This window comes from Rhizobium sp. CF142, assembly GCF_000281145.1.
In the GTDB taxonomy this organism is placed as follows: Bacteria; Pseudomonadota; Alphaproteobacteria; order Rhizobiales; family Rhizobiaceae; genus Rhizobium.
This window is the reverse complement of the sequence record NZ_AJWE01000113.1, coordinates 1-57,671: the sequence shown is the minus strand read 5'-3', so window position 1 is coordinate 57,671 and position 57,671 is coordinate 1. Positions and strand designations below refer to the sequence as shown.

The 57,671-nt window shown below is 60.4% G+C and carries 48 protein-coding genes, 1 tRNA gene and 1 pseudogene (1 of these 50 running past the window's edge); 16 read left to right on the top strand and 34 right to left on the bottom strand.

The window, feature by feature from the left end; all coding sequences use genetic code 11:
- A protein-coding gene (locus PMI11_RS27800; RefSeq protein WP_007823965.1) for an N-acetylmuramoyl-L-alanine amidase crosses the window boundary here: on the bottom strand, positions 1–979 show its 5' portion. The gene continues 272 nt to the left of window position 1, outside the view; 979 of the gene's 1,251 nt are visible here — the first part of the coding sequence; it begins with the start codon at positions 977–979; its stop codon lies beyond the left edge, outside the window.
- Between the two features lie 633 nt (positions 980–1,612).
- On the opposite strand from PMI11_RS27800, the gene PMI11_RS27795 reads away from it, so the two are divergent.
- Positions 1,613–4,465: an Rne/Rng family ribonuclease gene (locus PMI11_RS27795; protein WP_007823964.1), complete on the top strand. Its 2,853-nt coding sequence runs from the start codon at positions 1,613–1,615 to the stop codon at positions 4,463–4,465.
- A 111-nt stretch (positions 4,466–4,576) separates the two neighbouring features.
- On the opposite strand, the pseudogene PMI11_RS27790 reads toward PMI11_RS27795, so the two are convergent.
- Both PMI11_RS27790 and PMI11_RS27785 read right to left on the bottom strand, forming a co-directional pair.
- Positions 4,577–5,192: pseudogene (locus PMI11_RS27790) on the bottom strand (GNAT family N-acetyltransferase).
- Positions 5,193–6,851, bottom strand: coding sequence for an acyl-CoA dehydrogenase family protein (locus PMI11_RS27785; RefSeq protein WP_007823960.1), 1,659 nt, complete (start codon positions 6,849–6,851; stop codon positions 5,193–5,195).
- A 180-nt stretch (positions 6,852–7,031) separates the two neighbouring features.
- Between PMI11_RS27785 and PMI11_RS27780 the strand changes: the two genes are divergently transcribed.
- The 4 genes from PMI11_RS27780 to dprA are packed head-to-tail and all read left to right on the top strand — an operon-like array spanning position 7,032 to position 11,097.
- Positions 7,032–7,988: an aspartate carbamoyltransferase catalytic subunit gene (locus tag PMI11_RS27780; RefSeq protein WP_007823958.1), complete on the top strand. Its 957-nt coding sequence runs from the start codon at positions 7,032–7,034 to the stop codon at positions 7,986–7,988.
- Entirely contained in the window at positions 7,985–9,277 is a 1,293-nt protein-coding gene (locus PMI11_RS27775) for a dihydroorotase (protein ID WP_007823956.1), read from the top strand. Before PMI11_RS27780 ends, PMI11_RS27775 begins: the two co-directional genes overlap by 4 nt.
- A 51-nt stretch (positions 9,278–9,328) precedes the next feature.
- Positions 9,329–9,949, top strand: a complete 621-nt coding sequence (gene plsY, locus PMI11_RS27770; RefSeq protein ID WP_007823954.1) for a glycerol-3-phosphate 1-O-acyltransferase PlsY — start codon at positions 9,329–9,331, stop codon at positions 9,947–9,949.
- Complete coding sequence (gene dprA / locus PMI11_RS27765) at positions 9,949–11,097, top strand: DNA-processing protein DprA (protein ID WP_007823952.1); 1,149 nt, start codon at positions 9,949–9,951, stop codon at positions 11,095–11,097. Before plsY ends, dprA begins: the two co-directional genes overlap by 1 nt.
- Here dprA and PMI11_RS27760 read toward each other — a convergent pair.
- Positions 11,077–11,283 carry a hypothetical protein gene (locus tag PMI11_RS27760; RefSeq protein WP_007823950.1) on the bottom strand — a complete coding sequence of 69 codons (207 nt, stop codon included), beginning with the start codon at positions 11,281–11,283 and terminating at the stop codon, positions 11,077–11,079. The genes dprA and PMI11_RS27760 overlap by 21 nt on opposite strands.
- 256 nt (positions 11,284–11,539) lie before the next feature.
- On the opposite strand from PMI11_RS27760, the gene topA reads away from it, so the two are divergent.
- From topA to rpmG, 5 genes are all read left to right on the top strand, one after another.
- The gene (topA, locus tag PMI11_RS27755) at positions 11,540–14,197 is read left to right on the top strand and encodes a type I DNA topoisomerase (protein ID WP_007823946.1); all 2,658 of its coding nucleotides are present in this window, start codon (positions 11,540–11,542) and stop codon (positions 14,195–14,197) included.
- Positions 14,198–14,199: 2 nt separating this feature from the next.
- Positions 14,200–16,569 (top strand): ribonuclease R, encoded by a 2,370-nt coding sequence (rnr, locus tag PMI11_RS27750; RefSeq protein WP_037072365.1) that lies wholly within the window; start codon positions 14,200–14,202, stop codon positions 16,567–16,569.
- Between the two features lie 20 nt (positions 16,570–16,589).
- Positions 16,590–17,042 (top strand): DUF983 domain-containing protein, encoded by a 453-nt coding sequence (locus PMI11_RS27745; protein WP_007823942.1) that lies wholly within the window; start codon positions 16,590–16,592, stop codon positions 17,040–17,042.
- Between the two features lie 251 nt (positions 17,043–17,293).
- Positions 17,294–18,478, top strand: coding sequence for an MFS transporter (locus tag PMI11_RS27740; RefSeq protein ID WP_007823941.1), 1,185 nt, complete (start codon positions 17,294–17,296; stop codon positions 18,476–18,478).
- 93 nt (positions 18,479–18,571) lie between these two features.
- Positions 18,572–18,739: a 50S ribosomal protein L33 gene (gene rpmG / locus PMI11_RS27735; RefSeq protein ID WP_003547442.1), complete on the top strand. Its 168-nt coding sequence runs from the start codon at positions 18,572–18,574 to the stop codon at positions 18,737–18,739.
- 759 nt (positions 18,740–19,498) lie between these two features.
- Here the strand turns inward: rpmG and PMI11_RS27730 are convergent.
- Positions 19,499–20,872 (bottom strand): PleD family two-component system response regulator, encoded by a 1,374-nt coding sequence (locus tag PMI11_RS27730; RefSeq protein WP_007823940.1) that lies wholly within the window; start codon positions 20,870–20,872, stop codon positions 19,499–19,501.
- 19 nt (positions 20,873–20,891) lie between these two features.
- Positions 20,892–21,263: a response regulator gene (locus PMI11_RS27725; RefSeq protein WP_003547430.1), complete on the bottom strand. Its 372-nt coding sequence runs from the start codon at positions 21,261–21,263 to the stop codon at positions 20,892–20,894.
- Between the two features lie 132 nt (positions 21,264–21,395).
- On the opposite strand from PMI11_RS27725, the gene PMI11_RS27720 reads away from it, so the two are divergent.
- Entirely contained in the window at positions 21,396–21,710 is a 315-nt protein-coding gene (locus PMI11_RS27720; protein ID WP_007823937.1) for a DUF3572 domain-containing protein, read from the top strand.
- Positions 21,711–21,712: 2 nt separating this feature from the next.
- Positions 21,713–22,390, top strand: coding sequence for a hypothetical protein (locus PMI11_RS27715; RefSeq protein WP_037072361.1), 678 nt, complete (start codon positions 21,713–21,715; stop codon positions 22,388–22,390).
- Here the strand turns inward: PMI11_RS27715 and PMI11_RS27710 are convergent.
- Entirely contained in the window at positions 22,365–22,952 is a 588-nt protein-coding gene (locus PMI11_RS27710; protein ID WP_007823933.1) for a GNAT family N-acetyltransferase, read from the bottom strand. The genes PMI11_RS27715 and PMI11_RS27710 overlap by 26 nt on opposite strands.
- A 76-nt stretch (positions 22,953–23,028) precedes the next feature.
- On the opposite strand from PMI11_RS27710, the gene PMI11_RS27705 reads away from it, so the two are divergent.
- Positions 23,029–24,318, top strand: coding sequence for a DNA polymerase IV (locus PMI11_RS27705; protein WP_037072359.1), 1,290 nt, complete (start codon positions 23,029–23,031; stop codon positions 24,316–24,318).
- A 104-nt stretch (positions 24,319–24,422) separates the two neighbouring features.
- On the opposite strand, the gene PMI11_RS27700 is transcribed toward PMI11_RS27705, so the two are convergent.
- Complete coding sequence (locus PMI11_RS27700) at positions 24,423–26,153, bottom strand: GNAT family N-acetyltransferase (protein WP_007823930.1); 1,731 nt, start codon at positions 26,151–26,153, stop codon at positions 24,423–24,425.
- 153 nt (positions 26,154–26,306) lie between these two features.
- Here PMI11_RS27700 and PMI11_RS27695 point away from each other — a divergent pair, with 153 nt between their 5' ends.
- Positions 26,307–27,557 carry a L,D-transpeptidase family protein gene (locus PMI11_RS27695; protein ID WP_007823928.1) on the top strand — a complete coding sequence of 417 codons (1,251 nt, stop codon included), beginning with the start codon at positions 26,307–26,309 and terminating at the stop codon, positions 27,555–27,557.
- A 3-nt stretch (positions 27,558–27,560) separates the two neighbouring features.
- Here PMI11_RS27695 and PMI11_RS27690 read toward each other — a convergent pair whose 3' ends face one another.
- Positions 27,561–27,992 (bottom strand): winged helix-turn-helix transcriptional regulator, encoded by a 432-nt coding sequence (locus PMI11_RS27690; RefSeq protein WP_007823926.1) that lies wholly within the window; start codon positions 27,990–27,992, stop codon positions 27,561–27,563.
- A 103-nt stretch (positions 27,993–28,095) separates the two neighbouring features.
- Between PMI11_RS27690 and PMI11_RS27685 the strand changes: the two genes are divergently transcribed.
- Complete coding sequence (locus PMI11_RS27685) at positions 28,096–29,532, top strand: MFS transporter (protein ID WP_007823921.1); 1,437 nt, start codon at positions 28,096–28,098, stop codon at positions 29,530–29,532.
- A 41-nt stretch (positions 29,533–29,573) separates the two neighbouring features.
- Here PMI11_RS27685 and dnaE read toward each other — a convergent pair whose 3' ends face one another.
- Complete coding sequence (gene dnaE / locus PMI11_RS27680; protein ID WP_007823920.1) at positions 29,574–33,059, bottom strand: DNA polymerase III subunit alpha; 3,486 nt, start codon at positions 33,057–33,059, stop codon at positions 29,574–29,576.
- Between the two features lie 312 nt (positions 33,060–33,371).
- On the opposite strand from dnaE, the gene PMI11_RS27675 reads away from it, so the two are divergent.
- A complete protein-coding gene (locus PMI11_RS27675) occupies positions 33,372–33,833 on the top strand; it encodes a DUF5680 domain-containing protein (protein WP_007823917.1) in 462 nt (153 codons plus the stop codon).
- A 3-nt stretch (positions 33,834–33,836) separates the two neighbouring features.
- Here the strand turns inward: PMI11_RS27675 and PMI11_RS27670 are convergent, their stop codons facing one another.
- The 24 genes from PMI11_RS27670 to PMI11_RS27555 all read right to left on the bottom strand — a co-directional run bounded on the left by PMI11_RS27670 (position 33,837) and on the right by PMI11_RS27555 (position 57,576).
- Positions 33,837–34,520 carry an ABC transporter ATP-binding protein gene (locus PMI11_RS27670; protein ID WP_007823915.1) on the bottom strand — a complete coding sequence of 228 codons (684 nt, stop codon included), beginning with the start codon at positions 34,518–34,520 and terminating at the stop codon, positions 33,837–33,839.
- 52 nt (positions 34,521–34,572) lie between these two features.
- Positions 34,573–35,877 carry a lipoprotein-releasing ABC transporter permease subunit gene (locus tag PMI11_RS27665; RefSeq protein ID WP_007823914.1) on the bottom strand — a complete coding sequence of 435 codons (1,305 nt, stop codon included), beginning with the start codon at positions 35,875–35,877 and terminating at the stop codon, positions 34,573–34,575.
- 16 nt (positions 35,878–35,893) lie between these two features.
- Positions 35,894–37,216 (bottom strand): proline--tRNA ligase, encoded by a 1,323-nt coding sequence (proS, locus tag PMI11_RS27660; RefSeq protein WP_037072356.1) that lies wholly within the window; start codon positions 37,214–37,216, stop codon positions 35,894–35,896.
- Between the two features lie 590 nt (positions 37,217–37,806).
- A complete protein-coding gene (locus tag PMI11_RS27655) occupies positions 37,807–38,082 on the bottom strand; it encodes a DUF1467 family protein (protein ID WP_007823912.1) in 276 nt (91 codons plus the stop codon).
- 110 nt (positions 38,083–38,192) lie between these two features.
- On the bottom strand, positions 38,193–38,597 hold the full coding sequence (gene mce / locus PMI11_RS27650) for a methylmalonyl-CoA epimerase (RefSeq protein WP_007823910.1): 405 nt from the start codon (positions 38,595–38,597) through the stop codon (positions 38,193–38,195).
- A 2-nt stretch (positions 38,598–38,599) separates the two neighbouring features.
- Complete coding sequence (locus tag PMI11_RS27645; protein WP_007823908.1) at positions 38,600–40,270, bottom strand: ribonuclease J; 1,671 nt, start codon at positions 40,268–40,270, stop codon at positions 38,600–38,602.
- A 17-nt stretch (positions 40,271–40,287) separates the two neighbouring features.
- Positions 40,288–41,052, bottom strand: coding sequence for a biotin--[acetyl-CoA-carboxylase] ligase (locus PMI11_RS27640; RefSeq protein ID WP_007823907.1), 765 nt, complete (start codon positions 41,050–41,052; stop codon positions 40,288–40,290).
- The gene (gene nuoN / locus PMI11_RS27635; protein WP_007823906.1) at positions 41,052–42,497 is read right to left on the bottom strand and encodes an NADH-quinone oxidoreductase subunit NuoN; all 1,446 of its coding nucleotides are present in this window, start codon (positions 42,495–42,497) and stop codon (positions 41,052–41,054) included. Before nuoN ends, PMI11_RS27640 begins: the two co-directional genes overlap by 1 nt.
- 14 nt (positions 42,498–42,511) lie before the next feature.
- A complete protein-coding gene (locus PMI11_RS27630) occupies positions 42,512–44,023 on the bottom strand; it encodes an NADH-quinone oxidoreductase subunit M (protein ID WP_007823904.1) in 1,512 nt (503 codons plus the stop codon).
- Positions 44,023–46,020, bottom strand: a complete 1,998-nt coding sequence (gene nuoL, locus PMI11_RS27625; RefSeq protein WP_007823902.1) for an NADH-quinone oxidoreductase subunit L — start codon at positions 46,018–46,020, stop codon at positions 44,023–44,025. The genes PMI11_RS27630 and nuoL overlap by 1 nt, the downstream gene beginning before the upstream one ends.
- Before the next feature lie 7 nt (positions 46,021–46,027).
- A complete protein-coding gene (gene nuoK / locus PMI11_RS27620; protein ID WP_007823900.1) occupies positions 46,028–46,336 on the bottom strand; it encodes an NADH-quinone oxidoreductase subunit NuoK in 309 nt (102 codons plus the stop codon).
- A 25-nt stretch (positions 46,337–46,361) separates the two neighbouring features.
- A complete protein-coding gene (locus PMI11_RS27615; RefSeq protein ID WP_007823895.1) occupies positions 46,362–46,979 on the bottom strand; it encodes an NADH-quinone oxidoreductase subunit J in 618 nt (205 codons plus the stop codon).
- Positions 46,980–47,121: 142 nt separating this feature from the next.
- Positions 47,122–47,613 (bottom strand): NADH-quinone oxidoreductase subunit NuoI, encoded by a 492-nt coding sequence (gene nuoI / locus PMI11_RS27610; protein WP_007823892.1) that lies wholly within the window; start codon positions 47,611–47,613, stop codon positions 47,122–47,124.
- Positions 47,614–47,650: 37 nt separating this feature from the next.
- Complete coding sequence (gene nuoH, locus PMI11_RS27605; protein ID WP_007823890.1) at positions 47,651–48,697, bottom strand: NADH-quinone oxidoreductase subunit NuoH; 1,047 nt, start codon at positions 48,695–48,697, stop codon at positions 47,651–47,653.
- Positions 48,698–48,709: 12 nt separating this feature from the next.
- Positions 48,710–50,791, bottom strand: coding sequence for an NADH-quinone oxidoreductase subunit NuoG (gene nuoG, locus PMI11_RS27600; protein ID WP_007823887.1), 2,082 nt, complete (start codon positions 50,789–50,791; stop codon positions 48,710–48,712).
- Between the two features lie 225 nt (positions 50,792–51,016).
- Complete coding sequence (locus PMI11_RS27595) at positions 51,017–51,676, bottom strand: 5' DNA nuclease (RefSeq protein WP_007823886.1); 660 nt, start codon at positions 51,674–51,676, stop codon at positions 51,017–51,019.
- 4 nt (positions 51,677–51,680) lie between these two features.
- Positions 51,681–52,985 carry an NADH-quinone oxidoreductase subunit NuoF gene (nuoF, locus tag PMI11_RS27590; protein WP_007823884.1) on the bottom strand — a complete coding sequence of 435 codons (1,305 nt, stop codon included), beginning with the start codon at positions 52,983–52,985 and terminating at the stop codon, positions 51,681–51,683.
- Positions 52,986–52,997: 12 nt separating this feature from the next.
- Entirely contained in the window at positions 52,998–54,143 is a 1,146-nt protein-coding gene (locus PMI11_RS27585; RefSeq protein ID WP_007823883.1) for an NADH-quinone oxidoreductase subunit E, read from the bottom strand.
- A 16-nt stretch (positions 54,144–54,159) separates the two neighbouring features.
- Positions 54,160–54,432: a hypothetical protein gene (locus tag PMI11_RS27580; protein ID WP_007823882.1), complete on the bottom strand. Its 273-nt coding sequence runs from the start codon at positions 54,430–54,432 to the stop codon at positions 54,160–54,162.
- Complete coding sequence (locus tag PMI11_RS27575; RefSeq protein WP_007823881.1) at positions 54,432–55,622, bottom strand: NADH-quinone oxidoreductase subunit D; 1,191 nt, start codon at positions 55,620–55,622, stop codon at positions 54,432–54,434. The genes PMI11_RS27580 and PMI11_RS27575 overlap by 1 nt, the downstream gene beginning before the upstream one ends.
- A 67-nt stretch (positions 55,623–55,689) precedes the next feature.
- Complete coding sequence (locus tag PMI11_RS27570; protein ID WP_007823880.1) at positions 55,690–56,292, bottom strand: NADH-quinone oxidoreductase subunit C; 603 nt, start codon at positions 56,290–56,292, stop codon at positions 55,690–55,692.
- Positions 56,293–56,310: 18 nt separating this feature from the next.
- Positions 56,311–56,895, bottom strand: coding sequence for a NuoB/complex I 20 kDa subunit family protein (locus tag PMI11_RS27565; RefSeq protein ID WP_007823879.1), 585 nt, complete (start codon positions 56,893–56,895; stop codon positions 56,311–56,313).
- Entirely contained in the window at positions 56,886–57,251 is a 366-nt protein-coding gene (locus PMI11_RS27560; RefSeq protein ID WP_007823878.1) for an NADH-quinone oxidoreductase subunit A, read from the bottom strand. The genes PMI11_RS27565 and PMI11_RS27560 overlap by 10 nt, the downstream gene beginning before the upstream one ends.
- Before the next feature lie 248 nt (positions 57,252–57,499).
- Positions 57,500–57,576: transfer RNA gene (locus PMI11_RS27555), tRNA-Asp, on the bottom strand.
- Between the last annotated feature and the right edge of the window lie 95 nt (positions 57,577–57,671).

The following is a 57,671-nucleotide window of genomic DNA, read 5'->3' as shown; positions in this document are numbered from 1 at the left end:
GCCGCGTCAGGTCGAGAAGGATATCGGCGACCTCAGGCGGCTCGGCGACCGTTTCCTTGCCGGCGATCTGGTCCGACAGGTTTTCGCGTTCGGCGAGATCGGCGGCGAGCTTGTCCGAGGCCTTGTCGGAAATCGTGTAGACCGTCGCGCCGCGAATATCTTTCTGCTTCAGCGTATCGGCATGCAGGGAAATGAAGAGGCCAGCATGGTTCTGGCGGGCGATCAGCACACGCTGCGAGAGCGACAGGAATTCGTCATCGTCGCGCGTCAGGAAGGCCTTGATGCCCGGCTCCTTGTTCAGGCGATCGGCCAGCGCCTTGGCGAAGGCGAGCGTCACCTGTTTTTCCTCGGTCTTCGTATCGACGCCGATGGCGCCTGTGTCGATACCGCCGTGGCCGGCATCGATGGCAATGACGAAATCGCCAGGCGCGGTCTTTTCCGGTTGGGGAATGGCGCTCGTCGTCTCAGCGGCATCGGCCTGGTCGTTCCAGGACTGGGTCTTCACCAGTTCGGCGAACTTCTGCTTGTCGATCATCTCGGCATCAAGCACCAGCCGGTGGCCATTACCGCTCTCATCCGTCTGCACCTTGGCAACGGCGAGCTGGACCGGACGCGCCGCCGTCAACACGATGCGGGCGCTTCCTTCGTCCATGGCGCCATAACGGATGTCCTTGAAGAGGCCGCGCGCCTCAAGGTCTTTGGCTGGAAAGCCGAAAGCGGTTGCCGGCAGATCGACGACGATGCGCTCGGGATTGGCGATGTAGTGGACGGAAAAACGAGGCTCACGATCGAAATCGATGACGATACGGGTCCTGGCGTCGTCGCCGACGATACGCGCTCCGTAAGCCAACAAGGGATTCTTTGCACCGGCTGCACTGCCAGGAACCGCGCAAAGCGCTGCAAAGGCGAAAAGCCACGCCGCAAAACCCAGTTTTCGCCCTGCGGACAACTCCGCCGCGATCCGAAACCTCTTAAACAATAGCCCGCCACACCCTATTTATTTCTGCGATGGACCCTACATCGCCTCCGCGGTCGCCCGCTAGAGGCGAGCGCACACGCACCGACCCTCGAATCAAGATCGCTCATCCCCGATGAAGTTTATGCGATGCGAAATCCATCAATATTATGGCACATTTGGCTTTTCCCTTGCTATTGTGACAGAGAAAACATACAACGAATTTTAGGGTAGAAGTGTTGACGGGATAGAGTCGCCGCGAGGCAGCCAGCCGACCCCCGGATCTGGCGCTACAACCGGTAATCGTCCGCCGTCTAGTGCATTTCCACCCGAGAACTGGATCCTGATTTTCCGGCTTCATGCTGGGATTTCATTGGTGGATCAGCCACCACGCTCTCAGGGAGCAAACTCATCGGACCCGAAACGGGTCTTCGTCATTGTCGATCACGCTTGGTTGTTGATGGTTTCGCAGCAGGTTTTATGTGAAGTGTACAGGCCCCGGAACGAAATGGTTCCGGCTGCGGTCTGGCTGCTGCCTTCTCCCTCGCACCAATCGCGACTTTCATTATCCGGCGCGGCCACGGCGGACCGCATTCTTTCTGTGTCAACAGCAGTCGGGAATGCGCTCTCGCGGCCTCGCCGAGGAGCTCAGCTTACATGGCAGACAAAATGCTTATCGATGCGTCTCACGAGGAAGAGACGCGCGTCGTTGTCGTTCGCGGGAACCGCATAGAAGAATTTGACTTCGAGTCGCAGCACAAGAAGCAGATCCGCGGCAACATCTATCTTGCAAAAGTAACGAGGGTCGAGCCCTCGCTGCAGGCTGCTTTCGTCGATTACGGCGGCAACCGGCACGGCTTCCTGGCCTTTGCCGAAATCCATCCCGACTATTATCAGATCCCGCTTGCCGACCGTCAGGCCCTGCTTCGCGCCGAAGCCGAGGAGCATCGCCGCGACGAGGATGTCGAGCATGTCGAGACCGCCCCGCTCGTCGATCTCTCCACACAGGATCAGCCCGATATCGGCATCGTTCCGGTGGAACAGCCCGAGGCAGTTGCTGCAGAAGAAGCAGCAACGCTAGCCGAAGAGGCTGCACCGGTCGCTGAAGAGGCGCCGGCCAAGAAGCCCCGCGCCCGCCGCAGCCGCAAGAAGGCAGCCGAGCCGGTTGCCGAAGAAGCGGCCGCACCGGAAGCATCGGTCGCCGACAATGATGACGAAGGTTCGACCGGCGGCGAGATGGCCGCGATGGTCGAAACGGATTCCATCTCCGAGGATGTCGACGTTTCCAAGCGCCGTCAGGACGACGACGATGATGACGACGACCACGGCGAAGAAGAAGTCATCGAATCCGTCGGTGCCGAAGACGCGATGGAAGAGGTTCCGGACCGCGTGCAGCGCAAGCCGCGCAAGCAGTACCGCATCCAGGAAGTCATCAAGCGCCGCCAGATCCTGCTGGTGCAGGTCGCCAAGGAAGAGCGCGGCAACAAGGGCGCTGCTCTCACCACCTATCTCTCGCTCGCAGGCCGCTATTCGGTTCTGATGCCGAACACGGCGCGCGGCGGCGGCATTTCCCGCAAGATCACCAACCCGCAGGACCGCAAGCGGCTGAAGGAAATCGCCCGCATGCTCGAGGTGCCGCAGGGTATGGGCGTGATCCTGCGCACGGCGGGTGCGAACCGCACCAAGGTTGAGGTCAAGCGCGACTTTGAATATCTGATGCGCCTGTGGGAGAACGTCCGCACGCTGACGCTCGCTTCCACCGCTCCCTGCCTCGTTTATGAGGAAGGCTCGCTCATCAAGCGCTCGATCCGCGACCTCTACAACAAGGATATCAGCGAAGTCATCGTCTCCGGCGAAGAAGGCTATCGTGAAGCGAAAGACTTCATGAAGATGCTGATGCCGAGCCATGCCAAGGTGGTCCAGCCCTACCGCGACATCCATCCGATCTTCTCGCGTTCCGGCATCGAGGCGCAGCTCGACCGCATGCTGCAGCCGCAGGTGACACTGAAGTCCGGCGGCTACCTGATCATGAACCAGACGGAAGCGCTTGTTTCGATCGACGTCAATTCCGGCCGCTCGACCCGCGAACATTCGATCGAGGACACAGCGCTACAGACGAACCTCGAGGCAGCGGATGAAGTCGCCCGCCAGCTTCGCCTGCGCGACCTTGCGGGCCTTATCGTCATCGACTTCATCGACATGGAAGAGAAGCGCAACAATCGCGCTGTCGAGAAGAAGCTGAAGGAATGCCTGAAGAACGACCGCGCCCGCATCCAGGTCGGCCGCATCTCGCATTTCGGCCTTCTGGAAATGTCGCGCCAGCGCATCCGCGCTTCCGTTCTCGAATCGACGACGCAGGTCTGCTCGCATTGCGGCGGCACCGGCCATGTCCGTTCGCAGTCCTCCGTCGCCCTGCATGTGCTGCGCGGCGTCGAGGAATATCTGCTCAAGAACACCACGCACAATATCACCGTGCGCACGACGCCCGATATCGCGCTCTACCTGCTCAACCATAAGCGTCAGACGATCGTCGATTATGAAAGCCGCTTTGGTGTGGCGATCATCATCGATGCGGATGGTTCAGTCGGTGCGCAGCACTTTGCGATCGATCGCGGTGAGCCGGTTGAAAACCCGGTCAAGATCGAAAGCCTCTTCAACTTCGTAGCCATCCCCGACGACGATGACGACGATATCGTCATCGAGCATGACGAGGAGGAAGACGAAGAGCTGGAAGAAAAGCCTATTGCTGCTGAACGCCCGGCTGCTCGTGCAGAGGGTGAAGGCGAAGGTGGACGCAAGCGCAAGCGCCGTCGCCGCCGTCGCGGTCGCAATGGCAATGCCGAGCAGCAGGTTGGTGCCGATACGGTCTCTGACGCGGCTGACGATGGTGATGAGGGCGAGGACGACGGCAGCGAGGGCGATAGCGACGCCAGCGAAGCGCCGACTGAGGCCCGCGCCGACGGCGATGATTCACAGCGCCGCAAGCGCCGCCGTCGCGGCAAGCGCGGTGGCCGCCGTAACCGCGGTGAAGAAGGTGCTGAAGCCAACGCCGCTTCCGAAGGTGACGAGGCTGACGAAGGCGATGATAGTGGAGCCGACGAGACGTCCGAGACCGCAGCGGAAGTGATCGAAGTCGTCGCAGTCGAAACGGTTGAAACTCAGCCGGCAATGGCTGCTGTCGAAGCTGGCGAAAGCGTTGCCGAAGAGGCCAAGCCGGCACGCGGCCGTGGCCGCCGCAAGGCAGCAGCTGCACCCTCGCCGATCGAGGAGCCCGTAGTCGAAGCGCCTGTCGCTGAGACCGCGGCCCAGGCCGAGCCGGAAGTGATGGAAGCGTCTGCGGATCTCGCAACACCGGCGCTGGAAGAGGCAAAGCCGGTTCGCGCCAACCGCGGATCGAACATCTCGTCTTCTGAGCCGACCGTCACCTCGACCCGCACCGAAAGCGCGGAAGCTGAGGGCGAAGGCAAGCCGAAGAAGGCTGGCTGGTGGCAGCGCCGCGGCTTCTTCTGAAAGCTGATTTTCGGCAATAAGTGACATGATCCGGCTGCGGCGACGCGGCCGGATTTTTTGTGCCATAGAGCGAACGTGTTCCGTCGACGTCGACCGGCAGAAGGCTTGGGCCTAAAGTGTCCGGCCGAACCAGACGGTGGTTTCCGATAGCGAAACGAGCGGCGGAACAAGAAGCGTAAAGCCACGCGAGGACCAGAAGCGCAGTCCGCCCTGGTTGCCGGCATTGACACCGAGATGAATGCCGCTGACACCTGCCTTGCGAGCCAGCGCACCCACTCGTCCAGAAGGGCACTGCCGATACCCTGCCCCTGCAGGCGCGGCAGAAGGTTCATGTGGATATGGGCCGGATAGGCGTCGACGATCTGCTTCGGCACGATGCGCGGATGATGGATCGCGAAACTGCGGCACTCATCGGCAGTCCACGAGTTTGGGTCGCCGGCCGGTTCGGCATATCGAGTCCGCAGAGCCGGTCACCATTCGCGTTCAAGCCGCGCCTCGAAAGCGGCCGTGTCATAGGCGCCGACGATATAGCCGGCAACGCCCTGCCTGTCCGTCACGACGAGGGTCGCTTCGGGGCTCACACCACATAGGGCGCAGAATAGATGTGCCCCATCAGCCTGATATCGCGATAGAGATGGCTCGCATCCTGTCCACGATCGCCAGTCGCAAGCGAGATGGCGTAGATCTGATAGAGATCATCCGGCCGCGCGTTGCGAAACGGCAGCATTTACGCTGCCGGCGGATACAGCAGATCGACGATGTAGCTCGCATCGAAACGGGAATCGAGCATGCCGTAAGTCGAGCGCCAGCCGCCAGCAAGACGGGTCTCGATGAAGGCGTCGGCTATGCGCCCTGCCCCAAGCCGGTAGAGTTCGGCGGCACCGGCAACGAGCGCCAGCTGCTCGACGAGCAGGCGGGCAGCGCCCTCGTCCTGTTCGCAGAGCGCGATTGCGGCGCGCAGCACGTCGATCGTCTTCTTGCCAGCCGGCCCGAGATCGCGCGCAAAGCCTGCAAACACCGTCTCGAACAGATCTTTGCCGCGGTTCAGCACACGCAGCACATCGAGCGCCATGACGTTGCCCGAACCTTCCCAGATCGCATTGACCGGCGCCTCGCGATAGTGGCGGGCGATCGGGCGTTCTTCGATGTAACCGCTGCCGCCGATGCATTCCATCGCCTCGTAGATCAGCGACGGGGCGATCTTGCAGCACCAGTATTTGGCGACCGGCGTCATGACGCGGGCATAGGCGGCATCTTCCGCATTGCCACGCGCCTTGTCGAAGGCATCGGCAAGGCGGAAGGAAAGAGCCGTGGCGGCTGCCACATCGAGCGCCATGTCGGCGAGCACGCGCGTCATGATCGGCTGGTTGACCAGCATCTTGCCGAAAACGCTGCGGCCGCGGGTGTGGTGCACTGCCTCGGCGAGCGATGCTCGCATGATACCCGAAGAGGCAAGCGCACAATCGAGCCGCGTCAGCGTCACCATATCCAGGATGGTGCGGATGCCGGCATCGGGACCGCCGAGCAAAAAGCCGAACGTATCGGTGAACTCCACTTCGGAAGAAGCATTCGAGCGGTTGCCGATCTTGTCCTTCAGGCGCTGGAATTGCAGGCCGTTGGCAGAACCATCCTCGAGCAGACGCGGCACCAGGAAGCAGCCCATGCCGTCCTTGGTCTGCGCCAGCATTATGAAGGCGTCGCTCATCGGCGCGGACATGAACCACTTGTGGCCGGATAGCCGGTAAATGCCTTCGCTGACCTTTTCGGCAGCGGTCTTGTTGGCACGAACATCCGTGCCGCCCTGTTTTTCCGTCATGCCCATGCCGATCGTCACGGCCGATTTCTGCATGGCCGGACGATTGGACGAGTCATATTTGCGCGACAGGATCTTCGGCGCCCAGTCCTTCTGCACGGCCGGTGAGGCCGAGAGAGCAGCAACGGACGCGCTTGTCATCGTCAACGGGCAAAGATGGCCAGATTCCAGCTGCGCCGTCAGATAGAAACGGGCTGCGCGAATATGGTGGGCCTGATCCTTGGCCTCCGTATCGGCCTGCGGATCCCAGACGGAGGAATGCAGGCCGGACGCCATGGAGCGGCGCATCAGCGCATGCCATGCCGGATGGAATTCGACGATATCCAGACGCTCGCCGCGCGGACCGTGAGTGCGCAGCTGCGGCGTGCCCTGGTTTGCCATGCGCGCCAGTTCCTGTGCCTCCGGCGAGGTCACGTAACGCCCCATGTTTTCAAGGTCTTCGCGGATGGTGCGTGGCAGCGTGGCAGTCAGATCGACAATCAGCGGATCGGATCGATAGGCGTTGATTCCCGACCAGAGGCTCGGCTGGTTGAGTTCGGCGAGTTTGTCGTCAGTCCGGTTTGCGGAGGTCATAGTTCGCTTCTATTTCATGAGCCCGGCAAAGGTAAACCGGAAGTTCGTGATTCGCAGATTTCTGCTCTATCGGGATTCGACGGAAAATGCATGGGGACACAGGGATTTGCTCACAGCGCAAGCTTGCCCCTTCCCCCTACACTCTTTATAGACCCCGCGAAGACAATAAGAGGCAGGGTCATGGTCTTTTTCCCCCACCGCCACCTCATTGGCATCAAGGGCCTCACCGAGCAGGATATTACCTATCTTCTCGACAAGGCTGACGAAGCCGTCAAGATCAGCAGACAGAGAGAGAAGAAGACGTCGACCCTTCGGGGACTGACGCAGATCAACCTCTTCTTTGAGGCATCGACACGAACGCAAGCCTCCTTCGAGCTCGCAGGCAAGCGCCTTGGCGCCGACGTGATGAACATGTCGGTCGGCAATTCCTCGGTGAAGAAGGGCGAGACGCTGATCGATACGGCGATGACGCTGAACGCGATGCGGCCGGACGTCTTGATCATCCGCCACTCCAGCGCCGGGGCCGCCGCACTTCTCGCCCAGAAGGTCTCCTGCTCCGTCGTCAATGCCGGCGATGGCCAGCACGAGCACCCGACACAGGCGCTGCTCGACGCGCTGACCATCCGTCGCGCCAAGGGCCGACTGTCGCGCATCATCGTGGCAATCTGCGGCGACGTCCTGCATTCACGCGTGGCGCGCTCCAACATCCTGCTTCTGAACGCCATGGGCGCCAGGGTGCGTGTTGTCGCTCCTGCCACGCTGCTGCCGGCCGGCATTGCCGAGATGGGCGTCGAGGTCTTCCATTCGATGAAGGAAGGGCTGAAGGACGCGGATGTGGTGATGATGCTGCGGCTGCAGCGCGAGCGCATGTCCGGCGCCTTCGTGCCGTCGGTGCGCGAATATTATCACTTTTACGGCCTCGACGCGGAGACGCTGAAGGCAGCGAAGGAAGATGCGCTCGTCATGCATCCCGGACCGATGAACCGCGGCGTGGAAATCGCCTCCGAAGTCGCGGACGGCCCGCAGAGCGTGATTGCCGAACAGGTGGAAATGGGGGTCGCGGTACGCATGGCCGTCATGGAGACGCTGCTGGTTTCCCAGAACCAAGGACCCCGCACCGATGGAGTGGGCGCATGAGCAATCTCGTCCTCAAGAATGTCCGCATCGTTGATCCTTCGCGCAACCTCGATGAAGTCGGCACCATCATCGTCAAGGACGGCCTGATCGTCGCGGCCGGCAAGGAGGCGCAGAACCAGGGCGCGCCCGAAGGTGCTGCCGTTCGCGATTGCACTGGCCTCGTCGCGACACCTGGCCTCGTCGACGCCCGCGTCCATATCGGCGAACCGGGCGGCGAGCACCGCGAGACCATCGCTTCGGCGAGCCGCGCTGCGGCAGCGGGTGGTGTGACTTCCATCATCATGATGCCGGATACGCATCCCGTCATCGACGACATCGCGCTCGTCGAGTTCGTCAAGAAGACGTCACGGGATACGGCCGTCGTCAACGTCTACCCGGCAGCGGCCATTACCAAGGGCCTCGCTGGCGAGGAGATGACGGAAATCGGCCTCTTGATGCAGGCAGGCGCCGTCGCCTTCACCGACGCACATTCCAGCATCTCCGATACACAGGTGCTGCGCAGGGTGATGACTTATGCGCGCGAATTCGGCGCCGTCCTTTCCTGCGCCACGCGCGACAAATATCTTGGCGCCAATGGCGTCATGCATGAAGGCCTGCTTGCAAGCTGGCTCGGCCTCTCCGGCATTCCGAAGGAAGCGGAATTGATCCCGCTCGAGCGTGACCTGCGCATCGCGCAGCTGACGCGCGGCAACTACCATGCGGCGATGATCTCCGTGCCTGAGTCGGTCGAGGCGATCGAGCTTGCCCGCTCGCGCGGCGTGCATGTCACCTGCGGCGTCTCGATCAACAATCTGGCGCTGAACGAGAACGATATCGGCGAATACCGCACCTTCTTCAAGCTCTATCCGCCGCTGCGCTCAGAAGACGACCGGGTTGCAATGGTGGATGCGCTGGCAAAAGGCGCAATCGATATCATCGTCTCCTCGCATGACCCGCAGGATGTCGATACCAAGCGCTTGCCTTTCGGCGAGGCCGAAGATGGCGCCGTCGGACTGGAGACGATGCTCCCGGCAGCGCTACGGCTTTATCACAGCGAGCAGGTCAGCCTGTTGCGGCTAATCGATGCTATGTCGACGCGGCCGGCGCAGATCTTCGGCCTCGATGCCGGCACGCTGAAGCCTGGCGCCAAGGCCGATATCGCGCTGATCGATCTCGAAGAACCTTGGCTTGTCTCCAAGGACATGCTTCTCTCCCGCTCGAAGAACACGCCGTTCGAGGATGCGCGCTTCAGCGGGCGGGCCGTTGCGACCTATGTCGGGGGTAAGCTGGTTCACGCATTGCAGGACTGAGGGTGCTCTGCCCTTCCGGGCATCCTCTCGGCAAAAGACTGGGGAACAAAAATGATATCTGATCTTGTCACCTGGCAGATTACCCTGCCTCTGGCGCTTGCCGCCGTCGTCGTTGGCTACCTGCTCGGCTCCATCCCGTTCGGTCTCCTCCTCACGCGCGCCGCCGGCCTCGGCGATGTGCGCAGCATCGGCTCCGGCAATATCGGCGCGACCAACGTTCTGCGTACCGGCAACAAGAAGCTCGCGGCCGCTACGCTACTGCTCGATGCGCTGAAAGCTGCCGCCGCTGCCTGGATCATGGCCTATTTCGCGGGTGAGGAAGCGGGCATCATCGCCGGTTTCTTTGCCTTCATTGGCCACCTCTTCCCCGTCTGGATCGGTTTCAAGGGTGGCAAGGGTGTTGCCACCTATATCGGCACGCTGCTCGGCGTCGCGCCATCAATAGTTCTGCTCTTTGCAGTCGTCTGGCTTGGGGTTGCCTTCGTCAGCCGCTATTCCTCGCTTTCAGCGCTTGTTGCGATGCTTGTCATTCCGGTTGCATTGTGGATATTGGGCGACGAAAAGGTTGCGGCAATCATGGCCATCATGAGCGTCATCTCCTACTGGAAACACAAGGCCAATATCTCCCGCCTGATCAGCGGGACGGAAAGCAAGATCGGGGCTAAGGGGTAATGGACGCGCTCAGCGCAAAGCCAAAAGGAATTGCGCTGACAGAGAGACAGAGGATCGCCTGGCTGAGGCTGATCCGCTCAGACAATGTCGGCCCTGCGACCTTTCGCGATCTCATCAATCATTTCGGTTCGGCGGAAGCCGCTCTTTCCATGCTGCCGGAACTATCGGCGCGCGGCGGCGCGACCCGTTCGATCCGCATCGCCACCGAAACCGAAGCATACCGCGAACTCGAGGCGGCGCAGCGCTTCGGCGCCCGCTTCGTCGGCATCGGCGAGCCTGATTATCCGCAGGCGCTACGCCAGATCGACGGCGCGCCGCCACTGCTCGCGGTCAAGGGCGATCTTTCCGTGCTAAACAGGCCGGCAGTCGGGATCGTCGGTTCGCGCAATGCTTCCGTCAGCGGCGCGAAGTTCGCGGCGATGATCGCCCGAGAGTGTGGCCGGGCCGGCTATGCGGTCGTCTCCGGCCTTGCCCGCGGCATCGACACGGCCGCCCATCGAGCGAGCCTCGATACCGGCACCATTGCCGCAATGGCCGGAGGGCTGGACCAGCCCTACCCGCCTGAAAATGTCGGACTGCTGGAGGAGATATGGAATGGCAACGGGCTTGCCGTCAGCGAGATGCCTTTCGGCTGGGAGCCGCGTGCGCGCGATTTCCCCCGCCGTAACCGGCTGATTGCGGGCATCTCGCTCGGCGTCGCGGTCGTGGAGGCAGCCGTTCGCTCCGGTTCGCTTATCACGGCGCGGATGGCCGGCGAATTCGGGCGGCTGGTCTTTGCCGTGCCGGGTTCGCCGCTCGATCCACGCTGCCACGGCACGAACGGCCTTCTGAAGGACGGGGCGATGATCGTCACTTCGCCCGAGGATGTCGTGGAAGCGCTGGCGCCGCTCTCCCAGCCCGATCTCTTCTCGCTGCAATCAGCCGAAGAACCGAAGCGCGAAGGCGGCCGGATGTCGCTTCCGCCCGACGAAACGGATCGCACGCTCGTCATCGATGCGCTCGGTCCGACGCCGGCGGAGGTCGACGACATCATCCGTCATACCGGTCTCTCGGCTTCCGCCGTCTATCTTGTTCTTCTGGAGCTGGATATGGCCGGGCGGCTTCATCGCCATGCCGGCGGGCTGGTTTCAATTTCCATGACCGACTGAGCCGCCATCGATGCGTGACTGCAGGTCTCCGGCTTCGACACAGGCCATTTCAATGAGATAACAGAGCATCTCCGCATTTTCGCGTTCAGCCACCTGGCGCAACTCTGCGAGCATCTGCCGGATGAAAGCAATGTTTTCAAGCGATGCCGAGCGATCGGTGTCTTTTTCTGCAGCCTTGGGCGCCATAATTGTCTCTATGAAATCGGAGAGGGCTGCTTTACCAGGAGCCCGAACCACACTTCAAAAACGATAGCGCAATCATCTTGAATTGCAATAGGCTCAGAATCTCGCAATGGTTGCGACACGCGGCAAAGAGGTAAAATTGAAGCAAACCTCTTGACCAGAGCGAATTCCCTGTCCATGTCGGGGGGCCGGTATTCATGTTGCAGTGCATGTTACGCCTGCCTCTCCGCCGGATCGGCATCTTTTTTAGAGAATCATCATGAATGTTGTAGTGGTGGAATCGCCTGCCAAGGCCAAGACGATCAATAAGTATCTGGGTCCAGGATACAAAGTGCTCGCCTCTTTCGGCCATGTGCGCGATCTGCCTGCCAAGGATGGATCAGTTCTTCCGGATCAGGATTTCGAGATGCTTTGGGAGGTGGACAGCGCCTCGTCCAAGCGCATGAAGGATATTGCCGACGCGGTGAAATCCTCCGATGCCCTTTTCCTGGCGACCGACCCGGATCGCGAAGGCGAAGCGATCTCCTGGCATGTTCTCGACCTTCTGAACAAGAAGCGCGTCATCAACGGCAAGCCGGTCAAGCGCGTCGTCTTCAACGCCATCACCAAGAAGGCCGTGCTCGATGCGATGGCCGATCCGCGCGATATCGACGTCCCGCTGGTCGATGCCTATCTGGCACGCCGCGCACTCGATTACCTCGTCGGCTTCAACCTCTCGCCGGTTCTCTGGCGCAAGCTGCCCGGCGCGCGTTCCGCCGGCCGCGTGCAGTCCGTTGCGTTGCGCCTCGTCTGCGATCGAGAATCCGAGATCGAGCGCTTCATTTCCGAGGAATACTGGAACCTGTCGGCGCTCTTGAAGACGCCGCGCGGCGACGAATTCGAAGCAAGACTGGTTGCCGCCAATGGCAAGCGGCTGCAGCCGCGCTCGATCGGCAATGGCGAAGAAGCCGGCAGGCTGAAGGCACTGCTGGAAGGTGCCAGCTATGTCGTCGAAAGCGTCGAGGCAAAGCCCGTAAAGCGTAATCCGGCACCGCCCTTTACCACTTCCACGCTGCAGCAGGCGGCCTCCTCCAAGCTCGGCTTCTCGGCCTCGCGCACCATGCAGATCGCGCAGAAGCTTTACGAGGGCGTCGACATTGGCGGCGAGACCGTCGGTCTGATCACCTATATGCGTACGGACGGCGTGCAGATGGCGCCGGAAGCGATCGATGCCGCGCGAAGCGCCATCGGCGAGCAGTTCGGTGAACGCTACCTGCCGGAAAAGGCACGTTTCTACTCGACCAAGGCGAAGAACGCGCAGGAAGCACACGAAGCGATCCGCCCGACCGATTTCAACCGCTCGCCGGATCGCGTCCGCAAGTTCCTGGATGCCGACCAGATCCGCCTCTACGATCTGATCTGGAAGCGCGGCATCGCCAGCCAGATGGCATCGGCCGAAATCGAACGTACGACGGCAGAAATCATTGCCGACAATAACGGCCAGAAGGCCGGGCTGCGCGCCGTCGGCTCCGTCATCCGTTTCGACGGTTTCATTGCCGCCTATACCGACCAGAAGGAGGATGGCGAGCAGAGCGACGACGCTGATGACGAGGATGGCCGCCTGCCGGAGATCAATGCGCGCGAGAACCTCGCCAAGCAGAAGATCAACTCGACGCAGCACTTTACCGAGCCACCACCGCGTTATTCCGAAGCTTCGCTCATCAAGAAGATGGAAGAGCTCGGCATCGGCCGTCCGTCCACCTATGCCGCGACGCTGGCGACGCTGCGCGACCGTGACTATGTGACGATCGACAAGCGCAAGCTCATTCCGCAGGCGAAGGGGCGTCTCGTTACCGCCTTCCTCGAAAGCTTCTTCACCAAGTATGTCGAATATGATTTCACGGCCGATCTCGAAGAGAAGCTCGATCGGATCTCAGCCGGCGAACTGAACTGGAAACAGGTTCTTCGCGACTTCTGGAAGGATTTCTTCTCGCAGATCGAAGACACCAAGGAACTGCGCGTCACCAACGTTCTGGACTCGCTGAACGAAGCCCTGGCACCGCTGGTCTTCCCGAAGCGCGAGGACGGCAGCGATCCGCGCATCTGCCAGGTCTGCGGCACCGGCAACCTGTCACTGAAGCTCGGCAAGTACGGTGCCTTCGTCGGCTGCTCCAATTATCCGGAATGCAACTATACCCGCCAGCTCTCCTCCGAAAACGGCGGCGAGGCTGAAGGCGCTGCACTGAACGAGCCGAAGAACCTCGGCACCGACCCGACCACAGGCGAGGAACTGACGCTGCGTTCGGGTCGTTTCGGACCCTATATCCAGCGCGGCGACGGCAAGGATGCCAAGCGCTCCTCGCTGCCGAAGGGCTGGAAGCCCGAGGATATCGACTACGAAAAGGCGATGGCGCTGATTTCGCTTCCGCGCGACATCGGCAAACATCCGGAATCCGGCAAGATGATCTCTTCCGGGCTCGGTCGCTACGGGCCGTTCCTGCTGCATGATGGTACCTATGCCAATCTGGAAAGCATCGAGGACGTCTTCTCGGTCGGTCTCAACCGCGCCGTGACGCTGATTGCCGAAAAGCAGGCCAAGGCGCCTGGCGGCAACCGCGGAACGCCGGCAGCCCTGAAGGAACTCGGCGCTCATCCCGATGGTGGCGCGATCACTGTTCGCGACGGCCGCTACGGCCCCTATGTCAACTGGGGCAAGGTTAACGCGACGCTGCCGAAGGGCAAGGATCCGCAGGCCATCACCGTCGAAGAGGCGCTGGTGCTGATTGCGGAAAAGGCAGGCAAGGCTCCCGCCGGCAAGGCCAAGGCCAAGTCAGCAGCGAAGCCGAAGGCCGCGGCCGCTGAAGCCAAGACGACGAAGACCGCCGCAAAGCCGAAGGCAACCAAGGCAAAAGCGCCGGCGAAAACGAAAAAGAGCTGAGAGTGGCGAGAGAACCGCGCGAGACTACGAGAGCCATGGGCAAGCGCCCGGGAAAATTCGGACGCGCGAGCAGGGAACCTGCGCCTGAGCCGCTAAACATCGTGCACGGCATCCTGCCGCCGCGCGAAGTTATCCTGCGCTTCATCGCCGAACATCCGCAGAAAGCCTCCAAGCGCGAGCTTGCTAAGGCCTTCGGGCTGAAGGGCGAAAGCCGTGTCGAGCTCAAGCACCTGCTGCAGGAGCTGGAGCAGGAAGGCATGCTGCAGAAGACCCGCAAGTCGCTGATCCGGCCCGGTGCGCTGCCTCCCGTCACCGTGCTCGACATCACCACGCGCGACAAGGATGGCGAGTTGATCGGCCGCCCGGCCGAATGGCCGGAAGATCAGGGCGTGGCCCCTGCCGTTGCCATTCGCCAGCAATCGCCGGCGGGCCGTCAGGGCAAGGGCAAGTCGCCGGTTGCCGGCATGGGTGACCGTATCCTCGCCAAGATCTTCCCGGCTGTCGACCGCGGCGGCCCGGCCTATACCGCCCGCATCATCAAGGTGATCGACAAGCGGCGGGGTGCCAGCATGGGTGTCTTCAAGGATGCGCCGGGTGGTGCCGGACGCCTGCTGCCCATCGACCGGCGCGGCGAGGAAATGCTGATCGACCCCGACTACAAGGGCGATGCCAAGGACGGCGATCTGGTCGAGGTGGAGATTGCGCGCCTTGGCCGTTTCGGCCTGGCGCGTGCCAAGGTGCTTTCGGTCATCGGCTCCGTCGCTTCGGAAAAAGCGATCTCGATGATCGCCATCCACGCGCACGGTATTCCGCATGTCTTCCCGCCGGCCGCCGTCGCAGAGGCGGATGACGCCAAGCCTGCCACCATGTCGCATCGGGAGGACTGGCGCGACATGCCGCTGATCACAATCGATCCCGCCGACGCCAAGGACCATGACGATGCCGTCTATGCCGAGGAGGATCCATCCGAGGACAATACGGGCGGCGTGATCGTCACAGTCGCAATTGCAGATGTCTCCTGGTACGTGCGGCCGAATTCGCCGCTCGACCGCGAAGCCTTGAAGCGCGGCAACTCTGTCTATTTCCCCGACCGTGTCGTGCCGATGCTGCCGGAACGCATCTCCAACGATCTCTGCTCGCTGAAGGAAGGCGTCGACCGCCCTGCCCTTGCGGTTCGCATGGTCTTCTCGAAGGACGGCCGCAAGATCGGGCATACCTTCCATCGCATCATGATGAAGAGCGCTGCTAAGCTGTCCTACCAGCAGGCGCAGGCGGCGATCGACGGCAAGCCTGACGACAAGACCGGGCCGCTGCTGGAGCCAATCCTGAAGCCGCTGTGGCACGCCTACGAGACGATGAAGCGCGGCCGCGACCGGCGCCAGCCGCTCGAACTCGATATGCCCGAGCGCAAGATCCTGCTGAAGCCCGACGGCACCGTCGAACGGGTCTTCGTGCCGCCGCGCCTCGATGCGCACAAGCTGATCGAAGAAATGATGATCCAGGCGAACGTCTGCGCTGCCGAGACATTGGAAAAAAAGCGCCAGCCGCTGATCTACCGTATCCACGATACGCCAACGCTTGCCAAGCAGGAGGTGCTGCGCGAGTTCCTCGCTACCCTCGGCATCTCGCTTGCCAAAGGCGGCAATATGCGCGCCAACAGCTTCAACGGCATCCTCGCCAAGGCTGACAACACGCCGCACCAGACGATGGTCAACGAGATGGTACTGCGCTCGCAGAGCCAGGCGATCTACAGCCCTGAGAATATCGGCCATTTCGGCCTGAACCTGATGAAGTATGCGCACTTCACCTCGCCGATCCGCCGTTATGCGGACCTGATCGTGCATCGCGCGCTCGTTGGCTCGCTCGGCTTCGGCGAGGGCGGCATCACACCGGACGAGGAAGCGACGCTCGACGACATCTCCGCCGAAATCTCCACCTTCGAGCGCCGTGCCATGGCCGCCGAACGCGAGACGGTCGATCGCCTGATCGCCCATCATCTTGCCGGTCGCATCGGCCAGGAATTCGAGGGGCGCGTTTCGGGTGTCACCAAATCCGGTCTGTTTATCATGCTGCCGGACTATGGCGCTGATGGTTTCATCCCTATATCTACGCTCGGCTCCGACTACTTCATCTATGACGAGGCGCATCAGGCGCTATCAGGTGAAAAGACGGGTCTTGGTTATCGTCTCGGCGACGATGTGACGGTGCGGTTGGCAGAGGCGATCCCGCTTGCGGGCGCCCTGCGCTTCGAGATGCTGAGCGAAGGACGTAAGATGCCCACGGCTGTGCGCTCCTTCCACAAGGCGGGGCGACGCGACGCAAGCCGCGCTCGCAAGAAGATCGGAACGAGGCCGCCGCGCGGGCGGCGCTAGTTCTGAGAAGGGAAAGATCGATGAGCACACCGACAGACGAGGTCGTCCGCTACGGGGATACGCCCGATGTCGAGCGCCCGCTCGGACGCTCCATCATGCGCGGCATGCTGAACCGCTGCCCGGCCTGCGGCAGCGGCAAGTTGTTCCACGCTTTTCTGAAGCCGGTCGATCATTGCGCGGCCTGCGGCGAGGCGATGTACCACCAGCGCGCCGACGATCTGCCGCCCTATCTCGTCATCCTCGTGCTCGGCCACGTCGTCGTCGGCGGGTTCATGCTGACAGACATGGCCTTCGTGCTGCCGGTCTGGATGCATCTCGCCATCTGGACACCGATCACCATCATCACGGCGCTCGTCTCGATCCAGCCGATCAAGGGCGGCGTCATAGGCCTGCAATGGGCGCTGAAGATGCACGGTTTCGGCGGCCATGACGACGAACCGGATGATTACGACTTACCCGGCCGGCAAGCTTGAACACTTTCACCTTCCAGACATATTTCGCGTGTAGTGGCAGCGACCAGAGCGCCATGGCCCATAGCCGACTATCTGCAGAGGATCGACACGGTCATCATCTTTAGTACGGGGAAAGCTTACACTCAAGAAATCGCCGGCGGATGCCAGAAATATTGTGAAACCCTGCCCGTCACTTGGATTTGGCATGTCTATGTCTTTCTATGTGGCTCCAGACGGACGATTCGTCCGCATACCTCTCTAAGGATGGATAAATGTCTCAGCCGAGGAACGGCACACCGGGCCATGTCGAGGAAATCCATTGGCCTTCTCTGGTGGCAGCCGTCTCGTCCATCTCCGCTGTCGGCATAGCGATCGGCCTGGGACTTCCTCTCCTCAGCATTATTCTCGAAAAGCGTGGCATTTCCTCCACCCTCATCGGCCTCAACACCGCCATGGCCGGTATCGCGGCGATGGCGGCGGCACCGATCACCACCAAGCTCGCGCATAAATACGGTGTGGCGCCTACCATGATGTGGGCGGTGCTTATCTCGGCGTTGAGCGCGCTCGGCTTCTACTATGCTCGGGATTTCTGGATGTGGTTTCCGCTGCGTTTCGCCTTCCACGGCGCGACGACCACACTCTTCATCCTCTCCGAATTCTGGATTAATGCGGCCTCGCCGCCTTCCAAACGCGGCTTCGTGCTCGGCATCTATGCAACCGTCCTTTCACTCGGCTTTGCTGCCGGACCACTGATCTTCTCGCTGCTTGGCAGCGACGGCATCCTGCCCTTCCTGGTCGGTGCCTTCGCGATCCTGCTGGCTGCGATCCCGATCTTCATCGCTCGCCATGAAAGCCCTGTCCTGGACGAGAAGCCGGAACTGCATTTCATGCGCTATGTCTTCCTGGTGCCGACCGCAACGGCGGCCGTCTTCATCTTCGGTGCAGTCGAAGCCGGCGGCCTCTCGCTCTTTCCGATCTTTGCGGTGCGTGCGCATTTCACCGAATCGCAGGCCGCCCTGCTGCTCACCATGATGGGTGTCGGCAACGTCATCTTCCAGATCCCGCTCGGGTTGCTTTCGGACCGCATCAAGGACAAGCGCCCCCTGCTGGCGCTGATGGCCCTGACCGGCTTCGTCGGCACGATGATGCTGCCGGTCCTGGTTGACAACTGGCTTCTCATGGCCGGCATCCTGCTTTTCTGGGGTGGCTGCGTCTCTGGCCTCTACACGGTCGGTCTGAGCCATCTCGGCTCGCGTCTGACAGGTTCCGACCTTGCGGCGGCCAATGCCGCTTTCGTTTTCTGTTATGCCGTCGGCACCGTTGCAGGTCCCCAGGTGATCGGCGTTGCCATCGATGTTGCCGGAAACAACGGTTTTGCCTATGCAATTGCCGGTTTCTTCGGGCTTTATGCCTTGCTCGCCGGCATAAGACTGCTTTTCCTCGGAAAGCGGGCTTGACTTTTCGGGCTAGATTCGTAGTTTCGCGCCAGAATTTGCCGTGGAGCCTATCCGGTTTTCCACGGCTTTCATTTTCTTAAAGGCAGGACGACCATGGCCAAGGCTACCACTATCAAGATCAAGCTTCTGTCGACGGCCGACACCGGTTTCTTCTACGTCACGACGAAGAACAGCCGTACGATGACGGACAAGATGACGAAGACCAAGTACGACCCGGTTGCAAAGAAGCACGTCGAGTTCAAGGAAACCAAGATCAAGTAATCACTTGGTCTGACGGTTCTAAAAAAGCGCGCGCCTTCGGGTTGCGCGCTTTTTGTTTGTTCTGGACTTGCTGACGGTAATGTTAGCGCAAACAAAGAAAAACGCCGCCCTTCCATCTTTGGGAAGTGACGGCGTTTTCACGAAAAGGGGGTCGGCCAGCATGCAAAACGGCACGAGGAACCGTTTGAGATTGCGTACCAGCCGACCGACCCCACGACCCAGGAGATGCGGCGGACCTGAGCATCATGGGGTATCGACGGCTCCTCCATGGGAGCGTTTTCTGTTCTGAGCCGATAATTTGCGCAAAAATGAAAGAAAATCAACAAATTCTTAATGGTAAAATTTACGAGTATGATTCTATGGTTAAAAGTCCAATTTTGGCACGTGTAAAGACGCAGCCAAATCTCTTTTACCAAAAGGACAATATTTTATATCGGCAAGAATTTCAGAAATATATTGCAATAATACGTCAGCCCCTCCCCTAACGTAAGGTGTCGGCGTTACGTTTTGTGAAATACGATTTACACAGACCAGACAATCGGGATGCAACTATAGTCCGCTCTTCTTTTCGTGTTCGCCGCCTCTAGCTTTCGGGAGCAGGCGATACGTGTTATCAGAAGAAACACGCTTTAAAGTCCATTTTTTGGCTATCGGGTTGGAAAACCGGCGCCTTCGTTGCAGCCAGCAAAATTAAATATTTGTAAGGTTCAGCTACCCCCAGTGGATAACCGAAAGCGACGCATTACGGAACGCTGTGTGTCAGGCGGCCGAGGCCACGACGCGGTTGCGCCCGGTATTTTTCGCCTCATAGAGCGCAAGGTCTGCCTGCTTCATGAGCTGGTCGGGCGTTATGACTGAGGCTATGCGCGAGGATATGCCGAAAGAGGCCGTAATATTCAGCGTTTCGCCCGACGACTTCAGCAGGAACGGCGTGCTTTCAATGGCCGCGCGCAGGCGCTCGGCAACGGCTGCGGCAATTTCCGGCGAGGTGTCCGGCATGACGACGACGAACTCTTCCCCGCCGTAACGGCAGGCAAGATCAGCGCCGCGGACAGTCGAGCGCACGCGGTTTGCGAATTCCTTCAGCACCTGGTCGCCGCCGTCATGGCCATAGGTGTCATTTACCTGCTTGAAGCGGTCGATATCGGTAATCAGCACCGAGAGCGGCCGGCCACGGGCCATCGAGCGGTTGAAGAGCACGTTGAGATGGTTGTCGAGATAACGGCGGTTGTTCAGACCGGTCAGCGGATCGGTGACAGCAAGCTCGATTGTCTGCTTGACGCTGGCGCGCAGGCGGTCGTTGTAGCGCTTGCGGCGGATCTGCGTCAGGCTGCGGGCGACCAGTTCGTTCGGATCGACAGGGCGCACGATATAGTCGTTGACGCCGAGATCGAGCGCGCGGATGACCATCTCGTCGGCGCCCTGCTCCGTGATGATCAGGATCGGCAGGAAACGGGTCCGTTCCAGCGAGCGGAACTGCGAGCAGAGCCGCAGCGGATCATATTCATCGAAATTGGCGTTGACGATGACGAGTTCGAAGGCGCTCTCGGCAGCTTCGAAAAGAGCCGCCTGCGGATCGGAGATGGCGACCACGTCTGCGACGGGCTTCAGCGCCTTGATGATGCGTTCCTGCGAGTTGGCGCGGCTGTCGACCAGCAACACCTGTCCCGCCTCGTCCGAGCGTCCGTCGCCGGCGCGCATCAATTCGTCCATGCCCATCGTATGGGCGGTCTCGGCGCGCACGCGCAGTTCGTCGCTCAGCGTCTTCAGGCGCAGCAGGCTTTTTACGCGGGAGATGAGCTGCAGGTCGTTGACGGGCTTCGTCAGGAAGTCGTCGGCACCGGCCTTCAGGCCGCGCACGCGGTCGGCCGACTGGTCGAGCGCGGTGACCATGACGACAGGAATATGGGCGGTCTTCGGATTGGCCTTCAGCCGCTCGCATACTTCGAAACCGTCGATGCCGGGCATCATGATGTCGAGCAAGATGAGATCCACCTGGTTGCGGTCGCAGATCGCCAGCGCCTCGTAGCCGTCGGCCGCGGTCAGCACGTCGAAATATTCGGCCAGCAGCCGCGCTTCGAGCAGCTTCACATTTGCCGGAATATCATCAACAACCAGTATTCGCGCAGTCATGAATCTTTTTTCCGATGCCTCAGGCGTCGCCCAAATAAGTCTTGATCGTCTCAATGAATTTCGGAACGGAGATCGGCTTCGAGACATAGGCCTCGCAGCCGCCCTGTCTGATCCGCTCCTCGTCGCCCTTCATGGCAAAGGCCGTGACGGCGATGACCGGGATCACATGCAGTTCGTCGTCTTCCTTCAGCCACTTGGTGACTTCGAGGCCGGAAACTTCCGGAAGCTGAATATCCATAAGTATAAGATCGGGGCGATGTTTGCGCGCAAGATCAAGCGCTTCCATGCCGTTGCGGGTCTGGATCGTGGTATAGCCCGAGGCCTCGATGAGGTCGCGAAAGAGCTTCATGTTGAGCTCGTTATCTTCTACAATCATCACCTGTTTGGGCATGATCAGCTGTCCCTACGTCCGCTCTTGAAGCCAAATGTCCATGATAAAGACATTAGCTGACAAATGGCTCCATGAAACCGATAGTGCAAGCTACCGGTATTTGGTTGAAGAAAAGGTAACTCGACCACCGCAATGCAAAGCAATTTCAAGACTTCGAAACAACTTGCGGCGACAGCCGATCCGCAAGGAACGGCCATTGCCGTCCTTGGCTGGCTTGCGAACGACCCGGATCTCTTCGGTCGCTTCCTGGCATTGACAGGCGTAGAACCGCAGCAAGTGCGCAATGCCATCACCGATCCCGGCTTTCTCGCCGGCATGCTGGACTTTCTTATGAACCATGAGCCGACGGCAATCGCCTTCTGTGAGGCGACGAACACGACGCCGGAAGCGCTGACTGCGGCATGGCGCCACTTCTCGCCGCCTGGCCTCGACTCTGGGGAATACTGATCGTGAGCAACAGCGCCGAATTCGACATCTCGCATATCCGCCTTGGCGACAGGCCGCTCATCGTCTGCGATGTCGATGATGTGGTGCTGCAATTCATCGGTCCTTTCCAACTGTACCTCAAAAGTCTCGGCCATGAATTTCTGCCGCGCTCCTTCCGTCTTCACGGCAACATCGTCTCGCTGGCCGACGGGCTTGCGCTTGAGGATCAGCATGTCAGCCGGCTGATCCTGGAATTCTTCGAAGCCCAGGAAAGTTGGCAGACGCCTATCGATCCCGTCGTTTCGACGCTCGAACGCTTGTCTGACGATGCCGACGTCCTGTTCCTCACCGCGATGCCACCGCAGTTTTCCGCCCATCGTCGTCGCCTTCTCGACAGCGCGGGCCTCACCTTCCCGTTGCTTGCCAGCGAACAGCCGAAGGGACCGATCGTCCACGCCCTGCATGGCGGTCGCGATCTTCCGGTCGTCTTTATCGATGATATGGCGCGCAACCTGCATTCCGTGAAGGAGCATGTGGCAGATTGCCTGCTCATCCATCTCATGCCTGACACACCCGTTCACCGCTTCGCGCCAGCCGCCGCCGAGAATATCGCGCGCGCGAGAGACTGGGCTCATGCCGCCGAACTCATCGACCAACATCTTACGGCACATACGATCAGCCGTGCAAATCCAGCCGCATGAGCGGCCGGCCGTCCTTGCGCCGCGCGATCGTTTCGAAACCGGCTGTGTCGAAAATCGCCGTGGAGCCGATGCAAAGCGTAACGGATTTCGACTGCTTCACATGGTCGATCGGACAGGCTTCCAGCAACCGCGCGCCCTGACCGCGAGCATAATCGACGGCACCAGCAAGCAATCTGTGGCTCAAGCCTTTTCCGCGCAGTTTCGGCAACAGGAAAAAGCAACTGACTGCCCAGATCGAGGGATCATGAGCGTCACCCTCCTCGAGTGGCCTCGAAACCGTTCGCGGCGAATTGAACTGCGGCACGTCGTGGCGCGGCCCCACCTGAACCCAGGCCACAGGCTCGCCTTCGGCATAACAGAGAATGCCCGGCGGCGCTCCCGTCTCAATCCGGTCCTGCATATGGGCCTTGCGCTCCGAAGGTTCCATCTTCGTGCGGACGGCATGCGGAAGACGCAGCGCCACGCACCAGCAATTATAGAAAGCGCCCTGCGGGCCGAACAGCTTTTCGAAATCGCCCCAGCGTTCGGCCGTGACGGGTTCGAAACGAAGATCGATATCCACGGCCAAGCTCTCCTCCCTCTCTTGAGACTCAAAAGCTTAGGGCGTAATGTTGCGATGTTCAACCTTTGTTCCCACCATGGCGCCTGCATCTGACAAGACACCCGGCTTCTGTCGCGACTGCCTTGCCGAGCAGAAGGGAGACGTACGCCGCTGCCATGTTTGCGGCAGCCCGCGTCTCGCGCGCCACAAAGAGCTTTATGACCTGACGCTCGCGCATATTGACTGCGACGCCTTCTATGCCGCTGTGGAAAAACGCGACAATCCGGAGCTTGCCGACAAGCCCGTGATCATCGGCGGCGGCAAACGCGGGGTCGTCTCTACGGCCTGTTATATCGCGCGAATCCACGGCGTACGCTCGGCCATGCCGATGTTCAAGGCGCTGGAGGCTTGCCCGCAGGCGGTCGTTATCCGTCCGGACATGGAGAAATATGTCAAGGTCGGGCGGCAGGTTCGTGCACTGATGCAGGAACTGACGCCGCTTGTGCAGCCGCTCTCCATCGACGAGGCGTTCCTGGAACTCGGCGGCACGGAACGGCTGCATCACGATCCGCCGGCCCGCACGCTGGCGAAGTTTGCCCGCCGCGTCGAAAAAGAGGTGGGCATTACCGTCTCGGTCGGTCTTTCCTATTGCAAATTCCTCGCCAAGGTCGCCTCCGACCTGCAGAAACCGCGTGGTTTTTCCGTCATCGGACGCGAGGAAGCCGTGGAGTTTCTGGCGCCTCGTCCCGTGACGACCATCTGGGGCGTCGGCAAGGCATTTGCCGCGACGCTCGAAGCAGATGGCATCCGCACGATCGGCCAGTTGCAGCAAATGGAAGAGAACGACCTGATGCGCCGTTACGGCAGCATCGGCCAGCGGCTTTCCCGCCTGTCGCGCGGCATCGACGACCGCGAAGTGCATATCAACGATGCCGCCAAGAGCGTCTCAGCTGAAACCACCTTCTTCGATGATATCTCGCGTTATGATGATCTGGTGCCGATCCTGCGCAATCTCTCGGAAAAGGTCTCCTGGCGGCTGAAGAAGAACGGCATTGCCGGCCAGACCGTGGTGCTGAAGATGAAGACCGCCGATTTCAAATCGCGCACCCGCAACCGGCGCCTTGAAGACCCGACACAACTGGCCGACAAGATCTTCCGCACGGGGCTCGATCTTCTGGAGAAGGAAACGGACGGCACGAAATTCCGCCTGATCGGCATTGGCGTCACCGATCTCGGCGATGCCGACCGCGCCGACCCGCCCGATCTTATCGACCAGCAATCCGGCCGGCGCGCGGCGGCGGAAGCCGCCATGGACAAGTTGCGCGACAAGTTCGGCAAGGGCACGGTCGAGACCGGCTATACTTTCGGCGGCAAGGGGAACCGCTAGCCTACAGCATCGGCCCGAAAATCGGAATCGATTTTGGGAAAGCCTGATGCGTAGATTAAAAAAGTTAGAGCGTCCTTTGTGCGTCCGAATGGACGCACGGCGCTCTAGGCCGGCACCGCGGCCATTTCCTGTAGTGCCGCCGCCCTGTTCTTCACAGCCTGTGCATAACCGGGTTCGATCGCGATCGCACGATCATAGCTTTCCAGCGCCTCATCATGGCGCCCCAGTCGCCGCAGAACATTGCCGCGATTGTTGAGGGCGATGGCATGGCCGGCATCGAGAGCGATTGCCCGATCGTAGCTTGCGAGCGCCTGATCGAAATTCGAAAGCCGCGCCTGGATATTGCCGCGATTGCAATAGGCTGAGGCGGATGTCGGTTTCGCCTCGATCGCCTTGTCGACGCAGACTGCTGCGCCACGCAGATCGCCCTTCTGCAGGAGCAGCAATGCCAGATGCTGCAAAGCATCGAAATGATCTGGCATGACTAAGATCACGTCGCGATAGCCAGCTTCCGCGGCAGTAAGATCGCCGGCGCGATGACGTTCGGCGGCGGCACTGAAATGGGTTTCGGGATCACCGGTCAGCCTTGGCCGCTGTGCTGCCTCGATTTTCGCCAGCAATGAGGAGGCTTGTGCATGTTTCTCGTCGACGGCCAGGATCTGCCGGCAACAGAGTTCGGCGGCGGTCGGGTTTCCATTCCTGAAGAAATGCACCGCCTGATGCATGGCGATGTTAAGCGAGTGCGGATCGAGACGGTCGCCGATATTGCGGCCTGTCAGCGTGGAGATCTGCAGCTTCTCGACGATATGATGCTCCGATCCGAGTAAATCCTTATAGCTGTAATTGCCGGTGCCCAGGTCGTAGATACGGTAGCCATTTTCAATCGCCCAGCGCAGATTGTAGCAATGGAGCATGAAGCCGGGGCTGATCGAGTGGCAGAAGGTCAGGTCGCGGCTTCCGAGAAAGCACATCATCGACTTGCGGTAGGGATCGAGGAAGATGATGAAGGTGCCGACCGGCTTGTCCTGATGCCAGAGGATCGGCATGAAGACCGTGCCATGCTCGATGCAGGCCGGTAGCATATGACGGCTGTTGTCGAGAATGAATTTTCCGTAGCGCGGCTGGCGCTCGCCCCATTGCAGGTTCCACATCTCGTAAAAGAGCGCCAAGTCGCGCTCCATCGTCTCGGGCGTGACGTGAGTGATACGCAGTTCGTTCTGCGGTGCGACGAGATCGCGTAGCGCTTTTCGCGCATTGCGACGGGTCTTCGAGCCGAAACGCTCATCGACGAAGGTTTCGAAATCATCGCCGAGCGGCACATAGACATAGACGTCGTGGTCGATGTTTTCACCAACCGAGGTGATGTGCGGCCTACGAGCGACCTTTCTCTTTGAAAATTCGGAAAACGGAAAGGCCTCGAGGAGCGCCTTCAACCTCTCCTCGGATATATAGACATCGTCGAGATCGAGATGTTTCCAGTTGAAGGTCTGGAGGCAATCGACAAAGGCGCTGAGCGCCGCTTCGGCATCCTCGGGACGTGTCAGGAGGCCGTTATAGCCGGCATAGGGTGTGCCGCCGAGCCGCAGGATATTGACGAGGCCCTGCCCTTCCTCGAATTCGACATGCAGCTGGATGGGCAGGAAAGCCACGTATCGTTCATCCCCCTCCTGCCGCTTAGCGGCGAGAACGAACCAAGAAGCGCGCCGCTCCAGCCATTTGGCGATCCAGTGCCAGGAGAGGAAGTAGTTCCCCTCCGGATCGGCAGCATAGACCTCGTTCCAGTTGTCTTTCAGGGCATGCAGATGATCGAACGCGGAAACAATATCGACATGCATTTCCAAGTCTCCCCCAAGACTTCTCCTTTTTTAGATTTGCATAAAATTGAATATCCCACAATCTCGTGATCAAAGCGGCGCCGCGTATTCAAGCCTTCGTTAAACTTCGCGTGCTTAACTCGCGTCGTTTTTGTGCATGTGGTGTATTGCGTCATGTCTGTGCGTGTAAGCGTTCTTATCGGGTTGCTGTCGGCAACCGCTCTTGTCCATCCGGCTTTTGCAGCAGACGCGCGCACGCTGCAGATTTTCGTGTCCAAGGATAAGCAGTCGCTGGCCGTCTATGACGGTGCGGAGATCGTGGCGACCTCCAAGATTTCGAGCGGCAAGGACGGGCACACGACGCCGAGCGGCATCTTCTCCGTCATCGAGAAGCAGAAGTACCACGAATCCAATATCTATTCGAACGCCCCGATGCCCTTCATGCAGCGGCTGACATGGTCCGGCATTGCGCTGCACGAGTCTAATTCCGTGCCGCGCTATCCGGCCTCACATGGCTGCGTGCGCATGCCCGGCGATTTTGCGAAATCGCTCTACAAGATGACCGAGATGGGCGTGCCGGTCATCATTACCGACAGTGAACTGGCACCAGAGCCGATTGACCATCCGACCCTGTTCCGCCCCGACCGGCCCGAACCGGCACCACTGCTATCGGACGTGGAGCTGCGGCCGGCCATAGGCGACGCGAAGACGCAGGTGCTAGTCGCCATGAACGAGACGACGGCTGCCCTGCCGATGCCGCAGTTCCAGCTGCAGGCGCCCACTGCGGATATCGCGCCGATCAGCATGCTGATTACGCGCCGGACGCTGCGTGAAAACGTCATCGATATCCAGGCCCTGCTAAACCAGCTCGGCTTTGCCGCCGGCGAACCTGATGGGCTGGCCGGTCCAGCGACCGTTCAGGCTATCAATGCCTTCAAAGCGCTGCGGCCAACGGAATTTGCCCGTGACAAGGGTCTGATCACGGATACTCTCCTGAGGGAAGTTTACGCCGCGGCAGGCAAAGGCGAGCCTCCGAATGGAGTCATCATGGTGCGACAGGATTTCAAGCCGCTCTTTGAGGCGCCTATTACCATCGCCGATCCGGGCCTTGCTCTCGGCACGCATTTCTTCTCGCTGCACTCAGTCGATGATGCGACAGGCACGGCGGACTGGCTGGGCGTAACGCTGGAGAACAATCTCTCGCGCGAGACGGTGAAGCGGCTCGGCATCGCCAATCAGGAAAGCTCCATCATCAGCGGCCGCCCAACCGCCAGAGCGCTCAGCCGCATCTCCATGTCAGAAGAAACCCGTCACCGGATCGATGCGCTGATCTCGCCCGGCTCAACGCTGACGATATCAGATACCGGCCTCGGATCCGAAACCGGCGAAGGCACGGGATTCATCACCATCACCCGCGAGAGCTGAGGCCTACCAAAGCTTCTCGCTGGCGCGTTCGTCGTAGCTTCGACGGGCGGAGATGATCTTTGCCTGGTTCGTTTCCGTCCAGACCACAAGCGCCTTGATTGTGTCGTGCAGCGTGCAGCCGAGCTCTGTCAGAGCATAATCAACCCTTGGCGGAACGACGGGATAGACTGTCCGCTCGATCAGCCCGTCACGCTCGAGCTGACGCAATGTCGTCGTCAGCATACGCTGGCTGATGCCATCGATGCTCCTGCGCAATTCGGTAAAGCGCAAGGTGCGTTTTTCGAGCAGGGCAATGACCAGCAGCGACCATTTGTCGGCGATGCGATCGAGAATCTGGCGCACCTCGCATTCCTCCCGCGAATCCCACTGGTGGATGTCGTAATCGCGGTCGGTGCTGCAGCAGTCACTCGGTGAGTTTGAAGTGCCTTCTTCCATGGGTCCGAACCATGCCTTATGTCAGCCTTGGTTACAATAGGGAACCGAGGATCAATATGTAACCATTCTCGCTCTTCCCTGCTTCACGGACAAGGAAATCAGAATGTCTACAAGTCCTCCACTGGCGGTGGATAGCGGAAGGATGAGCCGCAGCGCTGCCGGCATGCTCGCCGTTCTGTGCGGCGCGATCTTTCTCGAAGGCGTCGATGCGGCCATGCTCAATATCGCGCTTCCATCGATCCGGGCCGAGCTTGGTCTTTCGACTACTACGCTGAGCGCCGTGGTTTCGGCCTATGTGCTTGCCTATGCCGGGCTGATGCTGCTTGGCGGGCGCGTCGCCGACATGTACGGCAAGCGCAAGGTCTTCCTGACGGCGCTGACCGTCTTCCTGCTGTTCTCCGGCCTCGGCGGCTTTGCGACCGATGGCTGGATGCTGCTAACGGCCCGCTTCGTGACGGGTGCAGCGGCCGCCTTCATGACGCCCGCCGGGCTTGCGCTCATCAATGGCAGCTTTCGCGAGGGATCGCAGCGCAACAGGGCCGTGCTGATCTATGCCGGCACGGCATCGGCCGGCTTCTCCCTCGGCCTTGTCATCGGCGGGCTTCTGTCTGCCGTCGGCTGGCGATGGGTGTTCTTCGCTCCAGTCATCTTCTCCGCCATCCTCCTCGTTGCCGGCATGAAGCTGATCGTAGAGAACAAAGATGAAGCCGCCTCGCGCCAGAGGTTCGACATCGCCGGTGCGGTGACCCTGACCGGCGCCATGCTGCTTGCCGCCTATGCGCTGACGCGGCTGGAGCATGCTACCAGTGAGCTAACCTGGACGATCGCAGCAGCAGGCGCGAGCGCGGTGCTCTGGCTCGCCTTCATCCTCATTGAACGCAATTCGCGTGCGCCGCTGGTGCGGCTCGGCATCTTCCGGTCTGCCGCCCTGGTACAATCCAACCTCGGAGCGATGCTCTTCACCGGCGCCTTCTTCGGCTTTCAGTTCATCGTCTCGCTCTACCTGCAGGAACTGCTCGGCTGGTCCTCCTTCGAAACCAGCCTCGCCCTCATCGTCATCGGCATGGACGCCATTCTGGCGCCGCTGCTGACGCCCCTGCTTGTCGAGCGCTTCGGCAATGGACGCGTGGTGCTTGGCGGCTTTGTTTTTGCCGTCGCGGGCTACGCGCTCTTCCTTGGTATGGGGCTCGACTGGACTTATGCGGCGATGCTGCCGTCGACAATCCTGCTCGGCCTGGCCTTCTCGCTTGGCTACGGCCCGCTGACGATCATTGCGACTGAAGGTATTGCCGAAAACGAACAGGGACTCGCAAGCGGGCTGGTGAATACGTCGTTCCAGTTCGGCGCCGCCCTCGGCCTCTCCGCCGTCAGCGCCATCGGCACACTTGCTCTCGGTGATGGAGACAACCCATCCGAACGCCTGGAAGCGCTGCGCACCGCCTTGCTGGTACCGGTCGCGGCAACGTTGATCGGCATGGTCATCATGGGCTTCGGCAGAGGCCGCTGCGCGGATGCATCCTGCCGGCTGCAGACCGGTTGAAAAACAAAGGCGACCGGCGCACTGCCGGTCGCTCCTTTCGTTCAGACAAGTTCGACATCGACGACGCCAGGAGCGGCCCGCAACGCAGCTGCGATTTCCGGGGTGATACGATACTTGTCGGAAAGCACCACTTCGACCTCGCGCTTGCCCTCCTCCTTGATGACGATGAAGGAGACGAGGCCGTCGCCCTTGGCATTCAGATGTGCGGCAACGGCGCGCAGCGGGCCGGAGTCGCGGACATAGACGCGCAGCGCCTTCTGCATCTGCAGCGACTTTTCCTCCAGCGACTGGATGGTCTGCAGACGCAGGCTGACACCTTCCGGCCGCTCTTCACCGATCGCAGTGATGACGAAGGATTTTCCGGGCTCCAGTATGTCACGATACTGGTTCAGCATTTCGGAGAAGAGCACGGCTTCGTACTGGCCGGAGGAATCCGAGAAGACGATGATGCCCATCTTGTTGCCGGTGCGCGTCTTGCGCTCCTGCTTGGAAATGACGGTGCCTGCCAGTCGCCCGTTCGCAGCGCCCTGCTTCACCGCCGTCGAGAAATCCGCGAAGGTCTGGACGCGCATCTTCTGGAGGATGTTGTTATAGCTGTCGAGCGGATGGGCGGTCAGGTAGAAGCCCAGCACCTGGAATTCCTTGAGCAACCGCTCGGAGGCAAGCCAGGGCGAGAATGGCGGCAGGGCGATCTTTTCCGGACCCGAGGATAGCGCACCGCCGAAAATATCCGACTGGCCGCTGAGCTTGTTTTCCTGGGCGCGCTGCGCATAGCCGAGCACGCGGTCGAGACCGGCCGAAAGCTGGGCACGATCCAGGTTGAAGCAATCGAAGGCACCGGCATAGATCAGGCTTTCCAGCACGCGACGGTTCACCTGGCGCGGATCGATGCGCAGGCAGAAATCCTCGATGCTGGCGAATGGCTTGTCGCCGCGCATTTCGACGATGTGTTCGACGGCGGATTCGCCGACACCCTTGAGGGCGGCGAGCGCATAATAGATGCGGTTGTCGCCAGTCTCGAACTGGCGGAAGGAGGTCTGGACGGAGGGCGCGATGACCTCGATGCCCAGGCGCTTGGCATCCTGGCGGAAGTCGTTGACCTTTTCGGTGTTCGACATATCGAGCGTCATCGACGCGGCCAGGAACTCGACCGGATAATGCGCCTTCATATAGGCCGTCTGGTAGGAGACGATGGCGTAGGCGGCAGCGTGCGACTTGTTGAAGCCGTAGTTTGCGAACTTTGCGAGCAGTTCGAAGATGTTGTCGGCCTGCGGCTTCGACACGCCGTTCTGGACCGCGCCAACGACGAAGCGCTCGCGCTGCTGGTCCATTTCGGCCTTGATCTTCTTGCCCATGGCGCGGCGCAGAAGATCGGCTTCGCCAAGCGAATAGCCCGACAGGACCTGGGCGATCTGCATCACCTGCTCCTGGTAGACGATAACGCCCTGCGTTTCCTTGAGCAGATGGTCGATCATCGGATGGATCGATTCCAGCTCCTCATCGCCATGCTTGCGGGCGTTGTAGGTCGGAATGTTTTCCATCGGACCCGGGCGATAGAGGGCGACCAGCGCGATGATGTCTTCGATGCAGTCCGGCTTCATGCCGATCAGTGCCTTGCGCATGCCGGCACTTTCAACCTGGAACACGCCGACCGTCTCGCCGCGCGAAAGCATCTCGTAGGTCTTCTTGTCGTCGAGCGGGATCTTGGCGAGATCGACCTCGATGCCGCGCTTCCTGCAGAAGTCGACGGCGACCTTGAGCACGGTCAGCGTCTTCAGGCCGAGGAAGTCGAACTTCACGAGACCGGCCTGTTCCACCCATTTCATGTTGAACTGGGTGACCGGCATGTCGGACCGCGGATCGCGATACATCGGCACGAGCTTCGACAGCGGGCGGTCGCCGATCACGATGCCAGCGGCGTGGGTCGAGGCGTGGCGGTAGAGGCCTTCGATCTTCTGGGCGATATCCAGAAGGCGGGCAACGACCGGTTCCTTGGCTGCCTCTTCCTGCAGCTTCGGCTCTTCCTCGATCGCCTTGGAAAGCGGCGTCGGGTTTGCCGGGTTGTTCGGCACCAACTTGCAGATCTTGTCGACCTGGCCGTAGGGCATTTCCAGCACGCGGCCGACGTCGCGCAGTGCCGCGCGCGCCTGCAGCGAACCGAAGGTGATGATCTGCGCCACCTGCTCGCGACCATATTTCTGCTGCACGTAGCGGATCACCTCTTCGCGGCGATCTTGGCAGAAGTCGATGTCGAAGTCCGGCATCGAAACGCGTTCCGGGTTGAGGAAGCGTTCGAAGAGCAGCGAGAAGCGCAGCGGATCGACGTCGGTGATCGTCAGTGCATAGGCGACGAGTGAACCCGCACCTGAACCGCGGCCCGGGCCGACCGGAATGTCATGCTGCTTGGCCCACTTGATGAAGTCCGCAACGATCAGGAAGTAGCCGGGGAACTTCATGCGCTCGATGACGCTGAGCTCGAATTCCAGCCGTTCGCGGTAATCCTTCTCCTCGTAACCGACGGACATTCCAAGCTCGGCAAGGCGCATGTCGAGCCCCTCCTCCGCCTGGCGGCGAAGCTCGAGCGATTCTGCGCGCTCGGCCTCCTCGGGATCATCGGTCGCGCCGGTGAAGCGCGGCAGGATCGGCTTGCGGGTCTTCAGCACGAAGGAGCAGCGCCTTGCGATCTCGACGGTATTATCAAGCGCTTCGGGCAGATCGGCGAAGAGCTTTTCCATCTCCGCACGGCTCTTCAGATAGTGATCCGGTGAGAGGCGGAAGCGGCTGTCGTCGGAAACGATGGCGTTGTGGGCCACTGCCATCAGCGCGTCATGTGCGTCGTAATCGTCTCGTGTCGGGAAGAAGGCTTCGTTGGTCGCCACCAGCGGCAGATCATGCTTGTAGGCAAGGCCGATGATCTTCTGTTCGTGGCGCTTGTCGTAGGTTCCGTGCCGCTGGAGCTCGACATAGAGCCGGTCACCGAAGAGGCGCTTCAGCGCCAGCAGTCGCGTCTCTGCCGCAGCGGCATGGCCGTCCTTAAGCGGCATGTCGACAGGGCCGGTCGAGGCACCTGTCAAAGCGATCAGGCCTTCGGTGCCGATTTCCTCAAGCCAGGAGGAACGAATATGGATAGCCTGATTGCTCTCGCCGCCGAGATAAGCGCGGCTGACGAGATCGACCAGCCGTTCGTAACCGGCGTCCGTAGCGGACAGAAGCACGATCGAAGGCAGTTTGATCAGCGCCTGCTGGCCTCCCCGTTTTTCGGTGTCGAGGCCGTCTTCCATATCGATCGACACCTGGCAGCCGATGATCGGCTGCAGACCGTCGTCCAGCGCCTTCTGGGAAAATTCCAGGGCGACAAAGAGATTGTTGGTATCGGTGATGGCAATAGCCGGCTGGCTGTCGCCCGACGCCTTGTAGAGGATCTTTTTGAGAGGCAGCGCGCCTTCGAGCAGCGAATAGGCGGAATGGACCCTCAGATGGACGAAGCCCGGCTTTCCGCCGACCGCACCCTGTTCAGCATCCGCCATGACATGCCCTTCCAACTGCATCAATGAAGAATGCGCATTGTCGGCATTGAAGGCGATTCTGTCCAGACAAAGTCCCGCTTCAGGACCGCATGGCAGCCATGCGGTCCCCTGAATTCTTACATTGCCATGACGATCAGCGAGAAGCTGGCAATGAACATTGCGATGGAGGTGAATGCTGCGATATCACGGATCATGTCAGTCATTTGGCTCTCCTTTGCTCTTATGTTTTTAATTTGTTCCATGTATGTTCTGTTGTCAACAGGTTTACCCCCCGCTTGTGCGGGACATGGTTAACATCGGAGCAGCGGGACGATGGACACGCAGGAACTCAACGGCTTCATTGTCGAAGCCAAATCGCAGACATATGTTGCCGGCGCCAAGGCGCAGCCTTCCTATCGGATCGGCGCCCATGACCTCGGCTACAAGCGCGGCATCTGGCGATATCTCGACAGCTATTTCGGCGGTACGGATTTTGCCGGCCAGGAAGTAGTGTGGCTGGAGGAAAAGCCGGTCTGGGCGATGAATTATTTCGGACGGATCATCGAGCCCGGGATCATCGACGGAACTGTCGCCGGCACGATCATTAGCGCCGCGCTGTCACAGCTCTACAAGCAGGGCCGCTTCCTCGGCGGCATGGTCTTCGATCATTCGCTGGGGCGCTATGTCGATACGAGCGAAGGCGACTGCACGCATTTCCGTGGCCACGAATTCATCCTTGTCGATGGTCAAAAGGCCTATGAGCTCGATTATCGCGGCGGGCTGATTATCCCCTGATAATCAGAAATCCACGACCTTGCCGTCGGAGATCGTTACGCGCCGGTCCATGCGCCGGGCAAGCTCGTGGTTGTGTGTGGCGATCAGCGCGGCAAGGCCGGACTGACGCACCAGAGCCTCCAGAGCGTCGAAGACATAGCTGGCGGTTTCCGGATCGAGATTGCCGGTCGGCTCGTCGGCGAGCAGCAGGCTCGGCGCATTGGCAACGGCGCGCGCGATTGCCACGCGCTGCTGCTCACCGCCGGAAAGCTCGCCCGGACGATGCGTACCGCGGTGGCCGATGCGCATATAATCCAGAAGCATCTTCGCCCGCTCGCTCGCTTCCTTCCATGGGAGGCCGGCGATGAGCTGCGGCATCATGATATTTTCCTGCGCCGAGAATTCCGGCAGCAGGTGATGGAACTGATAAACAAAGCCGATCTCGCCGCGGCGGATCGCCGTGCGCTTGTCATCGGAGAGGCCATCACAGGGGCGGCCGTTGACCGTTACCTCGCCGCCGTCAGGATGTTCCAGCAGCCCTGCAACATGCAACAGCGTCGACTTGCCGGTGCCCGAAGGCGCTACCAGCGCTACCATCTCACCGCTCGTCAGGGAGAAATCCGCGCTCTTGAGGATGGTCAGCAGCGTTTCGCCCTGCCCGTAGTGGCGCTCGACGCCCGAAAGCTTGAGAACGACGTTGCGTTTCATGAATGCGGCATTCCTTGGATTGGGCCTTGGATCATGACCTTGAATCACGACCTTATTCGTAACGAAGGGCCTGAACGGGGTCGAGGCGAGAGGCGCGCCAGGCGGGGAAGATCGTCGCGATGAAGGAGAGCGTCAGCGCCATGATGACGACGGACACCGTTTCGCTCACATCCATTTTCGCCGGCAGCTGGCTCAGGAAATAGAGCTCCGGATCGAAAAGCACCGTGCCCAATACCCAGGAGAAGAACTGGCGGATCGACTCGATGTTAACGCAGACGAGCACGCCGAGCAGCACGCCGGCGATCGTGCCGACAATACCGATCGCCGCCCCGGTCATGAAGAAGATGCGCATGATGGCGCCGGCGCTCGCACCCATGGTGCGCAGGATGGCGATATCGCTGCCCTTATCCTTCACCAGCATGATGAGGCCGGAGATGATGTTGAGCGCGGCGACGAGCACGATCAGCGTCAGGATCATGAACATGACGTTGCGCTCCACCTCCAGCGCGGAGAAGAAGGTCTGGTTGCGCTGGCGCCAGTCGGTGATGGCGATCTGCCGACCGGCAGCCTCCTCAACCTTGGGCCTCAGATTGTCGATATCGTCAGGGTTGTCGACGAAGAGTTCGATCGACTGCACCAGCCCGTCGGCATTGAAATAGAGCTGCGATTCCTCGAGCGGCATATAGATGATCGAGGCATCGTATTCCGACATGCCTATCTCGAAGAGGCCGGAGATCTTGTAGGACTTGATGCGCGGATTGACACCCATCGGCGTCACGTCACCTTCCGGTGACGTCAGCGTGATCAGGTCGCCGACCCGCAGTCCGAGCTGATCGGCCATGCGCCTTCCGACCAGAACGCCATCGCCCGCCGCAAAGCCCACCATATCGCCGGACTTGATGTTGTCGGAGACCGTCTTGAGCTTGGTCAGGTCTTCGGCCCGCGTGCCGCGCACCAGAGCGCCGGTGCTGCCGCCCGTCTGCGAGGAGGCAAGCACCTGGCCTTCCACCAGGGGCAGCGCCATCTTGATGCCGGGCACGGCCTCAAATTTCTTCACGAGGTCGGCATAGTCGGTAAAGGGACCATCGATCGGCTGGATGATCATGTGGCCGTTGATGCCGAGGATGCGCGAGACGAGTTCCGTGCGGAACCCGTTCATGACGGCCATGACGATGATGAGCGTCGCAACGCCCAGCATGATGCCGACAAAAGAGAAGCCGGCAATGACGGAGATGAACGCCTCCTTGCGGCGGGCGCGCAGATAGCGCCACGCCACGAGGCGTTCGAAGGTGGAAAATGGCTTGCCAGCCGGACCCAAGCCGGATTTGGAACTCCGGTCCACTGCTGCCTCTGCCATTTCGCCTCCGTCTCTCTTAAGCCACGAACCTGTTGATCGCCGCCTCGATGGTCATCGTTTCGCGGGCGCCGGTCTTGCGGTCCTTCACTTCCACTTCGCCGTTCGCGACCGCGCGCGGGCCGGCAATGATCTGGTACGGCACGCCGATCAGGTCGGCGGTCGCAAACTTGGTGCCGGCGCGGTCATCCGTGTCGTCATAGAGCACGTCCTTGCCGGCCTTGGTCAGTGCTGCGTAGATCAGCTCGCAGGTGCCGTCGCAGGCTTCGTCGCCGGCCTTCATGTTGATGACCACGACATCGAAGGGCGCGACCGACTCCGGCCAGATGATTCCGTTCTCATCATGCGATGCTTCGATGATGGCGGGAACAAGGCGTGTCGGGCCGATACCGTAGGAACCCATGTGAACGAAGTGTTCCTTGCCATCGGGACCTTGGACCTTCGCACCCATCGGCTCGGAATACTTGGTACCGAAGTAGAAAATATGACCGACTTCGATGCCGCGCGCAGAAAGACGCTCGCCTTCCGGAATGGCGTTGAAGGCCGCCTCGTCATGCATCTCGGAGGTCGCGGCATAAAGCGACGTCCACTTGTCGAAGATCGACTTCAGGCCGTCGACGCTGTCGAAATCCGTATTTTCCACGGGAATGTCGAAGTTGACGAAATCCTTGTGGCAGAAAACCTCGGACTCGCCGGTATCAGCCAGGATGATGAACTCGTGGCTGAGATTGCCGCCGATCGGGCCGGTATCGGCGCGCATCGGAATGGCGCGCAGGCCGAGACGATCGAAGGTGCGCAGATAGGCGGTGAACATCTTGTTGTAGGAATGTTCCGCACCTTCGCGCGTCAAGTCGAAGGAGTAAGCGTCCTTCATCATGAATTCGCGCGAGCGCATGGTGCCGAAGCGCGGACGGATCTCGTCACGGAACTTCAGCTGGATGTGATAGAGATTAAGCGGCAGGTCCTTGTAGGACTTCACGGAGGAACGGAAGATATCCGTGATCATTTCTTCGTTGGTCGGTCCGTAGAGCATCGGACGGTCCTGACGGTCCTTGATGCGCAGCATCTCCTTGCCATAGGCGTCGTAACGGCCACTCTCCTGCCAGAGTTCGGCCGACTGCAGCGTCGGCATCGAAAGCTCGATGGCGCCCGCCCGGTTCTGCTCTTCGCGGATGATGTTGTTGACCTTGTCCAGCACCTTCTTGCCGAGCGGCAGCCAGGAATAGATGCCCTGCGACTGCTGGCGGATCATGCCGGCGCGAAGCATCAACCGATGGGAGACGATTTCCGCCTCCTTGGGATTTTCCTTGAGGATGGGTATGAAGAAGCGGGACAGACGCATGGCGGATTCCGGTACAGTTGAGACGCCGCTTACCAAGCGGAATCGACGGCATTTGTTAAAGATGGGAGCGTTCATAGCCGCTTCGCGGCAGGAAGGAAACCCGCGACCGGTGCCAGCTGCCTCCCGCAGACGCATGTTAGCGCCTACAAATTGAGCAGGCGCGAAAAAGCGCGTATTTATAAGGGCTTGAAGGCAAATCTTGTCAACAGAAAAATTTTGCGTGAGTGTAGCAAAAATGCAAAAAAAGCTAATGACAAAGCACAATCTTTGAGCTAGCTTTAGCTCACAAAACAGGCAGGAAGGTTAAATTCTTGCCGAACTCGCGGTCAAGTCTTGGGAGGATCAGATCTTAGGCGCGCTTGTCGCTGCCCCGGTAACGGTTAAGGATCACGCGATAATTAAAACAAGGCTTTTAGCCTTGTTTTTTTTTGCTTTTTCGCCTTCCGCCATCCCGAAAAATCAAGCTCGCCTTTCGTTAGGTAAGCCCGCCTTCCGTTACGCAAGCTCTTTGCCTCACTTGCATGACGTGCGTATGACAGATTTTTCGCGGTTGCATTTACATCTGCTCAAAGATTGAGCAAAAGCCATTCCTAATAGAAGCTAGGCCCTATTTGTGGAAGTGCATCGAAGCCGAGACCGAAATAGGTCGAACAGATATACCAGAAGCCGTAAATTGCACCTGAAATAAGCGTCGTCAGCGAAAAGACGAAAACCGGGCGGAAACGGGTCGGCGCGCTCGGCACGGTGCCGAGCACAACATCATTATCGTCCGCCTGGGTGCGCAGGCCTATCGGCAGCACGGCGAAAAGCGTGATCCACCAGATAATGAAATAAACTGCGAACCCCTGGAGGAAGGCCTGAAACATCTTGGTTCCCGTCGATATGGTGCCTTGGCGGCAGGTTTTGGCCGCTTATAAGCCGGAATGGCGGCCAGTTCAAAGGCGGTAGACAGTTTAGGTCACTCTGACGCAGAGCGTCAGACCTGTTCCAGCTCAATCAATGTGCCGAAGAAGTCCTTCGGATGGAGGAACAGCACCGGCTTGCCGTGAGCGCCGATCTTCGGCTCGCCATTACCAAGCACCCTCGCCCCTGATGCCATCAGCTGGTCTCGAGCCGCCAGGATATCATCGACCTCGTAGCAGATGTGGTGCATGCCGCCGGACGGGTTCTTCTCGAGGAAGGCCGCAATGGGCGATGCCTCACCGAATGGCTCCAGCAGTTCCACCTTGGTATTCGGCAGCTCCACGAAAACGACCGTCACGCCATGCGCCGGTAGTGCTTGCGGCTGCGAGACTGCGGCCCCCAGAGTGTCGCGATAGCTCGTGACTGCGGCGGCCAGATCAGGCACGGCGATGGCGATATGGTTCACCCGGCCAAGCATCATCAGACCCTAGTGATGAAGACCGTGACGAGAGGCTTCTTGCCCCAGGTATGATTGGCGGCAGCGCGCACGGCGCGGCGCAGGGCCTCCTGTACCATGTCGATATCCTTGCGGCGGGCGCGTGGAATGCTCTCGAACGCCCCGATCGCGGCGTCGAACAGAGTATCTTCCATATCCTCGCCCTCATCGTCATAGACCGGCAGGCCAATCGCCACGAGATCGGGCTCGCCGATGATATCGTAGCGGCTGTCGAGCACGATACTGACGGCGACATGGCCGACATAGGAAAGCTTCTTGCGCTCGCCGATGCCCATCTCATCGAAGTCACCGATCAGCGACCCGTCCTTATAGATGCGGCCATGCGGCGCCTCGTCGATCACCTCGACCGGCCCCGGGGCAAGCCGCAGCACATCGCCGTTGCGCACACGCGGCACCGTCGGAATGCCCGACTGCTCGGCAAGCTCCTTATGCGCCGTCAGATGCGTTGCCTCGCCATGCACGGGCACGACGACTTTCGGCCGCGTCCACTCGTACATCTTCTGCAACTCGTTGCGGCGCGGATGACCGGAGACATGCACCAGCGCCTCTGTGTCGGTGATGATGTGAACGCCCTGCTCCACAAGACCGTTCTTGATGTCCTGGATCGCCTTCTCGTTACCGGGGATGGCACGCGAGGAGAAGACGACGATATCGCCGGCGGTAAACGCCACATTGCGCATCTCGTCACGGGAGAGCTTGGCAAGGGCAGCGCGCGGCTCGCCCTGACTGCCAGTCAGGATGACCACGACCTTGTCACGCGGGATGAAGCCGTAATCCTCCTCGGAGATGAAGGGTTTTACGCCTTCCAGCAGGCCGATGTCCTGAGCGACATCGCACACGCGCTTCAGCGAACTTCCAAGCAGCAGCACTTCACGGCCAGCAGCTTCGGCGGCTTCGGCGACGGTGCGGATACGGCCGACATTCGAGGAGAAGGTGGTGATCGCCACACGCCCCTCGGCATTCTCGATGATCTTGCGCAAGCTCTCCGAGACATCCTTCTCGGAGGGCGAAACGCCGTCACGCAGCGCATTGGTGGAGTCGCAGAGCAGTGCCAGCACGCCCTCATCGCCAAGCTGACGGAAGCGCGCCTCGTCGGTCAGAGGTCCGAGCGACGGCTCGTGGTCGATCTTCCAGTCGCCGGTGTGGATGACATTGCCGAGCGGCGTGCGGATCACCAGCGACATCGGCTCGGGGATAGAGTGATTGACGGCGACACCCTCAATGCTGAAGGGGCCGACATTGATCGTATCGCCGGCCTTGAAGATCGTCACCGGCACTTCGCCGATCGCATCCTTCTCGAAATTGCGCTTGGCTTCCAACAGGCCGGCCGTGAAGGGCGAGGCATAGACCGGCACGTTCAGCCCCGGCCAAAGATCGGCGAGCGCGCCGTAGTGATCCTCATGGGCGTGGGTGATGATGATCGCCTTGAGGTTCTTGCGCTCATTGGCAAGGAAGCGGATATCCGGCAGGACGAGATCGACACCCGGCAGATCCGGCCCCGGAAAGGTGACGCCGCAATCCACCATGATCCACTGGCGGTGATCCGCCGGGCCGTAGCCGTACAGCGCGAGATTCATGCCGATCTCGCCGACGCCGCCCAGGGGCAGAAATACCAGTTCGTCCTGTTTCGCCATAATGTTTGTTTTTTCCACTATCCAAAGAATACATCGCCGGCCGCAATCGGCATTATCCTGCCTGCGCCGGTATCGAGCATCAACAGGCCATTATCATCTATTCCGGCGAAATATCCTGAAATCGACCTGTCGGGCAGATTCACGGTTATCTTTTCGCCAATACCGCAGGCGACAGCGCGCCACCGAGCTGTGACCTCGGCAATACCCTGCCCTTCATCCCAGGTATCAAGCGTCTCGGCCATGGAGGCAAAGAGATGGGCGAAGAGCTCTTCGGGCGAAGCCGCACTTCCCTGATCGCGCAGGCAAGTGACGGGATAGATAGGATTGTCGGGCATGACCGATACATTGATGCCGATGCCGATCACGACAGCATGGCGGCCATCAGCCAGCCGTTCGCCTTCCACGAGGATGCCGCAGGTCTTCTTGCGTCCGATCAGGATATCGTTCGGCCACTTCACCTCCAGCGGCTCGGCGCCGGGGGGCAATACACTGCGGATCGCCTGGTGCACGGCAACGGCGATTGCCAGCGGCAGGGAGGCAAGGCGCTCCATCGGCGCCGGATCGATGAGAAGAAGTGAAGCGTAGAGATTGCCGCGCTCTGAAACCCAGGGACGGCCCCGGCGGCCTCGGCCGCCGGTCTGTCGTTCGGCGGTCACCCAGAGCAGACCGTTGTCCCCTGCCCGAGCCCGGGCAAGGCATTCCGTGTTGGTCGACGACGTATCCGACAAGGCCTCGTGCCTGATATCGCCGAGCGATATCCGGCGCCGCTTGTCGGAAGCCATCAGAACAGCGTTGCCGCAGCAAGCTCTGCCGCACCACCGATCGGACCGCCGATGAGAACATAGGCGGCGACGAAGAGGCCGGAGAGACCGAAGACGAGGCGCAGCGAGCCGGAGACGCGGGCGAATTCGCCGGTCGCCTCATCGAACCACATCAGCTTGATGACGCGCAGGTAGTAGTAAGCGCCAACGACCGAGGCGAGAACACCGATGACGGCAAGCGCATAGAGCTTGGCTTCGATGGCGGCGACGAAAACGAAGTACTTCGCGAAGAAGCCGGCGAGCGGCGGGATACCGGCAAGCGAGAACATCAACGCGGTCAGCACGACAGCCATGAAAGGGTTGGTCGTCGACAGGCCGGCGAGATCGCTGACATTTTCGACAACCGTGCCATCCTTGCGGCGCATCGACATGATGATTGCGAAGGAGCCGAGGGTCATGACCATGTAGATCGCCATGTAGAGCATGACGCCGGTGACGCCCGTCTGGTTGCCGGCGGCCAGGCCAACCAGCGCGTAACCCATGTGACCGATCGAGGAATAGGCCATCAGTCGCTTGATGTTCTTCTGGCCGATGGCCGCGAACGAACCGAGCAGCATCGAGGCGATCGAGATGAAGACGATGACCTGCTGCCAGTCGGTCAGCACCGGCTCGAAAGCGGTGATGACGATGCGGGTCATCATCGCCATGGCGGCAACCTTTGGTGCGCTCGCCAGGAAGGCGGTGACCGGGGTCGGCGCGCCTTCATAAACGTCCGGCGTCCACATGTGGAACGGAACGGCCGAGATCTTGAAGGCGATACCGGCGAGGATGAAGACGAGGCCGAAGATCAGGCCGAGCGAGCGTGCTCCTTCGACCGTGAGCGCCTGGGCAACCTCGGCGAAATGCGTGTGACCGGTGAAGCCGTAGACCAGCGACATGCCGTAGAGCAGCATGCCCGAGGAAAGCGCGCCGAGGACGAAATACTTCAGGCCGGCTTCGGTCGACTTCAGGCTGTCGCGGTTGATCGCAGCGATGACGTAGATCGCCAGAGACTGCAGTTCGAGGCCGAGGTAGAGCGCGATCAGATCATTTGCCGAGATCATCAGCATGATGCCGAGCGTGCAGAGCACCAGGAGAACCGGGAACTCGAACTTGTCGAGCTGATTTTCCCGCGCATGACCCATCGACATGAACAGCGCGACCAGAGAACCGATCAGGGCCAGCACCTTCATGAAGCGTGCAAAGCCGTCGGCGAGATAGACGCCGCCATAGGCAAGGCCGTCGCCGGGAATGAAGATCAGCCACAGGCCAGAGATGGCAATCACGATCATCGCCAGCGCGCTGACGAGCGGACCGGACCGCTCGCCCGAGAAAACGCCGATCATGAGCAGCAGAAGGGCACCGATCGCGAGGATGATTTCCGGCGCGGACAGGTACAGGCTCAGGGAGATTGTTTCAGCAGTCATGTCCTAAAGTCCCGTCATTTCATCGACAGCGCAACATTCTGCGCTGCCTGCACTGCGGCCGAATAGCTGTTGATCAGATGGTCTACGGAAGCTGCGGTCGCATCGAAGACCGGAGCCGGATAGACGCCGAAGAAAATAGTGAGCGCAACCAGCGGATAAAGGATGACCTTTTCACGCGGCGAGAGGTCGAGCAAAGCCTTCAGCTTTTCCTTTTCCAGCGCGCCGAAAATCACCCGGCGATAGAGCCAGAGCGCATAGGCGGCCGAGAGGATGACACCGGTGGCGGCAAAGAGTGCAACCCAGGTGTTGGCGCGGAAGACACCGATCAGAGTCAGGAATTCACCGATGAAGCCCGAAGTGCCCGGCAGGCCAACATTCGCCATGGTGAAGACCATGAAGGCCACCGCGTATTTCGGCATGTTGTTGACCAGGCCGCCATAGGCCGCGATCTCGCGGGTGTGGGTACGGTCATAGACGACGCCGACGCAGAGGAAGAGCGCGCCCGAGACGATGCCGTGCGACAGCATCTGGAAGATCGAACCCTGCAGGCCCTGAGCGTTGGCCGCGAAAATGCCCATCGTCACGTAGCCCATGTGAGCGACCGAGGAATAGGCGATCAGCTTCTTGATGTCGTCCTGCATCATCGCGACCAGCGAGGTGTAGATGATAGCGATAACGGACAGCGCGAACACGAGCGGCGCGAAATGATCCGAAGCGACCGGGAACATGCCGATCGAGAAGCGGATCAGGCCGTAGCCGCCGAGCTTCAGGAGCACGCCTGCCAGGATGACGGAACCGGCCGTCGGCGCCTGGACGTGTGCGTCCGGGAGCCAGGTATGGACCGGCCACATCGGCATCTTCACCGCGAAGGAAGCGAAGAAGGCAAGCCACAGCCAGGTCTGCATTGCCGGCGGGAACTTGTAGGCCAGCAGCGCGGTGATGTCGGTCGTTCCGGCCTGCCAGTACATGGCCATGATGGCGAGCAGCATCAGCACCGAGCCGAGCAGCGTGTAGAGGAAGAACTTGTAGCTCGCATAGACGCGGTTCGCACCGCCCCATACGCCGATAATCAGGAACATCGGAATGAGGCCGCCTTCGAAGAAGACGTAGAAGAGAACGATATCGAGCGAGACGAAGACACCGACCATCATCACTTCAAGGATGAGGAAGGCGATCATGTATTCCTTCAGGCGCTTCTCGATCGAGAGCCAGCTTGCGAGCACGCAGAAGGGCATCAAGAAGGTCGAGAGGATGATGAACAGCATGGAGATGCCGTCGACACCGACATGGTAGCCGATGCCGGTGCCGAGCCAGCTATGTTGCTCGATCATCTGGAAGCCCGGATTGGCGTTGTCAAAGCCGATCCAGATAAAGAGCGAGAGGATGAAGGTGAAGACCGTGGTGATCAAGGAGATCCACAGCACGTTCTTGCGGCCGTTCTCGGTTTCGCCGTTCATCAGCAACAGGAGCACCACGCCGACGAGCGGCAGGAAGGTGACCGTTGAAAGAATAGGCCAATCGGTCATCAGAAGGAACTCCCGAGCATCATCCAGGTAACGAGCGCCGCAACGCCGATCAGCATCGCGAAGGCATAGTGATAGAGGTAGCCGGTCTGCAGGCGCACGACGCGGTCGGTAACGTTGACGACGCGGGCGGCAATGCCGTTCGGACCGTAGGTATCGATGACGCCGACATCCCCCTTCTGCCACAGGAAGCGGCCGAGCGCCTTGGCGGAGCGGACGAAGAGGAAGTCATAGAGCTCGTCGAAATACCATTTGTTGAGCAGGAACTGGTAGAGCACACGATGCTGCTCGGCGAGCTTACGCGGCGTCGAGGGCGACCTGATGTACATGTACCAGGCGGTCACGAAACCGAGCAACATGGCGATGAAGGGGCTGAGGCCGACCCATGCCGGAACATGATGGAATTCTTCCACCAGTTCGTTCTCGGCACCGGTGAAGAGCGCGCCCTTCCAGAACTCGGCATATTCCTCGCCATAGAAACGGCCTTCGAAGAGCACGCCGGCAAAAACTGCACCGATGGCGAGGAGGTAGAGCGGCACCAGCATGACCTGCGGCGATTCATGGACGTGGTGCATGACCTCGTGCGAAGCGCGCGGCTTGCCGTAGAAGGTCATGAAGATCAAGCGCCAAGAATAGAAGCTGGTGAAGAGAGCGGCAATGACCAGCAATGTGAAGGCGAAGCCTGCAGCCGGCGAATGCGACGCATAGGCAGCCTCGATGATGACGTCCTTCGAGAAGAAGCCGGCAAAGCCGAACGGGGTGAAGGGAATGCCGACACCGGTGATCGCCAGCGTACCGATGATCATCATACGGAACGTCCACTTGATGTGCGGACGCAGGCCACCCATGTAGCGCATATCCTGCTCACCGTCGACGGCGTGGATGACCGAGCCGGCGCAAAGGAAGAGCAGAGCCTTGAAGAAGGCGTGCGTGAAGAGGTGGAAGATTGCCGCGCCATAGGCGCCGACGCCGAGGGCGACGAACATGTAGCCGAGCTGCGAGCAGGTCGAGTAGGCGATGACGCGCTTGATGTCGTTCTGCACGAGGCCGACGGTCGCCGCGAAGAAGGCAGTGATTGCGCCGATGATCGTCACGACGACGAGCGCATCATGCGAGAGTTCGAAAAGCGGCGACATGCGGGCGACGAGGAAGACGCCGGCGGTCACCATTGTTGCGGCATGGATGAGTGCGGATACCGGGGTTGGGCCTTCCATGGCATCCGGCAGCCAGGTGTGCAGCAGGAACTGTGCCGATTTACCCATCGCACCCATGAAGAGCAGCAGGCAGGCGCCGGTCAGCGCATGCGCCTTGTCGAGATGCATGCCGAAGAGGTTCAGGATCACTTCACCGGCTTCACCGCCGCCTTCCGCCGGAGCGAAGGTCGAAGCATTGGCGAAGATCGTGTCGAAGTTGATCGAGCCGAACAGCACGAAGACGGTGGCAATGCCAAGCACGAAGCCGAAGTCGCCGACGCGGTTGACGATGAAGGCCTTTATTGCAGCCGCCGATGCCGAGGGCTTCTTGTACCAGAAGCCGATCAGCAGATACGAGGCCAGACCCACGCCTTCCCAGCCGAAGAACATCTGGGCGAGGTTGTCGGAGGTCACCAGCATGAGCATGGCGAAAGTGAAGAGCGAGAGATAGGCGAAGAAGCGCGGACGGTGCGGATCGGTGTGCATGTAACCGATCGAGTAGACATGCACCAGCGTCGAGACCGTATTGACGACGATCAGCATGACCGAGGTCAGCGTATCGACACGCAGCGACCAGGAGACATCGATGCCGCCGGACTGGATCCAGCGCAGAACCTCGACCTTGATCACGCCTTCCGGATGGCCGAGCGCAACCGTGAAGAAGACGACCCAGGACAGGATGGCGGCGATGATCATCAGGCCGCTGGTGACATATTCCGACGCCTTGGCGCCGATCGCGCGACCGAAGAGGCCGGCAATGATCGCACCGATCAGGGGAAGGAAGACGATAGCCTTATAGAGGAACATGAGCCGCTCAGCCCTTCATCATATTGACGTCTTCGACCGCGATCGAACCGCGGTTGCGGTAGAAGACAACGAGAATTGCAAGACCGATCGCCGCTTCAGCAGCAGCAACAGTCAGAATGAACAGTGCGAACACCTGGCCGACGATGTCGTTGAGGAACGACGAGAAGGCGACCATGTTGATGTTGACCGACAACAGGATCAATTCGACCGACATCAGGATGACGATGATGTTCTTCCGGTTCAGGAAGATGCCGAAGATGCCGATCGTGAAGAGGATGGCGCTGACCGTGAGATAGTGGGAAAGTCCGATGACCATGTTCTTTGTTCCTTGACCTCTCGGCTCAGCTCACGCCCTGGCCCGGCTTGACCTTGATCACCTCGACGGCAGTCGCAGGCGTGCGGGCAACCTGGCGGGAAATATTCTGCCGCTTGATATTGGTGCGATGCTTCAGCGTCAGCACGATCGCGCCGATCATGGCGACCAGCAGGATCAGACCGGCGATCTGGAAGAAGTAGACGTAGTTGGTGTAGAGCACGTCGCCGAGAGCGGCCGTATTGGTACGTTCGGTGAGTGCCGGGATCGGCATGGCGACTGTCTTGGCAATCTCGGGCGAGATCGCGCTGCCGCCGATGACGACGATGAGTTCGGCTGCGAGGATGAGACCGATCAGCGCACCGATCGGCGCATATTCGAGAACACCGGCGCGAAGCTCGGTGAAGTCGATGTCGAGCATCATTACCACGAAGAGGAAGAGAACAGCGACCGCGCCCACATAGACGACGAGCAGGATCATCGCCAGGAATTCGGCACCCAGCAGCAGGAAGAGACCCGCTGCATTGAAGAACACCAGGATCAGGAACAGAACCGAGTGAACCGGGTTCTTCGCCCAGATGACCATGAACGCCGACGCTATCGCGACAAAGGCGAAAAGATAGAAAAATAGAGCCTGCAGACCCATGTTGGTGCCTTTTTCATCTTCCCCCGGGCAGCCGGGAGTTTCCCTGCCCGATAGGACTTCGCGCAGCTTCCGCCGGCAAAGCCCCGGTGCATGTTGACCGCGGTGGGCAAGAGCGCCCTCCCCGCGGCATTTCAAATTTCAATCAACGATACGGCGCATCGATCGCCATGTTGCGGGCGATTTCACGCTCCCACCGGTCACCGTTGTCGAGCAGCCTCTGCTTGTCGAAGTAGAGCTCTTCGCGGGTCTCGGTGGCGAATTCGAAATTCGGGCCTTCGACGATCGCATCAACAGGGCAAGCTTCCTGGCAGAAGCCGCAATAGATGCACTTCACCATGTCGATGTCGTAACGCACCGTGCGGCGCGTGCCGTCATTGCGGCGCGGGCCGGCTTCGATGGTGATCGCCTGAGCGGGACAGATCGCCTCGCACAGCTTGCAGGCGATGCAGCGCTCTTCACCGTTGGGATAACGGCGCAGTGCATGCTCGCCGCGGAAGCGCGGGCTGACCGGACCCTTTTCGAAGGGGTAGTTGATCGTCGCCTTCTGCTTGAAGAAGTAACGCATCGACAGGAAGAAGGCGCCGACGAATTCCTTGAGAAAAAGCGAGTTGATGGAGGCGGACAGGCTTCCCATCTTCAATCTCCAATTTTGCCGGAAACGAGGTTGGACATCAGCCTGCCCATCCCGTCAGTTTCAGCACGAATGCAACGATGACGACCATGGCGAGCGACAGCGGAAGGAAGACCTTCCAGCCGAGACGCATGAGCTGGTCGTAGCGGTAACGCGGCACGAAAGCCTTGACCATGGCGAACATGAAGAACACCAGGCACGACTTCAGCATGAACCAGATGATGCCGGGCACCCAGTTGATGAGCCAGAAATCAACCGGCGGCAGCCAGCCACCCAGGAAAAGGATCGTCGTCAGCGAGCACATCAGCACGACGGCCGCATATTCGCCGAGCATGAACATCATGTACGGAGCCGAGCCGTATTCGACCATGAAGCCGGCGACGAGTTCGGATTCTGCTTCCGGAAGGTCGAAGGGCGGGCGGTTCGTCTCGGCGAGCGCCGAGATGAAGAAGACGATGAACATCGGGAACAGCGCCAGCCAGTGCCAGTCGAGGAACGAGTTCGGCAGGCCGAGCATCGTGCCGAGGCCGGTGCGCTGAGCGTTAACGATGTCAGTCAGGTTCAGCGAGCCGACGCAGAGAAGAACGGTGACGATGACAAAGCCGATCGAGACTTCGTATGACACCATCTGTGCGGCGGAGCGCAGCGCGCCGAGGAAGGGATACTTCGAGTTCGAAGCCCAGCCACCCATGATGATGCCGTAAACCTCAAGCGAGGAGATCGCCAGGATGTAGAGGATGCCGACATTGATGTTGGCAACCACCCAGCCGTCAGCGAGCGGCACAACCGCCCAGGTCGACAGCGCCAGAAGCACGGTTACAAGCGGGGCAAGCAGGAAGACCGCCTTGTTGGCGCCAGCCGGGATGACCGGCTCCTTGAAGACGAACTTCAGAAGGTCGGCGAAGGACTGGAACAGGCCGAAGGGGCCGACGACGTTCGGACCGCGGCGCAGCTGGACGGCAGCCCAGATCTTGCGGTCGGCAAGAAGGACGTAAGCGATGAAGACCAGCAGGCAGACGAGCAGCAGCAGTGACTGACCGATCATGATGATCGCCGGCCAGACATAGGTCGAGAAGAAAGAATCCATGAGTTCCTGCCCTTACTCTGCCGCGACTTTGAAATTGTTGCGGGCCAATGCCGAGCACTCGGCCATGACAGCCGAGGCGCGCGCTATCGGGTTCGTCAAATAGAAGTCTTTGACCGACGACGCAAACCCGGATTTGTTCATCTTACCGGCTTTTTTCGCCAGTGCGGCAATTTGGGCGCTATCACCTTCGGCGATCTCATCAACGGCCGCGAAATGCGGGAATGCCGCATAGAGTTTGCTGCGCAATTCGCCGAGAGAATCAAAGGGAAGCTTCTTGCCGAGCACGTCGGAAAGGGCGCGGATGATCGCCCAATCTTCGCGGGCGTCACCCGGTGCGAAGCCGGCGCGATTGCCCATCTGGACGCGGCCCTCAGTGTTGACCCAGGTGCCGGACTTTTCGGTGTAGGCGGCCGCCGGCAAGATGACATCGGCGCCATGTGCGCCATTGTCGCCGTGCGAGCCGATATAGACCGTGAACTTCGCAGCCTTGGTCGAGAAGTCGAGTTCGTCGGCGCCGAGCAGGAAGAGCACGTCCATGGCCTTCAGCATCTCGGCGGCATTGACGCCCTTGGCGCCCGGCACGAAGCCGAGGTCGAGGCCGCCGACGCGCGATGCTGCGGTGTGCAGCACCGCAAAACCGTTCCAGCCTTCAGCGATCGCGCCGACATTGACGGCGAGCTTGGCGGCGGTTGCGAGAACGCCTGCGCCATCCGTGCGGGTCAGAGCGCCCTGGCCAATGATGATCATCGGCTTGGAAGCCTTGGAGAGGACTTCGGCGAAGGCGTGGCTGCCATCGAGAATGTCCTTCAGCGTATCGGGACCTGCGCCGAGGTAATCATACTTGTAGCGCATCTCGCCGCCCTCACCGATCACACCGATCGGGAAGCCGCCGCGACGGAAACGCTTGCGGATGCGAGCATTGAGGATAGCGGCTTCAAAGCGCGGATTCGCACCGACGATGAGCAGTGCGTCGGCCTGTTCGATGCCTGATATGGTCGGATTGAAGAGGTAGCTTGCGCGGCCGAGCGACGGATCAAGTGCCGCCCCATCCTGGCGACAGTCGAGGTTCCCGGAACCCAGCGACTTCACCAGTTCGGACAGCGCATACATTTCTTCGACCGAAGCGAGGTCGCCGGCAATCGCGCCGATCTTGTCGCCTGATGTTGCCGATACGGCAGCCTTGATGGCGCCGAAAGCTTCGCCCCAGCTCGCCGGCTGCAGGCGGCCGTCCTTACGGACGTAAGGGCGGTCGAGGCGCTGCGTCTTCAGGCCGTCCCAGACGTGACGGGTCTTGTCGGAGATCCACTCTTCATTCACCGCCTCGTTGACACGCGGCAGGATACGCATGACTTCGCGACCGCGGGTATCGACGCGGATTGCCGAGCCGACGGCGTCCATGACGTCGATCGATTCGGTCTTGTTCAGTTCCCAAGGGCGGGCCGTGAAGGCGAAGGGCTTGGAGGTCAGTGCGCCGACCGGGCAGAGGTCAACGACGTTGCCCTGCAGCTCGGAGGTCATGGCCTGCTCGAGATAGGTGGTGATTTCGGCGTCTTCGCCGCGGCCGATCAGGCCGAGTTCGGAAATGCCGGCAACTTCCGTCGTGAAGCGGACGCAACGCGTGCAGTGAATGCAGCGGTTCATGACCGTCTTGACGAGCGGGCCGATGTATTTGTCTTCGACGGCGCGCTTGTCTTCCTGATAGCGCGAGGTGTCGATGCCGAAGGCCATGGCCTGGTCCTGCAGGTCGCATTCGCCACCCTGGTCGCAGATCGGGCAATCCAGCGGATGGTTGATCAGCAGGAATTCCATCACGCCTTCGCGGGCCTTCTTGACCATCGGCGTGTTGGTGAAGACTTCAGGCAGTTCGCCGTTCGGGCCGCCGCGGATATCGCGCACACCCATGGCGCAGGAAGCCTGCGGCTTCGGCGGACCGCCCTTGACCTCGACGAGGCACATGCGGCAATTGCCGGCAACCGACAGACGCTCATGGAAGCAGAAGCGCGGAACTTCAGCACCGGCCTCTTCGCACGCCTGAATCAGCGTGTAATGATCCGGAACTTCGATCTCGTTACCGTCAATCTTCAGTTTTGCCATCGTCACTCAGTCCTGTTTCCCATTCGCCGGGCACCGGCAAACAAACCTATTTTTGCAACATCCATATTGCCAAGACAGACATTTCGTCAGTCCTGGCGCCGGAATTGCCCAAATTCTCTTTCGCTGGTTCCGAGACCCGAAACCCGCCATCGGCACCACGACCCGGAGCCCCCTGCCCCGTCGGTCGATATGCCATTCTTCCGGCCATCGCCTGCGGCCGGAAACCTACTTCTTCCTGCGACCCCGTGTCGCCAGCACCTTGGCCTGGCCAACCCAGTCGTCACGCAGGATGCGGCCGTCGAAGCCGAGTTCGGCGTCCAGGCTCGCAACGTCGGCCTCGCTCCATGCCGCAATATCGGCAAAGGTGCGGACGCCTCTTTTGTTCAGCACCTGCTCCAGCTTCGGACCGATGCCGGCGATCAGCTTCAGGTCGTCAACCTTCCTGGACCTTGCGGCCGGCTTCGCCTTGGCAACCGCCGGCTTTACGGCTTCTACCGTCGGGGCCCTGGTGGAAACCACCGTCAGCTTCGGCTTTACAGCCTTGCGAACCGGCATAGCCGTTTCAGCCGGGCGGCGAATATTCTCCGGACGGATGGCCATCTCAGGCGTTTCTTCATCCGGCGGCGTCTCGTCGAGCGCTGCGGCTGCCATGTTCGCCGTCTCGAATGCTCCCTGCAGCGCGCCGAAGAAGACGCCGGCCATCTGCGTGGAAATGCCGAAGCCGATCGCCGTGGCTGCGGCAAATGCCGCAGCTTGATGCGCCATCAGCGGATGAACGGGCATCGCACGCGCATTTTCCAGCATGCCAGCAGCAAGACGGCCGAAGTCAGCCGCGAAATCGGCTGCCCCTTCTCCAACCTTGCTGTCGGATGCCTTGATCGTCATGCGCTTACTCAGCCGCCTCCAGAACCGCACCGTGATCGAGCGCATTGGCCGTATACTGGTCGATGCGGGCTTCGATTTCCGGACGGAAGTTACGGATCAGACCCTGCACCGGCCATGCGGCGGCGTCGCCGAGCGCGCAGATGGTGTGGCCTTCGATCTGCTTGGTGACCTGGAACAGCATGTCGATTTCGCGCTTCTGGGCGTTGCCGCGTGCCATACGCTCCATCACGCGCCACATCCAGCCGGTGCCTTCGCGGCACGGCGTGCACTGGCCGCAGCTCTCATGCTTGAAGAAGGCCGAGATACGGGCGATCGCCTTGATGACGTCGGTGGACTTGTCCATGACGATCGAGGCGGCTGTGCCGAAGGAGGAGCCGACAGCGCGCAGACCGTCGAAGTCCATCGGGCAGTCGATGATGTCCTTGGCCGGAACGATCGGGCACGATGCGCCACCCGGAATGACGGCCAGCAGGTTGTCCCAACCGCCGCGGATGCCGCCGGCGTGCTTGTCCACCAGTTCGCGGAAGGTGATGCCCATGCTCTCTTCGACGGTGCACGGCTTGTTGACGTGACCGGAGAGCATGAAGAGCTTGGTGCCGACATTGTTCGGACGGCCGATGGACGAGAACCAGCCGGCACCACGGCGCAGGATGGTCGGGGCAACGGCGATCGATTCGACATTGTTGACCGTCGTCGGGCAGCCGTAGAGACCCATATTGGCCGGGAACGGCGGCTTCAGGCGCGGCTGGCCCTTCTTGCCCTCAAGGCTTTCGAGCAGCGCGGTTTCTTCGCCGCAGATATAAGCGCCGGCACCATGATGGACATAGATGTCCATGTCCCAGCCGAGCTTGTTGTTCTTGCCGAGAAGGCCGGCGTCATAGCATTCATCGATTGCGGCCTGCAGGGCTTCGCGCTCGCGGATATATTCGCCGCGTACATAGATATAGGCAGCGTTGGCGCCCATGGCGAAGCTTGCGATCACGCAGCCTTCGATCAGCGTATGCGGATCGTTGCGCATGATGTCGCGGTCCTTGCAGGTACCGGGCTCCGATTCGTCGGCGTTGACGACGAGGTAGTGCGGACGGCCGTCGCTCTGCTTGGGCATGAACGACCACTTGAGACCCGTCGGGAAGCCTGCGCCGCCACGGCCACGGAGGCCGGAAGCTTTCATCTCATCGATGATCCAGTCACGGCCCTTTTCGAGGATCTGCTTGGTGCCATCCCAGTGGCCGCGGCTCATCGCACCCTTCAGGGATTTGTCCTTGAGGCCGTAGATGTTGGTAAAGATGCGGTCCTTATCTTCTAACATATCTCACACCTCTTACCGCGGCTTCTTGCCGAAGACCTTGATATATTCCGCTTCGCCGCCCTTGGCGAGCGCCTTGGCCTGCTTGACCCAGTCGTCGCGCTCGATGCGGCCGCGGAAATTCAGGAAACCATCGACCCATTCGCGTTCGGCCTTCTTCCAGCCCGCGATCTGCGCGAAGGTGAAGATGCCGATTTCGTTCAACGTTGCTTCGATCTTCGGACCGACGCCGGAAATCATCTTGAGATCATCGGGAGCGGCGGGCTTTTCGATGCCGGCCGGGCGATTCTTGTCGGTCAACGACGGCTTGGCAGCAGCATCAGCGGCGGCCTTTGGCGCCGGTTCGGAAGCGGCGGTGCCGGAGAGCGGCTGAACTTCGGCAGCCTTGGCATTCTTGGCGGATGCCTTCGGTGCCGTTGCGGGCGTCTTCAGCGCCGCGTTGGTCTCTGCATCGGTGCTCTTCGGACGCGCAGCCTCGGAGGGCGGAACAGTGGCGCCGTCTGCCGGTGCAGTAGCCGGGGCCTTGTTAACCGCGGTGCGGGTGACAGCAACATCGTTCAACAGGGTCGTCGGGCCACCTTCGGGCGAGGACAGGTGACGGTCGATCTGCGGGCCGACCTTGACGCTCGCCCCATTGCCGGCCGCGAACGTATCGATGATTTCTTCCAGGCGCTCCGGCGTCAGGTCCTCGTAGGTATCCTTGCCGATCATCACCATCGGAGCGTTGACGCAGGCCCCGAGACATTCGACCTCTTCCCAGGAGAGCGTGCCCTCGGCGTTGCGCTCGAACGGATGCTGGTGGATCTTGCTGCGGCAGACGCCCATCAGCTTTTCCGAGCCGCGCAGCATGCAGGGCGTCGTGCCGCAGACCTGCACGTGAGCGCGGGTGCCAACGGGATGAAGCTGGAACTGGGTGTAGAAGGTTGCGACCTCGAGAACACGGATATAGGCCATGTCCAGCATGTCGGCGATCTTTTCGATCGCCGGGCGGGTGACCCAACCATCCTGCTCCTGCGCACGCATCAACAGCGGAATGACCGCGGACTGCTGACGGCCTGCGGGATATTTCTGAATCGTCTTTTCCGCCCAGACCGCGTTTTCATCGCTGAAAGCGAATGCGGCCGGCTGGAATTGATCTTCGGCTAATCGACGAACGGACATTCTTCCTCACGCCTTGTCAGTTTAGCGTTCCACACCGCGAAGCAGTCAAAGACTGCATTTCACAGGCATAGGCCGACTGGTCTTTTTGCATAAATACTACGAACTTGCCGCCATTCGGCACGGCAGCCTTGATTTGATAGCCCTTGGACAAAAGATCGCCCATGGACGATTGCTCTGCCGGCGGCTGTGCTTCCTCATGGCCCAGCGGCGTGCCGAGCTTTCCGGCATCCTGCGCGAAGGCGCCGGAAGCCGAAAGAAGAAGTGCTGCTGCGAACGGCAGAGCCTGCATCAGCGGTCCACCTCGCCGAACACGATGTCGAGCGAGCCGAGAACGGCCGCGACGTCGGCAAGTTGGTGGCCACGGCACATGAAGTCCATTGCCTGCAGGTGCGCATAACCCGGAGCGCGGATCTTGCAGCGGTATGGCTTGTTGGTGCCGTCGGAGACGAGGTAGACGCCGAACTCACCCTTCGGCGCTTCGACGGCAGCATAAACTTCGCCGGCCGGAACGTGATAGCCTTCGGTATAGAGCTTGAAGTGGTGGATCAGCGCTTCCATCGAACGCTTCATCTCGCCGCGCTTCGGCGGCACGACCTTGCCGTCGATCGAGGAGAACGGTCCCGCCTTGGCATCACCGAGCAGGCGGTTCACGCACTGCTTCATGATCTTCACCGATTCGCGCATCTCGATCATGCGGATCAGGTAACGATCGTAGTTGTCGCCGTTCTTGCCGATCGGAATGTCGAACTCGAGATCCGAATAGCATTCATAGGGCTGCGCGCGACGCAGATCCCAGGCCGCGCCCGAACCGCGCACCATGACGCCCGAGAAGCCCCAGGCCCAGCAATCTTCCAGCGAGACGACGCCGATATCGACGTTACGCTGCTTGAAGATGCGGTTGCCGGTCAGAAGATCGTCGATATCGTCGAGCTTGCCCGGGAATTCGTCGCACCACTTGCCGATATCCTGCACGAGCTGTTCCGGCAGGTCCTGGTGAACGCCGCCCGGACGGAAGTAAGCGGCATGCATGCGGGAGCCACTGGCGCGCTCATAGAACACCATCAGCTTTTCGCGCTCTTCGAAACCCCAGAGCGGCGGCGTCAGCGCGCCGACGTCCATGGCCTGCGTCGTAACGTTCAAAAGATGCGAAAGGATACGGCCAATTTCCGAGTAGAGCACGCGGATGAGCTGGCCGCGAATCGGGATCTCGATGCCGAGCAGCTTTTCGACCGCCATCGCATAGGCATGTTCCTGGTTCATCGGCGCCACGTAGTCGAGGCGGTCGAAGTAGGGAACGGCCTGCAAATAGGTCTTGGTCTCGATCAGTTTTTCGGTACCGCGGTGCAGCAGGCCGATATGCGGATCGACGCGCTCCACGATTTCGCCGTCAAGCTCCAGCACAAGACGCAGAACGCCGTGCGCTGCCGGATGCTGCGGCCCGAAATTGATGTTGAAGTTACGGACGTTATGTTCGGTCATGGCGATGGGCTCGCTTTTTCAGGTAGTCAGTGAACAGCGGACTTTCGGCCCGCCACACGCCTCAAACTTACTGCTTCGCCTTTTCGTCGCCCGGCAGCACATATTCCGTGCCTTCCCAAGGGGACAAGAAATCGAAATTGCGGAATTCCTGCTTCAGTTCGACAGGTTCGTAAACGACGCGCTTTGCCGCATCGTCGTAGCGAACTTCGACGAAACCGGTCGTCGGGAAATCCTTGCGCAGCGGATGACCTTCGAAACCGTAGTCAGTCAGGATCCGGCGCAGGTCCGGGTGGCCAGTGAAGAGCACGCCATACATGTCCCAGGTCTCGCGCTCGAACCAGTCGGCGCCGGGATAAACGGCGCAGGCGGACGGAACCGGCGTATCCTCGTCGGTCGCTACCTTCACGCGGATGCGCAGGTTCTGCTTCGGCGACAGAATATGATAGACGACATCGAAACGCAGCTCGCGCTGTGGCCAGTCGACGCCGCAAATGTCCGTCAGGTTGACGAAGCCGCATTTGGCGTCGTCGCGCAGGAAGGTCAGCAGCGGAATCAGGTTATCGCCAGTCGTCGTCAGCGTCAGCTCGCCATATTTGAGCTGCGAGGCGGCAATCAGATTGCCACGCGCTTCCGAAAGGTACGACGAAAGCTCAGTAAGGGCTTCGCTCATAATTCTCTGTCCTTGCCCTTAGCGTTCGATCGTGCCGGTGCGGCGGATCTTCTTCTGCAGCAGAAGCACGCCGTAAAGCAGCGCCTCCGCCGTGGGGGGACAGCCCGGCACGTAGATGTCGATCGGCACAACGCGGTCGCAACCACGCACGACCGAATAGGAATAGTGGTAGTAGCCGCCACCATTGGCGCAGGAGCCCATGGAGATGACGTAACGCGGCTCGGGCATCTGGTCGTAGACCTTGCGGAGCGCGGGCGCCATCTTGTTGGTCAGCGTGCCGGCGACGATCATGACGTCCGACTGGCGCGGCGAGGCACGCGGCGCAAAGCCGAAGCGCTCGACGTCGTAACGCGGCATGGAGAGCTGCATCATTTCGACGGCGCAGCACGCAAGACCGAAGGTCATCCACATCAGCGAGCCGGTACGGGCCCAGTTGATCAGCTCATCGGTCGAGGTGACAAGGAAACCCTTGTCGGCGAGCTCGTTGTTGATCTCGCCGAAGAACGCGTCGTTGCTGCCGATCGGCTTGCCGGTGGAGGGATCGATAATCCCCTTCGGCTGCTGCGATACGAGCGTCTGATTGCTAGCGGGGGCTACTCCCATTCCAGGGCTCCCTTCTTCCATTCATAGATAAAGCCGATGGTCAGCACGAGCAGGAAGACCATCATGGACCAGAAGCCGAACCAGCCGATGGCGCCGAAGGAAATGGCCCACGGGAAGAGGAAAGCGACTTCAAGGTCGAAGATGATGAAGAGAATCGACACGAGATAGAAGCGGATGTCGAACTTCATGCGAGCGTCGTCGAATGCGTTGAAGCCGCATTCATAAGCCGAGAGCTTTTCCGAATCGGGCGCCTTGAAGGCAACGGCAAACGGCGCAATGAGAAGCGCCAGGCCGATAACGAGCGCGATGCCGATGAAAATAGCGATCGGAATATAGGAACTGAGCAGTTCAGTCATCATGTTCATCCCTGCTTGCGGGCGGCGCCGGGCGGCGCAACTGGGCAAATGCCCGGCAAGCGAACGTGCGTTGCAACAAGCCGTGGTTAGCGCAGCCGGAGCCCCGGCGCAAGACTTTTACAGAAGCTATTCGAACAGCGTGAGACGGACATTATCAAGCAGATGCAACGATGTCGCGACAAATCCGCAAATGTCGCGGAAGGTCGCATGGCTGACCCTCGGAAACTGCATGGCTTTTCGGAGATAAGTGGCGCGAGTGACGGGGCTCGAACCCGCGACCTCCGGCGTGACAGGCCGGCACTCTAACCGACTGAGCTACACCCGCGCATTGGACCTTTCGGACCGTGAGGATACCACGAAACCGGACAGACAGCGTCAAATTGACGCCTGCTTTGAAATGGCGCGAGTGACGGGGCTCGA

Bases quoted from the DNA above. Each gene is read 5' to 3' on its own strand.
- nuoI (WP_007823892.1), bottom strand. From the start codon at position 47,613: ATGGGAAGCCTGTCCGCCTCCATCAACTCGCTTTTTCTCAAGGAATTC.
- nuoF (WP_007823884.1), bottom strand. From the start codon at position 52,985: ATGTTAGAAGATAAGGACCGCATCTTTACCAACATCTACGGCCTCAAG.
- PMI11_RS27720 (WP_007823937.1), top strand. From the start codon at position 21,396: ATGCAAAGCAATTTCAAGACTTCGAAACAACTTGCGGCGACAGCCGAT.
- PMI11_RS27740 (WP_007823941.1), top strand. From the start codon at position 17,294: ATGTCTCAGCCGAGGAACGGCACACCGGGCCATGTCGAGGAAATCCAT.
- PMI11_RS27725 (WP_003547430.1), bottom strand. From the start codon at position 21,263: ATGCCCAAACAGGTGATGATTGTAGAAGATAACGAGCTCAACATGAAG.
- PMI11_RS27645 (WP_007823908.1), bottom strand. From the start codon at position 40,270: ATGGCGAAACAGGACGAACTGGTATTTCTGCCCCTGGGCGGCGTCGGC.
- PMI11_RS27665 (WP_007823914.1), bottom strand. From the start codon at position 35,877: ATGGCAGAGGCAGCAGTGGACCGGAGTTCCAAATCCGGCTTGGGTCCG.
- PMI11_RS27595 (WP_007823886.1), bottom strand. From the start codon at position 51,676: ATGACGATCAAGGCATCCGACAGCAAGGTTGGAGAAGGGGCAGCCGAT.
- PMI11_RS27670 (WP_007823915.1), bottom strand. From the start codon at position 34,520: ATGAAACGCAACGTCGTTCTCAAGCTTTCGGGCGTCGAGCGCCACTAC.
- PMI11_RS27675 (WP_007823917.1), top strand. From the start codon at position 33,372: ATGGACACGCAGGAACTCAACGGCTTCATTGTCGAAGCCAAATCGCAG.
- PMI11_RS27700 (WP_007823930.1), bottom strand. From the start codon at position 26,153: ATGCATGTCGATATTGTTTCCGCGTTCGATCATCTGCATGCCCTGAAA.
- PMI11_RS27775 (WP_007823956.1), top strand. From the start codon at position 7,985: ATGAGCAATCTCGTCCTCAAGAATGTCCGCATCGTTGATCCTTCGCGC.
- rpmG (WP_003547442.1), top strand. From the start codon at position 18,572: ATGGCCAAGGCTACCACTATCAAGATCAAGCTTCTGTCGACGGCCGAC.
- PMI11_RS27615 (WP_007823895.1), bottom strand. From the start codon at position 46,979: ATGGGTCTGCAGGCTCTATTTTTCTATCTTTTCGCCTTTGTCGCGATA.
- PMI11_RS27640 (WP_007823907.1), bottom strand. From the start codon at position 41,052: ATGGCTTCCGACAAGCGGCGCCGGATATCGCTCGGCGATATCAGGCAC.
- PMI11_RS27730 (WP_007823940.1), bottom strand. From the start codon at position 20,872: ATGACTGCGCGAATACTGGTTGTTGATGATATTCCGGCAAATGTGAAG.
- PMI11_RS27630 (WP_007823904.1), bottom strand. From the start codon at position 44,023: ATGACCGATTGGCCTATTCTTTCAACGGTCACCTTCCTGCCGCTCGTC.
- PMI11_RS27585 (WP_007823883.1), bottom strand. From the start codon at position 54,143: ATGTCCGTTCGTCGATTAGCCGAAGATCAATTCCAGCCGGCCGCATTC.
- PMI11_RS27685 (WP_007823921.1), top strand. From the start codon at position 28,096: ATGTCTACAAGTCCTCCACTGGCGGTGGATAGCGGAAGGATGAGCCGC.
- PMI11_RS27690 (WP_007823926.1), bottom strand. From the start codon at position 27,992: ATGGAAGAAGGCACTTCAAACTCACCGAGTGACTGCTGCAGCACCGAC.
- nuoL (WP_007823902.1), bottom strand. From the start codon at position 46,020: ATGTTCCTCTATAAGGCTATCGTCTTCCTTCCCCTGATCGGTGCGATC.
- PMI11_RS27655 (WP_007823912.1), bottom strand. From the start codon at position 38,082: ATGTTTCAGGCCTTCCTCCAGGGGTTCGCAGTTTATTTCATTATCTGG.
- plsY (WP_007823954.1), top strand. From the start codon at position 9,329: ATGATATCTGATCTTGTCACCTGGCAGATTACCCTGCCTCTGGCGCTT.
- PMI11_RS27580 (WP_007823882.1), bottom strand. From the start codon at position 54,432: ATGCAGGCTCTGCCGTTCGCAGCAGCACTTCTTCTTTCGGCTTCCGGC.
- topA (WP_007823946.1), top strand. From the start codon at position 11,540: ATGAATGTTGTAGTGGTGGAATCGCCTGCCAAGGCCAAGACGATCAAT.
- dprA (WP_007823952.1), top strand. From the start codon at position 9,949: ATGGACGCGCTCAGCGCAAAGCCAAAAGGAATTGCGCTGACAGAGAGA.
- PMI11_RS27780 (WP_007823958.1), top strand. From the start codon at position 7,032: ATGGTCTTTTTCCCCCACCGCCACCTCATTGGCATCAAGGGCCTCACC.
- PMI11_RS27560 (WP_007823878.1), bottom strand. From the start codon at position 57,251: ATGACTGAACTGCTCAGTTCCTATATTCCGATCGCTATTTTCATCGGC.
- proS (WP_037072356.1), bottom strand. From the start codon at position 37,216: ATGCGTCTGTCCCGCTTCTTCATACCCATCCTCAAGGAAAATCCCAAG.
- mce (WP_007823910.1), bottom strand. From the start codon at position 38,597: ATGCTTGGCCGGGTGAACCATATCGCCATCGCCGTGCCTGATCTGGCC.
- nuoN (WP_007823906.1), bottom strand. From the start codon at position 42,497: ATGACTGCTGAAACAATCTCCCTGAGCCTGTACCTGTCCGCGCCGGAA.
- nuoK (WP_007823900.1), bottom strand. From the start codon at position 46,336: ATGGTCATCGGACTTTCCCACTATCTCACGGTCAGCGCCATCCTCTTC.
- PMI11_RS27745 (WP_007823942.1), top strand. From the start codon at position 16,590: ATGAGCACACCGACAGACGAGGTCGTCCGCTACGGGGATACGCCCGAT.
- PMI11_RS27795 (WP_007823964.1), top strand. From the start codon at position 1,613: ATGGCAGACAAAATGCTTATCGATGCGTCTCACGAGGAAGAGACGCGC.
- PMI11_RS27785 (WP_007823960.1), bottom strand. From the start codon at position 6,851: ATGACCTCCGCAAACCGGACTGACGACAAACTCGCCGAACTCAACCAG.
- PMI11_RS27705 (WP_037072359.1), top strand. From the start codon at position 23,029: ATGGCGCCTGCATCTGACAAGACACCCGGCTTCTGTCGCGACTGCCTT.
- PMI11_RS27575 (WP_007823881.1), bottom strand. From the start codon at position 55,622: ATGACCGAACATAACGTCCGTAACTTCAACATCAATTTCGGGCCGCAG.
- PMI11_RS27760 (WP_007823950.1), bottom strand. From the start codon at position 11,283: ATGGCGCCCAAGGCTGCAGAAAAAGACACCGATCGCTCGGCATCGCTT.
- nuoG (WP_007823887.1), bottom strand. From the start codon at position 50,791: ATGGCAAAACTGAAGATTGACGGTAACGAGATCGAAGTTCCGGATCAT.
- dnaE (WP_007823920.1), bottom strand. From the start codon at position 33,059: ATGGCGGATGCTGAACAGGGTGCGGTCGGCGGAAAGCCGGGCTTCGTC.
- PMI11_RS27695 (WP_007823928.1), top strand. From the start codon at position 26,307: ATGTCTGTGCGTGTAAGCGTTCTTATCGGGTTGCTGTCGGCAACCGCT.
- PMI11_RS27565 (WP_007823879.1), bottom strand. From the start codon at position 56,895: ATGGGAGTAGCCCCCGCTAGCAATCAGACGCTCGTATCGCAGCAGCCG.
- PMI11_RS27570 (WP_007823880.1), bottom strand. From the start codon at position 56,292: ATGAGCGAAGCCCTTACTGAGCTTTCGTCGTACCTTTCGGAAGCGCGT.
- nuoH (WP_007823890.1), bottom strand. From the start codon at position 48,697: ATGGATTCTTTCTTCTCGACCTATGTCTGGCCGGCGATCATCATGATC.